Origin of the sequence: Pedobacter yonginensis (assembly GCF_003173595.1) — a bacterium.
Classification (GTDB): Bacteria; Bacteroidota; Bacteroidia; order Sphingobacteriales; family Sphingobacteriaceae; genus Pedobacter; species Pedobacter yonginense.
The window spans coordinates 575,884-633,554 of record NZ_QGNZ01000002.1; the positions used below are offsets into that span (position 1 = coordinate 575,884).

Sequence of the window (57,671 nt, forward strand, 5' to 3'; positions counted from 1 at the left end):
TTTTGCAGAGATGCCTATAACACCTGCAAATCCGTCATAGGGTTTAAGCTCGGTGAAAGACTTGTCGCAGGCATCTTTTAGAGAAAAGCCATCTGTAACGCGGGTAACTATTTTTGCGGCTAAGGCTGTGCTGGTGATGTCTTCGCCCACCCCGGTGCAAGATATGCCAGCAAATGGATTTGCATAATTTCCTGCTACTGTAGCAGAATCGCTTACTCTACAAGGAATTTCAAATCCTTTGCCTCCTGTTGAGGTTGCGGCGGCTAAATTTCCATCTGAATCCAATGCCACGCAGCCAACTGTTCCCTTATTGTTTTTTTGGTTCAGCTTTGCTTCGTACTCCGTTTGGCGTTGGGTGGTTATCGGATCAAAATAATCGAATCCATTTGCACGGGCAAAATTCTGCGCACCTTCTCCACTTAACACACGATCATCGTAAGTGATTAAAGTTTGGGCAATTTGTATCGGGTTTTTGACATTCTCTACGTTAATTACTCCACTAAATTTTTCAGTTTTACCATCCATAAGTGATGCGCTTAACCTTACCTTTCCATCGCTCTGGATTTGAGAACCGATGCCTGCATTGAATAGCTCATTATCTTCCAAAAGCGCTACCGTATAAACTACAGTTTCTAAGGCGGTGTGTGTTTTTAAATATTCGTGGCCAAGGCTAACAATTTCTGATAAAGCATTTTGCTTCGCTTTTTTTGTTTCTTGGTTTGTTGATGACTCACTGAAAAAGCCACCATGTATGATTAATTTCATTTTGTTCGGTTGAAATAGCGAGCGCTAGATATCAAATTTGGCCTCTGAGGCCCTCAATCTTAAAAAAATTAGCCTACCGGAATAACTTTGGGATGATGGATCACCAAACTGTGATCAGTTAAATCGTACACATCGCCATCGCACATTACGTGTACAACCATGTTTTTAATGGAAACCGGTTGTCCCATTTCCACATCGGTTAAATTAGTATCGGCCATGTTTCTACCATCTACCAAGATCACCATACCAGAGCCAATGGCTTCCATAATGTGTCCATCGGAAATGAAAAGACCTGTATCTTCACCCAATCCAATTCCTAAAATACCTGGGTTACTTGCGGCGGCATACAATAAGCGGCCAATTCTACCGCGCTGTACAAAGTGCGTATCTACAATCACATCATCAATAAAGCCCAGTCCGCCCGTAATTTTAACTTCGCCTTTAAGCAGAGCATCTTTACTGCTTCCTTGGTAAATCATGTTTTTAGAACTTGCAGCAGCACCGGCAGATGTACCTGCAATCACAACGGGTTCATTTTTGTATTTTTCTAATAGAATTTGATGGATTTTAGTGCCACCAAAAATGGATGATAAGCGAAGTTGATCGCCACCTGTAAATACAATAACATCTGCTGCTTTAATTCGCTCGCAGTTTTCTAAAGAATTTGCTTCTTCACGATTCGTGATGTTTAAAACACCCACATTATGAACATCTAATTGGGCATAAGCTTTGATGTATTCTTCACCAACCTTTTCGGGCATTAACGAAGCTGTGGTAATGATTTCAAAACGAGATTCTATGTCTTTTGTCGATTCTGTGGTAATCCGCTTTAGGATGCCGCGTTCAAAAAAGTTCATATTCTCTGGCAAGCCAAACTGCGTTTCTGCAAAGCTACCTGTGTTTATTGCGCCACCAATAATGATGAGTTTACCCTTCGGAACCATTCGTTGTGTTTATATTATTGTATCAAAAAACTCAAATATATCAGCTTATGATAAAAAACACGACTTTTTTTGTCAATATTATTCATTTTATTAACAAACGTTGAAATAATTTGGGATAAAATCGACCTTCTTTATCCAAAAAATAAAACAAATCTTGTTAAAAATACATTTAGGTATTTGGGCTGCCGTTTTTCAAAATAAATGTATAATTTACAATCACCAATTTATATACAATACAATCGAGTTTAATGGGCGCGAAATTGCTTGTTGATAAGTAAAAACAGACAGATTTTTTAACATGAAGATATCAAACTTACAAGTATTAAGAGGGCCAAATATATGGTCGATAAGCCGTAAAAAACTCATCCAAATGCGATTAGATTTGGAGGAATTGGAACAAAGACCTACCAATGTAATTGAGGGTTTTGGAGAACGATTGGAAAAATTAATTCCAAGCATGTTCAGTCATCGCTGTTCTAAAGGTGTGGAAGGTGGTTTTTTTGCCAGAGTGAAAGAAGGCACCTGGATGGGCCACGTTATTGAACATATTGCTTTAGAAATTCAAACCATTGCCGGAATGGAAACTGGCTTTGGCCGTACGAGACAAACCAAAACTGAAGGCATTTATAATGTAGTATTTAGTTACCTCGAAGAAAAAGTTGGTGTTTATGCTGCTGAGGCTGCTGTAAATATTGCCCAGGCTTTAATTGACAATGTAGAATATGATTTAGAGCACGACATCAGGCGGATGAAAGAAATCCGCGAGTTAGAAGCGCTAGGTCCAAGTACAGGTTCTATTGTTGAAGAAGCTGTGAGCAGGAGTATTCCTTGGATTAGATTAAACAAGAGTTCTTTGGTGCAGTTGGGCTATGGCAAAAATCAAGTGCGTTTTAGGGCCACCATGACCGAGCAAACCAGCAGCATTGCAGTTGATATTGCCAGTAATAAAGAAGAAACAAAAAGATTATTAACTGAAGCGGCAATACCTGTTGCTTCTGGAGTGACCATTTCAAACCCAGATGATTTGGAAGCATCGGTTAAAAAGGTTGGCTTTCCATTGGTATTTAAGCCTTTAGATGGGAATCATGGAAAAGGGGCTACCATCAACGTTAAAACTTTAGAGGCTGCCAAAGAAGCTTTTGAGTATGCCAAAACCTATTCTCGCCGGGTTATCATCGAAAAATTCATTACTGGATACGATTTTCGTGTTTTAGTGATTGACCATAAAGTGGTTGCTGCTGCACAACGCGATCCGGCTCATGTTAAGGGTAATGGTATTCATACCATTCAAGAATTGATTGATAAGGAAAATGAAGATCCACGTCGTGGTTATGGCCACGAAAATGTGTTAACCGAAATTGCTGTTGATCGGGATACTTTGGATTTATTGGCGAAGAAAGAATACACTTTAGAAACCATTCCAGAAAAAGGTGAAGTTGTGTATTTGAAATCGACTGCCAATTTAAGCACTGGTGGAACGTCTATTGATGTTACGGATATTGTTCACCCACAAAATATTTTCATTTGTGAGCGAATCTCTCGCGTAATTGGTTTGGACATTTGCGGGATAGATATTATGGCGCAAAATTTAACCCAACCTTTAACTGAAAACGGTGGCGTGGTATTGGAAGTGAATGCTGCTCCAGGGTTTAGGATGCACTTGGCTCCAAGTGAAGGCTTGCCAAGAAATGTTGCGGCTTCTGTAATTGATATGCTTTACCCGCCGGGAAAATTATCGCAAATTCCAATTATTGCGGTTACTGGAACCAATGGAAAAACAACTACTACCCGTTTAATTGCTCACATTATCAGAAGCAATGGTAAACGTGTGGGTTTCACCACCAGTGATGGTATATATGTGCACAATACCATGCTCATGCAGGGCGATACTACTGGGCCAGTAAGTGCAGAATTTATTTTAAAAGATCCAACAGTTGAATTTGCCGTTTTAGAGACCGCCAGAGGGGGGATCTTGCGTTCGGGATTGGGTTTTAATGCTTGCGATATTGGTGTGATAACAAATATTCAGGAAGACCATTTGGGCATTGCAGATATCCACAATCTTGATGATTTAACCCGAGTTAAAGAGGTTGTTATTGGAGCCGTACGCCGTAAAGGATGGGCCGTTTTAAATGCAGATAATGGCTACTGTGTGAAGATAGCCAGAAATGCCCGCTGTAACGTGGCGTATTTCAGTATGGATGAGAATAATCCAGTTATTAAAGACCATTGTAAAAAAGGTGGTATAGCTGCGATTTACGAGAATGGCTTTATCACCATTAAAACTGGCGACTGGAAATTGAGGGTTGACAAAGCCACTCACATTCCTTTAACATTTGGTGGAGCAGTAAACTTCATGATTCAGAATGTGTTAGCGGCAACCCTTGCAACTTATTTGTGGGGTTATAAACCGGAGGATATTCGTTTATCATTAGAAACTTTTATTCCTTCTGCTGCACATACTCCAGGTAGAATGAATGTGTTTAGGTTTAAAGATTTTAAAATTTTGGTAGATTTTGCACATAATCCAGATGGCTTTAATGGAGTAAAAGCCTATTTACAGAGTGTTGAGGCTACGCAACATGTAGGAATAATATCTGGAACGGGCGATAGGCGTGACGAGGACATTATCGAAACGGCCCGCATTGCAGGCCAGATGTTCGATAAAATTTACATTTGCCAAGAAAAGTATTTGCGTGGACGAGCGCAACAAGAGCTAATTGATTTACTGATTAAAGGCATCCATCAGGCTGATCCAAACAAGGAAATTATCATTAACAATAAGAGCACAGCCTGTTTGGAGGAGGCCATAAATACCGCAATTAAAGGTTCGTACATCACAATTTTAAGCAATACCATTGACAACACCATCCAAAGAGTTACTGAACACTTGGATAGAGAACTGGAGGCTTAGGCTAATATTTTAATTTAAACAAAAGAAGGTTATATCAGTAATCGAAATGAGCTGTATCGCCTGAATTTAATTTTGAAGCACTTAAGAAACGAAGGCCAAAAAAACCGACGTTAGAAATTTGTGAGCAAAAATTAACTTAAAAAAAAAAGCACTTCCAATGGAGGTGCTTTTTTGTTAACTTTTAGCTCAATTATGCTTGAGAATCGCGTAATCTTTTGATTTCATCGTGCGATCGTCTTAACGATGATTTTTGATCAGAAATTAAATCTCTGATGTTTGAGGGTAAGTCTTCTTCTTCGAGAGCCAGTTTATAAGCATTTTGAGCAGCGTCTTCACCAAACTCACAATTGTTTAAAACTGTTTGGCGATCGTGACCTGTGAACAATGCTTTTACATCCATCCATCCTCTGTAAATTTTACCAGATGTAGTGGTGCCAGTATCAATATCTGAACCAGATGCTGCAACTTCGGTAGCCAAAGCCATTTTGTATTTCTGGCTTTCTTCAATCATATTTAAGAATAGAGATTTCAAATCGGCATCGCCATCTTTTAGTTCTTTGCGGGCTTTTTCATAACCTTCTATACGGTCGTTATTAATTTGAATAAGGTCGTTTAAAACCTCTGCTGTTGCTGTTGTCGTTTTCATGTTTTTTATAGATTTTGATGTATAAAAGGAACAGGACGAAGCATAAAAGGTTTGTCATAAAACTAAAAAGGGTATTCGTAAAAGCTATAACCGAAATGCCGGGATTACCATATTATTAACAAACAGTCGCAATTTTTTTACTTATAATATCCCCTTCAAACTGCAAAATTTCGCTCAAATAAATGCAGATTGCACTCATTCAAATTTTACATCTTACTAAAAGATTATGAGCGCCTTTATCCAAAATCCTCCTGATGGTGGCACCATGTACACTGAAACTAATCTTAGCCAGCTTTTTCCTGAGCCATTAAACACACTTACGAGTTGTTTTTTTTTAGGTATTGCCGTTTACTGGACATTTAAGCTTTGGGGAGATTTTAAACAACATACTTTTTTATCTATCGCTTTAGTGCTACTATATATTGGGGGTATTGGAGGTACCACCTACCACGGGTTTAGACGGTGGCCAATTTTCATTGTTATGGATTGGTTGCCCATTATGCTGCTCTGTTTGTCAGCCGGCGTGTATTTTCTTGCAAAATTAACGAAATGGTACTACGCGGTTTTGATTGTGGTGGTTTATGCTTTATTCCAGATTTTTTTAAGGAGACAATTTGTTGGTGGCGATTTTCAGATATTTATCAATATTAACTATGCATTTATGGCTGCATTGGTTTTGTTTCCTGTTTTTGGCTATTTGCTTAAAACTGAATGGCTCAATGGCAAATGGGTTGGTTTTGCTCTAATTTCGTTTATTTTCGCCTTAACTTTTCGCATTGCAGACAAATGGGAGGTTTTAACTGTGGGTACGCACTTTTTGTGGCATAGCTTTGGTGCGGTAGCGTCTTTCTGTATGCTGTATTATATCTATCTGGTTAACGCAAAGAAATCAAATCTTAAAAAGACATTACCTTAAAAACAAATTAGGCTATTATTTACGGCATTGTAAACCGCAAACAACAGCCTAATCATGAAGCTTCATCAGTTTTTTTTAAGTAGAATTTACATTTTAGAATGCGATTTAGAATAATCTAATTTTTGTTTGCCAATGGCATACTCAAGACCTCCAAGAAGGTGCTTCAAAAATTTGTCGTCTCTCCAAGTTTCATCGGTGTGACCCATCGATGTATAGAAAGCTCTACCTCCATCAAAATCATGGTACCAGCTAAAGGGATGGTAATTCCCGTTTGTACCGCCTTTATATGATTTTTCATCAATGGTAACTAATACCTTAAGATCTGGATTGATTTGCTTGAAATTGTACAGCTCATCCTTATGCATCCAAACTGAATCTGTTAAGAACTTAGTTGATGGATGTTTTTTGTCTTTTACCACAAATCTTGCTTCTTGTACGGCTGGGTGGCTGCTAAAGTATGCTCCCGCAAGTTTTCCGTACCAAGGCCAATCGTATTCAGTATCGGTAGCCGCATGAACACCTACATAGCCCCCTCCTGCTTGGATATATCTTTCAAAAGCAATCTGCTGTTGTTGATTCAAGACATCGCCAGTTGTGCTTAAAAAAATTACTGCTGAATAATTTTTAAGATTTTCATCTGTAAACTTCGAGGCGTCTTCTGTGGTATCAACAGCAAAGTTGTGTTCTAAACCTAATTTCTGAATGGTTGTTTTACCCAGCTCGATAGATCCATGTCTGTAACCTTTTGTTTTAGAAAACACTAAAACCTTTGGTGTTTTCTTTATTGGAATATGGCTTTGCAAGAGCATCACTGATGCAATTAGAAAGCAGATTGAAAGTAATTTTTTCATCGCTGGGTTTGGTTAGGGTGACGCTTTACGATTGTGAATTTAAGAAAGTTGTTTGATAATTTCTTTACATCTTTCTTCTACTTGTTTACAAACAGACTCAAAGAGGGAATCGTCCCAATAAGGGTCTGTAACTTCATCGTTATCTAAAAATAATTTGACTTTCTCTCGCTCCTCTGCCGTTTTTGCCAAGCGCTGAACATCGCTCAAGTTGTTTCGATCCATTACCAAAATCAAATCATACGCCTTGAACATATTGTAATTAAACTGTTGCGCTCTTTGACTGGAGATGTCGTACCCACTTTGTTTGGCCGCTAAAATGCTTCTCCGATCGGGTTCTTTACCGATGTGCCAATTGCCGGTTCCTGCAGAGGCTATTTCCCAATCTAGTTTGTGCGATTGGCTTAGATGCCGCATAATACCTTCTGCCAAAGGCGAGCGGCAAATGTTGCCCAGGCAAACCATTAAAATTTTCAATCGTCTATTTTTTAGCTGTGTATATGTATTTTACAGTATAAGTTACACTATTTTCAGTAAAGGTGTAATTATTGGTCATTGTGTTTCCGTTTAGGTTTAGGTAGCTTGCATTGCCAAAACCATCTTCCAATTTAAATTCGTTGCCACTTCTTGTCCACTTGGCATTTTTATAGGTAATCATGTCGCAAAGGGGGCCAGTTGATGTGAATGCGTAAGACCCATCTTTTGAAAAAACCAAGGTGAAGTTATTGTTCAAACAAGCAGATGGGCCAGAAATTAACATGAAATTTGTTTCTGCTTTTCCATCTACCACCTTTGCGGGAGTAATGGTTGCCGATGTTAATGGCCATTTGTACATGGTAACATCATCAGCATCAACCGTTTTCTTTTTACAGGCAATAGCCAAACAAATGGCCGCGATAAGTAATAATTTTTTCATAGCTTTTTTTGATTTCTATTTAAACGAGTGGAAGTTCAAAATGGCTACAAGAGATGATTAATATCGCTAAAAATGATGCTGATTGAATTAGCCATAAATATCGTTGAGCATTTTAGCCAAACGCACACCACCTTTTAACAATTGCTGATTGAGGGTTTCTACCCAATCAAAGTTATAGCGGTAGCTTAATTTGGAATCTGGTTTGGTGTTATCATATATTTTACTGCAAACCTTATAGGATTCGAAAATACAGTCTTTTAAGCTTGTATTTTGCCAGTTGTACAGCTGAATTGCTGAAGGATGATTGATGGCCTTTGCAAATTCTGTATAACTTAATTGCTGATATTCTATCAATTGCTCATCCCAAACCCTATGTAAATTAGATTTTTCGTTGAACCATGAAACGGAGACACGGTTTCCTCCTAAATCATCTTTGTGGGCAACGTGCATGGGCTGGCATAAATCGCCTGCCAGGTGAACAAGCATTCTTAAAGCTAACTTTTTTTGATCGGCTGTGCTGCTTGACTTTTTCAAAATCGCAATTAGATCTGGGATTTTGTTGTACAGATTAGGCGTTTTTTCTGTTTCTAAAATCTTGTATAGGCCAGCTTGGTCCAACCCTTCGGGCAAATTTACGAAATGCCAGTTGTACATGTAATTGTATGTAGAATCTGATTTGATAAAATCGCCCCAATTTGCAGACATGGCCAAGCTTTCAGCGCCTAAAATAGATTGGATGGCTTTTCGGGTTTTCACTTTTAGGTAGCTATCGGCAATTTCGCCTACCACGCGATGACCAATCATACCCCAAGCGTTTGCCTGAATGGGCAAGTAAGCCAAGGTTCCAAAAATCAATGCTGAAGCTAATTTCTTTTTAATCGAGGTAAACATCATTCTATAGTTCTTTTTGTACGCAGGTAACGCTTGATTTGAGGCTTAATTTGATTTCACGCTGATCGCTTAAACTCTCGAGCAGCAAGGTATCTGCTGAGCGTTTCTTAATCAGGAAGTTTTTATCGTAACGACCAATGCGGTAACAACCCGAAATTTTTTGCTTGTAATTGGCGTAGGTAAATGTTGTTCCAACAAATAGTGTATCGCCTTTTACTGCATACACGCCCTTGGCGTATTCTTTCCAAACGCCATTGTTATAGCAAGAATCTTCATAAAAATTCACCTTGCTATGGGTTTCAAAATCTATGTAAACCGAATCGCAGGTAAATTTGAAATGGTGTTGGGTATAATTTGTTAATTTATTGCTAAAGGCAACAGAATCTTCATTCCAAACGCCCTGCATAAATGCTTCGCCTTTCCCTTGAATATTTGGACGAGGGCTACAGGCAAAAAACAAAATCGAAAAGGAAAAGAGCATCAAGATTACATGCCTTAAATTAAAGGCAATCTTGATTTTTTTGAAGTCAAAACTTTTATTGATTGATTTTGGCATTTTTCGCAAGGCGATTATTTTTCTTGAACTGCATAAACTTATGAAGTGTAATTTGCACCAATTGACAGATTAAACTTCATAAGTTATTGATCAAGTTGGGGTTATTTAACCTTAGTTCGGGATAGCAACAATATCTTTTTAAAAAAAGACCCTTAATTAAATTCGGGGTGATAGTTCAATAACTATCTTTGATTTGCAATGGCTTTCTCCATTAAGGCTTAAACCGAACTCCGATTATTTTAAACTTCCAACCATATCTTCTGGGCGTACCCATTCATCAAACTGCTCGTTGGTTAATAAACCCAATTCAACGGCTGCAGCTTTTAACGTTTTATTTTCTTTGTGCGCTTTCTTTGCAATTTTAGCAGCGTTTTCATAACCCACATGAGGATTTAATGCGGTAACCAGCATCAGCGAGTTTTGCAAGTGTTTCTCAATTTCTGGTAGGTTAGCGGTGATGCCTTCTGCACAATTATCGTTGAATGATACGCAAGCATCGCCAATTAAACGTGCAGATTGCAATACGTTTGCTGCAATTAATGGTTTAAAAACATTCAGTTCGAAATGTCCTGACATGCCTCCAACTGATACTGCAACGTCGTTACCCATAACTTGCGCGCAAACCATTGTTAGTGCTTCTGGTTGTGTTGGATTAACTTTTCCGGGCATAATTGAAGATCCTGGTTCGTTATCGGGAATTACGATTTCGCCTATTCCACAACGAGGGCCTGAGCTTAACATGCGCACATCATTAGCAATTTTCATTAATGCAACGGCTGTACGTTTCAATGCTCCAGATAATTCTACCATGGCATCATGCGCTGCTAGTGCTTCAAATTTATTCGGGGCAGTTACGAAAGGCAATCCGGTTAAATCGGCAATTTTTTTAGCCACCAAAACATCATATCCTTTTGGGGTATTTAAACCCGTACCTACAGCAGTTCCGCCTAAGGCAAGTTCAGCTACCATAACTAAGGCGTTTTTAATCGCTCTAATGCTGTTATCGATTTGCTGTACGTAACCAGAAAATTCTTGTCCTAACGTCAAGGGCGTTGCATCCATAAAATGCGTACGACCTGTTTTAACGATTGAGCTAAATTCTTCAACCTTTCTGGCTAGGGTGTTTCTTAGTTTTTCTAAACCTGGAATTGTATTTTCTACCGTTAACTTATATGCCGCAATGTGCATAGCTGTTGGATAGGTATCGTTTGATGATTGCGATTTATTTACATCATCATTAGGGTGTAGTACTTTTTTATCATCAGCTAATGAACCACCATTTATTACATGAGCGCGGTTTGCAATTACCTCATTACCATTCATGTTACTCTGCGTACCCGAACCTGTTTGCCAAATTACTAAAGGAAACTGATCGTCTAATTGGCCGGCAATAATTTCGTCGCAAGCTTTTGCAATTAAATCTGCTTTTTCGGCAGAAAGCACACCAAGTTCAGTATTGGCTTGTGCTGCTGCTTTTTTCAAGTATCCAAAGGCATGAATGATTTCTTTAGGCATTGAACCTTCTGGTCCGATTTTAAAGTTGTTGCGTGAGCGTTCGGTTTGTGCACCCCAATATTTATCTGCAGGTACCTGCACCTCGCCCATTGTATCGTGTTCTATTCTGAAACTCATGATTTTTAAATTTTGTTGTCGCAAATTTAAGTTTTTTGCCTACAAAGCAAGGTATTATCTTCGATATTTACCCGGCTGTGATTCCGCAAGTTATTGTTGAATTGGAAAATGGCCTTGAAGGATTGCAAGCCTTAGTTTTAAAGGATGAGGCTGTAATCCGTCACCGCGATTGGAGTGCAGTGGAACGGGGTGATCCTTGAAACCAATAACTAAAATCTCCTTAAAAGATTTCTCCACTACGGTCGAAAGGACGATCCTTCAATACGGCCGAATTCTGCCTAAATCAGGAAAGGTTTTACTCTATCTCCACCACCACAACATTATCTACTTCGTTGTTATCAAAGTTGGCAGAAAAGGTTAATTTTCCTTTCGCAAAAGTATATTTAACTACTTTTCCTCCATTTAGCAAATAGGCTTTTTTGATTTTTTTTGCTGGAAAATTGCTTAAGGAAATCAATGGTTGTGATTTAAATACATGCACAAAAATCTTGTTTCCCTTGGTTGTGATGCTCCCCCAATCTTGTGGTTTGATGTAGCCAGCTTGCGTACCATAAATGCTTTCGCCATGAGTTTTAAGCCACTCACCCATCAAATCTAACCTTGTTAAAAATTCTGGTTGAATTTCGCCATTTGGCATTGGCCCAATGTTGAGCAACAAATTTGCACCCAAACTACTTGCTTTAACTAACGTTTGGATTAGTTCTGCTTTGCTTTTATAATTGTTATCGGTTAAGTTGAAGCCCCAAGATCCATTCATGGTTACGCAGGCTTCTAATGGAACTTTAGCACTTGCTTCCTGAAAACTCAATCCAGATTTATTTTCACCTGGCAAGTCTTGTTCAAACATTTGGAAATCTTCGCCAGGGAAAGGAGATAGATGATGATTATTGCCAATCATACATTGTGGCTGGAGCTTATGAATGAGTCCATAAATTTCATTGTATTTCCAATCGATGCGCGAAGATCGATCTGCGGCTCCTTCGGGTGCGGTTTGATCCCAATGTCCATCAAACCAGATCCCACCGATCTCGCCATAGTTGGTTAGCAACTCAGTGAGCTGATTTTTCATGAAAGCCAAATAGCTTGCATAATCGCCATGCCCTTTCCGACCGCTGGATTGCCCAGTTTTGCCCGTCTCGTGCGGATAATCTTCTCGCCTCCAATCTAATAAAGAGTAGTATAGATAAAGTTTGATGCCTTGTTTATGGCATTCATCAGCCATCATTTTTACGATATCCTTTTTGTAAGGGGTAGCCATGATGTTAAAATCTGAATATTTGGTATCCCACATGCTAAAGCCATCGTGATGTCGAGTAATGAGCGTAATGTATTTCATACCCGCGTTTTTTGCGGTGCTTACCCATTTAGCGGCGTCAAAATCTATTGGGTTAAAAAACTTTTCTAAACGGCTATAGTTTTCTACCGTTATTTTCCGCTCATTCATCACCCACTCTCCACTGCCGGGAATACTAAAAGGGCCCCAGTGTATAAAGAGGCCAAAACGTGCATCTGAAAACCACGCTCTTTGTTTTAAATTGGCTTCAGTTGGTTTGTAATCTTGAGCCTGTAGTTGTAGATTGAGGCATAGGATGAAGCCTATCAATAGTAGTTTTTTCATTGGGGATGTTTAGTTTTATCGTAAATACTAATCTATAGGGGTAGTTTCTTTTACTGGCTTGCCAATTATCTTGTAATTTCCATCGCCTTTTAAAATGGCTAACATTTGATTTTGGTTATTAAAAAGCGATTTTGCTGCAGCCAATTCTTTATCGTATTGAAAGCTCTGCTCAATCCTACCTTTTTCGTAAAAATACCTACTTACAATTTGTGTTTCCAAAACCCGTTTAATTTCTGCCTTATGGGTAGCCAAATCTGTTTTTTTTGAGGAGGTTAGTTTGTATTTTAAATTCTCTAAATCGGCCTTAACCTCTGTTGATTTATTTTCCCTTTCGGCTTCTAAGCGTAAGTCAGACAGTAGTCTTTCTGTTTTACTTTGATAGGTTAAGTCTTTATCTGGCAGTGAACTCGCAAATACAGCATAATCTGCATCGGAGATTTGGAAATTTTTTGCTGAGGTAATGGTTGGCTTTTCCTTTTTGTATTGATTGGCGTAGTTAAAAAACAGGTTCTTATTAAGCATAGTAATGGTGATGGGACTCAATTTCGCTTGCTCAACCACCACATCTGGATAAATACCATTACCACTGTAAACATTCCTGCCGGCCTTAGTTTGAAACATGGCTATGGTAGAATCTGCAAATCTTTCTGCAACCCCATCTGCATTTTTATGGCTATAATCTAACTTCTGAATACATCTCCCAGATGGGGTATAATATTTTGCCACCGTAACTTTTACCAAACTGTTGTACGGAAGATTAAACGTTTGCTGTACCAAACCTTTTCCAAAGCTGCGTTGACCGATTACAATTGCCCGATCTAAATCTTGTAACGAGCCGGCAACAATTTCCGATGCCGATGCCGAACCTGCATTGACCAATACCACCAACGGAACGCTTAGTGAAACTGGATCTTGTAAAGTTTTATAAGCAATTGTTTTCTCGGCATTCTTGGCCTTTTGGGTTGCAATGAGTTGATCTTTATTAACGAATAGATTGACAATTTTTACGGCTTCTTGAACAATGCCACCACCGTTATTTCTTAAATCGAGTACAATACCTTTTGGGTTTTCTTTATTAATTGCCAAGAGTGCATCTTTCACCTCTTGCCCCGAGTTTTCCAAAAACTTATCTAATCTTATGTATCCTATGCCATCGCCAATCATACCTGAATAGGAAACATTTGGCTGTTTTATTTCTTCGCGGATTAGTTTTTTGATGAGTTCTTTTCCTTCTCTCAATAAAACCAAATCAACTGGTGAACCTTTTGGTCCACGAAGTAATTGACTGATCTGGGCTCGGTCTTTTCCACGAACATCAATAGCATTAATTTTTATGACCTGATCGCCAGGCTTCACATCTTGTTTATGCGCCGGATAGCCTTCACTCACTTCATTCACAAATAATTTACCATCAATAAAAAGTGTGCTTGCTCCGATTCCACCATACTGTGTGCTTACGTATTTGAGGCGATAATCTTCGATCTCTGATTCCGGAACATATTCTGTGTAAGGATCTAAACTTTCTAACATGGCATCAATCCCTGTTTTCATCAGTTGTGGTGCGTTAGTTTCATCAACATAATTAATATTGATTTCCTTATATAGAGAAGCGAAAATATCCAGATTTTTAGAAACTAGAAATAAATCTTCTTTGAAAGAAAAAGATAATAGGGCGATGCCAAATGCTCCCATTAAAAGACCGTATTTAATTTTTTTCATGCTCCTATGTGTATTTATAATACCGTTTGCTTGTTTCAACTAAACCTAAAAAGGTTTAATGCTGAAAACTACAAAGGTAAATGTACAAAAAGAGATAAAGATTAAAAACAGCTTGGGCGAGCAGCAGGTAATTAAAGCGTTACTGGGTTAAGGGGATTTAGGAAAGTTTTAGAGCCTATTGCCTTTTGTATCGGCCAATGCTTTTTGAATGGTAAATTCGATATAGGTCCGATCGCGTTTTACCAAACGCATCAAATCTTCAATAAGCTGATCTTCTTTACCTGGCGCAAAATCTAAAGGTTCATTAGCTAGATCGCGATATTTCCTTAAGAATTTCGTTTTTACTTTAAATGCAGTTTCTGCGGTAAGTTGAAAATTAGCCATAGCAAAATTATTTAGGGCAAAAGTAAAAAATATTTATGGCAGGTTTATGGCTTTTTAATGGATATGATAAAAAAACATCAATAATGCTATGATTTTAGCATGATAATTGTGTTAAAAGTGCGTTATAAAACCCAAATAACTATTCTTACCAAAAAATTAAACTTTAAACACAATGAAAAGACTTATCTTCTCACTTGCTTTCCTAACCCTTGGTTGGGCAACAACACAAGCGCAAACCTTTAACATTGGCTTAAAGGCAGGCGTTAACCTTGCAAAAATTAATGCTGATTTTGCCAGCGAAGAGAATCGACTAGGCTACCAGATTGGTGCTTGGGCCCGTATTGGTGGTGCAGGTTTCTATGTACAACCTGAAGCTTATATTGGCAGTAAGGGAAATAAATTTATCAGCTTTACCAATAACAGCAATACAGAAGTTGCAGCTGAAGGTAAAGTGAAGTTTACCACCCTTGATATTCCTGTTTTATTCGGAACAAAATTTGGTTCTAATAACTTAAATTTCCGCCTAATGGCCGGCCCTGTTATTTCTTTTATTTTAGATGACAGTTCTACCTTTAGTTCTGCCTATGCACAAGCAACAGACTTTAATAACTACAAAAATCAAGCTTTAGGTATTCAGGCTGGTGCTGGTGTAGATATTAGCCGTATTTCTGTTGATTTACGCTATGAGGCGGGTTTATCAAACATTAGTAAAAGCGATAAGTACAAACAAACGCCTAACTTATTTCAATTGAGTTTGGGCTTTAAGATTTTGTAATTTCACTTAAGATTTAATCTTGAAACAAATCGGGGCGATTTTTTAAAGAAATCACCCCGATTTGTTTTACCTATTTGGTGTATTGTCAATAAAAGGTCGATTAACAGCCGTCCCTGTATATGGCAATGTTATGTCGCCTCTTAAACTAAAGGAATATGTGTTGGATTTTGTAACACTTACGGCAGTTCTAACCACAATATTGGCTGTAGTATTTGGGTATCTCAAAATCAAATCATACACTCCTTGTTGAACTTTAACAAATGGAGAAGCGCTTTTGTAAGCAATATTTGTAGCAACCGGTGTTTCCACATTTGTGGTGGTATTTTTCAAAATCAAATCAAAAGCATTCGCGTTGTATGATGTATGTACAAGTCGAACGTAAGCACCCGATGTATCAACGGCAGGAAGAACATCATCTACAGCGAAAATATCGGTTTTTTTTGTTGTAGTATTATATATACCAGATAAATAGATGGAATAGTTTTTACCATCATCAACTTGCTTTGTTAGGTTGGCTATACTCAAGTTTGCATCTGTGGTTAAGGTGCTTGGACGTTGAGCTGCAAAATCATAGCTTCCTGAAGCAATCACCGTGTAAGCGTTAGTAGAGGGATAAACAGTTGAAAATGCAATTCCTGTTGTTGAACTTTCTGCTCCGGTAGTTGAAGAAGCTGCTGAAACTTTGGTTCCATTGGCGTAAAAATTAATTACTGGAGCGTTTAAGGCAAAGTTAAAATACTTAATCTGCGCACCTGAAATTGGTCTTGCTATATTTTGAACTGCATTTTTTTTGCAAGAAAAAATTGTGATAGATAGTAATACTACCGTTAGTATGATATATTTTGTTTTCATAATAAGCTTATTGAGGGGTTGTGATCCACATTTCTTTAGTTTGGTAGTCAGTTGCTAAGCCACCAATTGCATCTAAGCCAGCTCTGTTCCACACATATTCGGAATTAAATCTAGGACGCATCCTCTGAACTACTTTATTTTGGTTATCAGGGAAAAGCGAAGTAGGGATAGCAAACCCAATAAATACCTGATTACCTGTAATCGGATCTTTATCCGTGTAATGATATCTTCTTAAATCAGTCCATTGTTCTAAATGCCCCCAAGCCCATTGAGCAATATACTTCTGACACATGATTTGTGAAAGTGTTAGGGTATTAGGATCAGTAGGAGTTACACTAGCAGAAGCTAAATATGTTGCTTTCTCAGTTGCACTGATTTGCGTTGGACTTTGTCCATCATCAGTATTTCTAAGGTTCACAAAATCAAAGTGAGCTGATACTGCATTTTTATAGGCTGCCAATGCTGTTGCTTTGTCTCCCTTTTTATATGCCGCCTCTGCTTTAATAAATTGCAACTGTGCATAGGTGATAATCGGAAACTTATTTTTACGTGCAAATAAGTATCTAGCGGGCGTTGTAGCTGAAGCATTAGCCGCTGCTTGTGATGCATATCCCCAAAGATTTAAAGGTTGCTGGGTGGTTGTTAATGCTGCCGTTCCGAATGTAGGTTCTAATCCCCTGTATAATCCATCAGGCGATGGCGCCAGCATTCTGCTCAATCTTGGGTCAACTGCACCAGTGAAAACTGTCCCATCCATTAAAGACAATATGAATTTAGACTGCCTTAATGTTCCAATGTTATTTCTAGTAGCGGATAGGAAGTTGGCATCATCATTCGCTGTACCAGCATATTGAATAAGTGCATCTTCTGCATTGCTGGCAAATGATGCATCAACTGCTGCAATAACTTGATCGGCTTTATATTGAGAAGGTTTATTTGAATAATGATTTAAAACCATAGCTTTAAAACCATATGCAAACTTAATCCATAATGCTCTCTTGCCTCTATAAATGATATCAGTTTTAGCTAAATAGGCTTCATTAACGGCTCCATCAGTACGGTTTAAATTTGCAATAGCGGCATCTATTAACCTTAGTGTTTCTTGATAAGCATACTCTTGACTATCATAATTAAAGGTTAGCTTACTTGCATCAATTGCTTCTTTTACAATTATTTCGCCATTTGCATCTGTTGCAGTATTCCAACCCCATGCTTTCAAAATTTGTGCAACTCCAAGCAAATCCCAGCGTTGCTGACTTTCGGCTTTCTGAGTCATGTCAACCAGATTTTGACCAAAATCATAATAGGTTGTTCTCCAAATCTGTCCACCTTGATCTGGAGCGGTACCACCTTGATTATGGCCATGACGCTCCCAAAGATCTTGTGATGCAGTTGAGGCCCAGTTTTGTGTATATCTTGCGATATAAATTCCATCGAATTGTGGGGCCGTAGCCATCCAGTGAAGCATTGGCGATAAATATAAATTTGCCTCTACAGTTTGAGGCGCATTAGGATTGGTATTTACATCCAAAAACTTTTTACAACTACTAGTACTCATTATAGCACCAAATAGTAATGCGATATATAATTTTTTCATTTCCTTCTTATTATTATAATCCAATTCTTACTCCAAAGTTTAAACCGATCGGTATTGGGAAGTTACCATAGTCTATTCCAGAAGCCCCAGAACCACCTACAGCAGCTGTATTACCGTTTACAACTGGATCTAAACCAGAATAGTTGGTAATCAAAAACAAATCTGTTCCTGTAACAAAAACACTTGCACTTTTAACAAAATTTTGTTTTCTGAAAACACTTTGTGGCAATTTATATTGCAAAGTAACATCCTTTAACCTTATCCAGTTTATGTCTTTCTCAATGAATAATTCCTCACTTAAATTGGTATAGTATGTATTTTGATAAAACGGTGTTACTGATATGTTATTTACTGTAGGATTGGCTGAGTTTTCTTTACCATCTTGAAGTACTCCTGTTACAATTCTCGGAGTCAAGCGATCAAGTGTCATTGTGCTTAAACCTCTTGCTGTTAAGAAACTTTGAGTGGCATTAAGTACATCCCCGCCTTTTCGAATGTCCAATAGAAACGATAAGGAGAAATTTTTATAAGCAAAACTGTTCGTAATACCAATTGAAAAATCAGGTTGCCTATCATACCCTTCTCCCTGACCTTGAATAACTACACTAGATCTAACTGGCAAACCAGAGGCTGGATTAATCAAAATATCACCATTAGTATTTCTCAAATAGAAAGTTCCTGTTAATGACCTTGTTGAATAACCTGGCGTTGTTCCGTTTCTTATCGTTCCATAAATATTGGTATCGGAAACGTAAGTCTCTGGCAGTGAATTAGGCAAGGTTAGGACTCTTGCTCTTGCACTTTCAAAATTCACCAATGCGTTCCAAGTAAAGTTATTGGTTTTAATTGGCGTACCTCTTAATGTTATCTCAAGGCCTTCACTCCTCGTACTTGCGCCATTTAAATTAAACAAAACATATCCTGTTGCATAGCTTCCTCGGATATCATTAACAATCTGATCTGAAGTTTCTTTACGATAAACAGTAACATCCAATCCCAATCTATCTTTAAAGAATGCCAACTCAGTTCCTAGTTCATAAGAACTTGCAAACTCTGGCCTCAAGGCTAAGTTAGGGCCTGTAAAACCATAACCGAAGCCACCGCCCACTGTAGATTTGCTTTCTAATGACGGCACGTAACTGTATGGCCTTGCATCCTTACCCACATTTGCAAAAGCAGCTCTTAACTTACCTGAAGTAAATATTTTACTTAAACTCTCTTTGAAAGCTGGTACTTCTGTAAACACAAAGCTTCCTGAAACGGATGGATAAAAGAATGAATTTGCACCAATTGGGATGGTTGATGTCCAGTCATTCCTTCCTGTAGCGGTAATGTATAAGTAATCTTTATAGTTTAAGGTAGCTCGACCGAACAAACTGAAAAGCCTTCTTTGTGAAATTGAAGATTTTGCGTTTCTTAAAGTCGTAGTAGTGTTATTTATTGAAACAAAGTTAGGATCTAAGAAACCTTCACCGTATTGTGCGTCAATATTTGATCTTAGATCTTGAATAGCATTACCTAATGTTGCATCAATTGATAGATCGGATGTTATTTTTTGCTTAGTTAAATTAAGCAAGTTCTGAATGTTAACATTTCTCGTATTATCATTTGCAACATCCATAATTCCTTGTTTGTTGAAACCTCTAGAACTTTCAGGATGACTTAATAAAAGGTTTTTATTAGAATAAACATCAAAACCAACATTCGATTTCAAGTTTAACCATTTAACTGGGGTAATTGTAAAACCGAAGTTTGATGTGATTCTATTTTGAATGGAGTTGATTTTATTTTTGTTTACGTTGAAATATGGATTCTCAATTTCAGAAGTCAAATCGGTAGCAGTAGTAAATCGCCTTCTTGTACCTGCCGGTGTTAAATAATTTTTCGCATCATCCTCTTGTGGCCAAAGTAGTAAGCCAATTAATGGCCCACCAGATCCTTTAAAAGGTTGATTATTCACGGCATAAGTGTATGTCATTGATAAGTCAACCTTCAACCATTCATTAAGCTTCCCATTTGTTGATCCATTTAACGTAAAGCGATCATAATTCGAATTTGGAACAACACCATTTTGTTCTGTATATGACGTTGATATTCTATAACTCATATCCTGACTTCCGCCATCTAGTGAGAGGTTATGTTTTTGAGTCAAAGCGGTTTGAAAGAAACCATCAATGTTATCATAAAGAACAGTACCTGGTGCATAAGCCGGGCCGAAATATTGTAATGTTCCAGATGCCGGAATACCACCCGCACCTAATCCAAAAACATTTTGAATTTCAGGTTTTGTATTTGTTTTCTCTAAACGAAAACTGTTGCTATAGTTAATAGAACCTTTTCCAGATTTTCCTCTTTTCGTGGTAATTACAATTGCACCATTGGCAGCGTCTATACCATAAAGAGCAGCTGCTTCTGGGCCTTTTAAAACCACTAAACTCTCAATATCTTCCGGATTAATATCCGCAGCCCTATTGGTAAAGTCTACTCCTCTATTAGAAAATGCTGTAGTAGAGCTGTTGTCAGAATAAAAGGCGCTTGTGTTAAGGGTCTTATTATCAATAGGCAACCCATCAACTACAAAAAGAGGTTGGTTGCTACCACTAATAGAACTAACACCTCTTATCGTTATAGATGTAGAGGCACCTGGGATACCCGATGTGCTTGTCACCTCCACCCCTGCAATTCGGCCCTGCATAGCATTTATGAAATTTTCACGCTGTGTATTCGCCAAATCTTGTCCTTTCACTTCTTGTTGGGATGTACCTAGAGATTTTTTTGAAACCTTTTGCCCCAAAGCTGTGACCACAACTTCATTTAATGAATTTGTATTCTGCTCTAAAAAAACGTTGAGAGATGTATTATTTCCGACGCTTTTTTCTTGTACAGCGTAGCCTACATAAGTAAAAGTTAGTACATCGGTTTTTAATGCCTTGATGGAATAGTTTCCATCTCCATTGGTTTGTGCAACCACGGTAGTTCCCTTTACTCGAATGGAAACACCAGGTATAGGCCCGTCACTCGACGAAACCTTACCGGTAACGGTTATTTGTTGGGCAAAGGCTTGAGCCAGCAACAAAAACGTACCAAGAAAAATTAATAGTAGCTTTTTTTTCATAAAATGCCAATAATGATGATTAAATATTTGTTTAGTTGTTAGTTGATTACATCTTCTTTTAAAACACGCACAATAACGCATTTTTCAGAATATTTAGCTAATATCATAAATGTTTTTGAATTAAAAAACAAATAAACAAGATTAATCTAACTTAGTATCAAAACATTAATGCACAAAAACGCAAAAACACGCAAAATTTAGAAAATCGGGAAAACTTTTATACATTCGCTTAAACCAAACAAAATTATGCTCAAGAAGGAACGCCATGATTTTATCATGCGCCAAATTAACTTACATAATCGAGTGCTTACTTCCGATTTAGTTCAATTACTCAACGTATCTGAAGATACCATCCGTAGAGATTTGCAGGAATTGGTTGATGAGGGACATCTTTTTAAGGTTCACGGGGGTGCGCTTTCGAAATCTTATCACAGCTCCTTTGATGACAGTACCGTTTATGCAAGAGATAAAAAAATCGTGATTGCAAAAAAGGCTACGGAGCTGATTAAGGACGGAATGGTAGTGCTTATTGGCGGGGGAACCACCATTTTAGAGTTTACCAAACAGCTTCCACAAGGCTTATCAGCCACATTTTTTACCATTAGCCCGTTGGTTGCGGTAGAACTGGCCAAATATAACAATGTTGAAGTGGTTTTAATTGGGGGCTTATTTTCAAAAAATTCTCAGGTTACCTATGGTGGGCATGTAATTTCTCAGTTATCAGAAATTAAAGCTGATTTGTGCTTAATGGGAACCAGTGCACTTCATCCAGAAGGGGGACTAACCGATACCGATTGGGAAATCAATCAACTTAAAAAAGCCATGCTTGCCTGCTCAAAAAAATCGGCAGTTTTATGCATTTCAGAAAAACTAAACATTACACTAAGGCTTAAGGTTTGCCCAATTGAAAGCATTAGTTACCTTGTAACAGAGCTGGATAAGGAGCACGAGTCTTTATCCAACTATCAAAAAAAAGATGTAAATATTTTATAAACAAAAGGCTCGAATAAATCGAGCCTTTTGTTTTGCTTTGCTAAAAAGTTGGATCAGCGGGGGTATTTGGATTGTTATCCCTTTCTTGGAAAGGATATGGGAAAAAGTTTCTTTTTCTATCGGTTAAGGGCTGGTTGAACCTTCTCATATCTTCAATTTTTAAACCAGAAGCATATAGTTCAATTGATCTGTGTTTGTAAATCAGATCAAGCAGTTGTTGCTGTGTGTAAGGACCTATTAATGCTGGAAGAGCTGCCGCAACGCCGAACAAATCGGAGGTTTTGGTAACTACCTTATTCAATTCAATAAGCGAATTGGTTAAATCTGGCTGTCTTGCATAGGCTTCTGCTTTAATTAAAGTCATTTCCCCTGGTAAATAAATTGGAAAAGGCGATGCTGTAGCCGCAGCGAAACCATTCATGCGCAAGGTTGCCGGACTACCTACTAACACCGTGTAAAATGGAATTCTTTTATCACCTGCATCGGGCACATTAGCTCCAGTAAGTCCTAAATTAGCATTCAATGGTTGAAAAACGTTATTCGAAGATATAATTGTGAATAAGATGTTTGGCGAAGTGGCATCAAATTTAAAGAAGGATGACTTTGTTAAGTCAACCGCGTTTGCTTCGCTTAATGCCAAAGGGTAATTTCCACTAAACAACGCATATCTGGCTTTCAGTGCATGAAGCGTATTTACAATATTAATATCGGTTGGCACATTGGTGGCAAACCCTGCCGAGATTGGATTGGCAGCTACAACAGATAGCGCATTGTCCAACACCGATATGGCTTTTGCAAACCCAGCTGCACGGGTTATAAAACCAACGTTCTTACCTGTTCCATCAGGAATTTTTTCCCAATACTGAGACATATTTCCAATAGCTAAGGCTTTAAAAATACTCGAATAGGCGATTAATCCGGAGGCGTAACCTTTATCCCCCAAATTATTTGCATTCGTAATGACCAAATCTGCATCGTAAACAATTTTGTTTGCGCTTGTCCACAAATTAAATAAGATGGTGTTTGTTCCGTCAACAGAACTTCCACCAGTACTTAACTGTAACTCTGGGATGTTACCTGCATTTAATAGAGCAAGCTCATTGGTTACAAAGCCATTTGCCGCAATTGAATTAAACATCACACCTGTTCTGGTTAATGTATAAACCCTTTGTAAGCCGATGGCTACTGCCGTTAACCCTTGTTGAGTGGTTAAAGCCACATCTGTCTTCGCTCTTGCTGGATCTTGATATTCTTTTGTACATGATGAAGAAAACAGGATGCATGAAAGGGCAACACAGGTTAAATATTTTGAAGTATTATTTCTTAAACTTTTCATAAAATTTCCTTTAACGATTAAAATTTAACTTGTAAACCTAAACTAAAGGTTCTTGGAATTGGAACGGAACCGAAATCGATATTTCTTAAGATGGTAGATTGACCGCCTGAGTTTAGTTCTGGATCGTAGCCTTTGTAATTATCCCACGATATTAGATTTCTTCCACTCAAGGTAACGGTTAAATCTCTTAAATACTTAACCTTTCCGATGTTATAGCTTAAAGAAACTTCTCTAAGTTTCACAAAAGAGCCATCATCAATCCTCCATTCTTCAGTTGCATAAACACCCGCAACATAACCTCTTGGCACCTGCCCTAAATCTTCTGCCTCGGCTACTTTTCCATTACCAACACCTTGGCGGGTTCTCCAATCTGCGTTCCAAACATCTCCACCCTGAACGGCATCTAGCTGAATGTGTAGATTAAATTTTTTATAGCTAAAATCATTAACGAAAGATGCGGTATAATCTGGATTTGGGTTTCCTAAAACCTTACGAAGCGTTGTACCCGTTGGCAAGCCTGTTACAGGATCGCGTTGTGGCGTAAAGGTTGTTGTAGAGTTTTGAATTCCTTTTTCCAATTGTGGAATTCCAGCGGCATTGGTTAGCAAACTTCCGTCTGGATTACGCGCAAAGAATGTTCCATAAAAAACACCAATGGCCTGTCCATCAATAATGGCTACCGGCGCACCAGGATTGGTACTGAACAATCTTAATCCACCAACATTTATGGCTTCATTTCTATTTCTATTAAAAACAACGGTCGTATTCCAGCTAAAATCTTTTGCCTTTAATGGTGTGCCACCTACCACCAACTCAATTCCTTTATTTCTTAAAGAGCCGATGTTATCCAAAAAGCTAGAGAAGCCTGTTGATGGCGCTGTAACACTGGCAATTAGTAAATCGCTAACTTTTTTATTGTACCAGTTAAATTGTAACGACAATCTGTTTTTGAAGAAGGATAAATCTGTACCTAACTCCAATTCGCGTTGGCGCTCTGGCTTAACGTTTTCATTGGCTAAAGTTGCGCTAGAGAATAAGGAAGCTCTGCCCAAAAACGATTGGGTAGAATAAGCATTTATACGATCATAAGCACCAATTCCCGTTAAGTTGCCAGATTCGCCATAGGCAGCTCTGATTTTAAAAGTATCCCACCAAGATGAAACACCAAAATCTTTCCAATAATCGGCAGATGACAATACATAACTCGCATTTCCTTTGAAATAGGTTTGGGTTCTGTTATCGGCTCCGAATACGGTAGATTGATCTACCCTCACTGCCCCTGTTAAAAAGAAATGCTCTTTGTATTTAAAGGTTTGTTGTAAATAACCCCCAGTTACAGATAGTTGGGTTCTACCATCAACACTTGGCAATTGTGTAGCTGCCGCGTTAACCGTTTGGATTAAGGGGGCGAGCCCCCTACCATTAACCAATTGATACTTAGTTTGTTCGTACTGAAACGAATAGCCCAACTGCGTAGTGGAAGAAATTAAATCAGAAATTTTAGCTTGATAAGTTGCGTTAATTTCGTTGTTAAACTGGAAAGCATTGTTGCTTGCCGCACTGGCGTAACCATTTAGCGTGCCATCCAAAGCGGCGCCACCACCAAAAAAATCTGGGTTTACATTATAGGCAAAAGGCGGAATATAAGTTGAGCCATTTGAACCAGAATTATCGGCACCGATTAAAAAGTTTAAGGTAACGTTCTTAACTGGGTACAGCTTTAAATTGGCACTTGCAATTATTCGATTGGTTTCTTGGCGTTGCTTAATATCTTCTATCACAGATACTGGATTAACCCTTCCGCGCTCGCCAACGGCAAGCAAGTTACCATTGGCATCTCTTGCAAAAATATCATGGAAATTACCAATAATCGTAACCGAATTCATTGGGGAGAAAAAGGAGTTTCCATCAGGCTTTTCATTTGCCGCACTTCTTATGTAATTCATTCCTACACTTAAAGCAGCCCAGTCAGTAATCTTTTGATCTACATTAGCCCTTAAGTTATATCTGGTGAAATCTGTATTTTTAATGATTCCTTGATTGGTAAAATAACTTGCTGATGTATAGAATTTTGTATTGTCTGTACCACCGCTAACAGAAACTGTGTTGTCTGTGCCATAACCGGTTTGAAAAATATAATCTTGATAGTTATATCTGGTTACAGGGGTAGTATTTGTTAATGCAGGAGTTAAAATATCTTGAGTTTGTGTATTTACCGACCCCCCGAATTTGATTGGTGCCTGATTGACTTCAACCTGTTTACGAAGCTCGCTGATCGTTAAACTCGTATTGAAACTAACTTGTGCTTTGCCACTCACTCCTCGCTTAGTAAAAATCTGTATCACACCAGAATTTGCCCTTGAACCATAAATAGCCGCGGCCGCCGCGCCATTCAACACCTCAATTCGATCGATATCAGCTGGGTTAATATCCACCATTCTATTCTGGCCAATGCTTCCAACAAAGTTACCCCCATCATAGTTGGATGAGGTGTTGGTAACCCTTGTAGTAGAATTATTTACTATTACACCATCAATAATATAAAGCGGTTCTGATGATGAATTTACAGAACTAATGCCTCTTAGTCTTACTGACATCCCCCCTGCTGGGTCTCCAGAGTTCTGACTAATTTGTGCGCCTGCTGTTTTACCCTGCAACGATGAGAGTACATTGCCACTAGGCGCTTTATTTAAGTCGTCGCCCTTCACGGTACTTACATAACTTCCCAATTCCTTTCGGGTGGTTCCGGCCGATGTACCAGTTACAATCACCTCATCCAGGCCTACTGCATCACCACCTAAAGCAGCATTTAGTTGAACAGATACATTATCACCTAATGTAATGGATTGGGAAGAGGCTTTATATCCAACAAAAGAAAATTGAAGTTGGTATTTGCCGGGTGCCAAATCTACTGTGAAGGAATAGGTGCCGTTGCCACTCGTGCTGGTGGCTAATGTTGTATTTAATATCTTAACAACCACCCCCGGAATTGGATCGTTATTTGAAGCATCGGTTACTTTTCCGTTAATGGTATAACGCTTGCTCTGAGCTTGTGCCATTTCTGTACATAAGAGCAACAGCAATGGCATCATCAAAACTGCTAGAAATTTTGATGACCATTTTAGGTAACTTTTTTCCATAAAATTTAGTTTTGTTTGTATTGATTAGGATTTTAACAAATTTAACAAAATCCCTTGCAAACAAAATTTTTTATTCGGGCAAGCTTATTTTTCCCATACAAACAGAAGGCACACCCTGCCTACCACCAAAGTTTATTGGGCTTCCACACAAAGTTTCATTGGCGAGTACAGCAAATAACACCGCTTCTTTTGCGTCAGGATTAATATTTAAATCGTCAGTGGTAGCAAAGGTAGATTGGGGTAGCAGTTTTTGTAACAGTTTAACCAATAGTGGGTTGTGCATCCCTCCACCACTCATAAACACTTGTGCTTTCGCTTCATTTCCAAAACATTTTTTAATCGCATCGCTAATGGTTATGGCAGAAAAATGGCAAAGGGTAGCCATTATGTCTTCCGGTTTTAAGTGCTGTGTTGATGAACTATTTTGTGCCTCAGTCAAATAATCTAAGTTGAATAATTCTGGTCCTGTTGTTTTAGGGAAATCAAAATCGAAGAAATCACCAGCTAGCAACGCATATAAGAGCTCTTGATTGGGCACCCCCGAAAGCGCCACAGCAGCATTTTTATCGTAAAACTGGTTGTAATGCTTTTGCATGTATTGATCCATTAAAGTATTTCCAGGGCCAACATCCGTAGAAAAGATTTCACTCGCATTTAAGTTTCCGGGTAAGTAAGTAAAGTTGGCAATACCTCCAATATTTAACATTACGCGGTCTTCGTTCGCTTTAGAAAACATCAAATAATCGCCATATACGGCAAGTGGAGCACCCTCACCACCAGCTGCTAAATGCTTCTGCCTGAAATCAGATAATGTGATGATACCCGTTTTTACGGCTAGGTGGTCACCATCTCCAATTTGTAATGTGCCGTTAGGGTAATCTTGCATTTTATGCAATGATTTTGGCGCATGAAAAATGGTTTGCCCGTGGCTGGCAATAAAATCAATACGCTTACTTTCATAACCCCAGTCCGCCAAAGCTTGGTTAATTAAATCGGCATGGGTGTTGGCAACAAGTTCATTCATTAGGCAAACCAATTGCAAATCGACTTGTTTTTTTGAGAAAATTGCCTTGATTTTGGCTCTGAAATCGTCGGTAAAATCAGTCGTCTTAAATGCCAAAACCTCAATGTCAGTTTCCGCACCATTACCCCGAACGCGACAAAGTGCAATGTCCAATCCATCCATAGAGGTTCCACTCATTAAGCCGATAATTAATCGTTCAGCTTTATTCGCTCTGTTGTATAGTTCTTTTATTTGGCTGTTCATGAGGTTATTATTTTAAAAACGATCCAGGGTTTGTTTATCACTTTAAGCTGTATTTATAGAAATAGTTGGAATAAAAGTATGTAACCTTTGTTAGAAATTGAGCATAACTCTCTATATTTACTGCTCCGTACATTAAAATCCCTACAAAGAAAAAATGGCTAGATTAAATCTACTGGAGGAGACACGCTTCGAGAAATTACACGTAAGTGTGTTCGAAAATCCAAAAATTGCTTCTATTAATGTGGCACATCGCATTGCGAATCTCATTAAAACAAAGCAAGCAAACAATGCACCTGCAGTACTGGGCTTAGCAACAGGTGTTACCCCAATTGCCGTTTACGCCGAACTGGTGAGACTGCATAAGGAGGAGGGCTTAAGTTTTAACAACGTAATTACTTTCAATTTGGATGAGTATTATCCAATGCAGCCAACCGCAGCGCAGAGTTACGTTACCTTTATGAACGAAAATCTTTTCGATCATATCGACATTAAAAAAGAGAATATCCACATTCCTGACGGAACACTTCCACTGGAGGACATTCCGGCATTCTGTTTGGATTACGAAAAAAAAATCGGCGATCTTGGCGGATTGGACATCCAGATTCTCGGCATTGGTCGTACTGGTCACATCGGTTTTAACGAGCCGGGCTCTGCACCAAACTCTGGAACCCGTCTGGTTACCCTAGATGACCTAACCCGTAGAGATGCGGCAAGAGATTTCGGAGGAAAAACCTTCGTTCCAACCAAAGCCATTACCATGGGTATTGGCACAATTTTCAAAGCGAGGGAAATTATTTTGATGGCTTGGAGCCGTAAAAAAGCTTCAATTATTAAAAAGGCTGTTGAAGGTGAAATCTCTGGCGATGTTCCTGCTACTTACCTTCAGCTTTCAGATCATGTTGAGTTTATCTTAGATACGCCAGCAGCATCAGAACTGACTCGATTTAACACTCCTTGGTTGGTTAAAGATTGTGTGTGGACAGATACTCTAATTCGCAAAGCCGTAATTTGGTTAGCAAACACTTTAAAGAAACCTATTTTAAAGCTTACCGAAGATGATTACAACAACAACGGTATGGCACAATTGGCAACTGAAAAGGGCCCAGTTTACAACATTAACATCCATATTTTCAATAAATTACAACATACCATTACAGGTTGGCCAGGCGGAAAACCAAATGCGGATGATTCTCAGCGACCAGAAAGAGCTGAACCAGCAAAAAAACGTGTCATTATTTTTTCTCCGCACCCTGATGATGACGTAATCTCTATGGGTGGTACATTTATTCGTTTGGTTGATCAGAAACATGATGTTCATGTGGCTTATCAAACTTCGGGCAATACTGCGGTTTGGGATGATGATGCACTACGCTTTGTAGAATTCAATGTAGATTTTACAGAAAAAATGGGCATGGATAATTCGCACTTAAAGGATTTGTATAATAAAATGCGAACCTTTATTGAGCAGAAGAGACCAAACCAAGTAGATACGCCAGAAATTCAAACGGTTAAAGGTTTAATTAGAAAAGGAGAAGCCATTGCTGGTGCACGTTATTGTGGATTAGATGACGATCACATTCATTTCCAAGCACTACCTTTTTACGAGAGCGGAAAGAATCAGAAAAATCCGGTAACGGATGAAGATATAGAGCTTACCATTGATTTGCTTCAGAAAGTTAAGCCTCAGCAAGTTTTTGCCGCCGGCGATTTTGAAGATCCGCATGGAACACACATCGTTTGCTTTAACATTATTCTTGAAGCACTTAAACGTTTGCGTAAAACGGAAAGCTGGGCACAAGATTGCTGGTTGTGGATGTACCGCGGCGCATGGCACGAGTTTGAAACACACGAAATCGAAATGGCCGTTCCAATTAGTCCACAAGAATTAGAACGCAAAAAATATGCAATCTTTAAGCACCAAAGCCAAAAAGACCGAGCCGTTTTCCCTGGTGATGATGCTAGAGAATTTTGGCAACGTGCAGAGGATCGTAATCGCGATACGGCTAAAGCTTATGATGAGTTAGGTTTGGCCGAATATGAAGCCATGGAAGCGTTTGTACGCTGGAAATTTTAAATAAGATCATCTTGCGAAGTTTGGAAAGCCTAAGGGCATAAAAAGACTTCGCAAGATTTTTTTTTGAATATTGCGCGCCAGCGCAATTAATCGCTGCCCTTTTGGTTCGTCACCAAGAGTAGAAAATCCATCAAATGCTTTTGGTCCGTCTAAACTTGATGGTTTGCGCCCTAGGTATGATATTGCTGTTTTCTTTTCAGTGTCCAGCTAATTCAATAGGTTGTTTGATCAATTTAGCAATTATACTTTAATAATGATGTTTCGCTTATACATAATCCAAAGAAGCACATAGAAACCCAAAACATAGGTAATTGCCCAAACCAATGATGCATTTATGGGCGAGAAAAAAGGTTGATAACAGGTATCATAAAAATGAACCAATAAAGGCGTTTTAGTTCCATCAGGTTGAGTAATTTTAATCATATTCAATACTCGTGGCATCAATCCCGCAAGGAAAAAAACAGTAATGGCGTTTACACCATAAACAACAAAAGGCGTAGTAAATTTTTTATAGCCCTGCACATCAATAAGCCAATAACACAATGCCAAGGCAATAGATGCTAGTCCGCCAGCATATAAAACATAGGAGCTTGTCCATAATGCTTTGTTGATTGGAAACTGCAAATCCCACAACAAGCCTGCAACAACCGATAAAATACCCACCGTAAACAACCAAGATACTTTGCTTGCATTGTCTATATCTTTCCTGCGCATCCAGATGCCAACTAAAACCCCAAATAAGCAGGTGCCAACGGCTGGCAATGTGCTCAATACCCCCTCAGGATCCCAAGTTTTGGAAGATGCCCACGTGTGTGCTTCAGTTAATACACCGCGATCAATCCATGCGGCTAAATTGGTTTCCTTTTCTAAATTGGGATAGCCAACGCCTGGTACGGGAACAAACGACATTAAAGCCCAATATACCGCTAGGATAACAATTAAAGTTTTGAAGATGGTTTTCTCTGATGCTTTCAGAAAAACAATACTGCTGATGATGAACACAATTCCAATTCTCTGCAAAACGCCAAGCAACCTTACGGTTTCAAAAGCCTCCCAAATGGATCTGTGATCGATTATTGCATTTATGATTTTAGAAAATATGGCTAAGAAAAAGCCTAAAAAGTAAAGTGTTAAGCCTCTCTTGATGGCTTTGAAAATTGTTTTGCTATGTGTTGATGGATTGGCTTTGCTGCTGCTCATGGCAAAGGCTATGGAAACACCCACAATCCATAAAAAAAAAGGAAAAATTAAATCGGTGGGTGTACAACCGTTCCATTCTGCATGTTCTAAAGGGGCATAAATATGTCCCCAACTTCCGGGGTTGTTTACTAAAATCATGGCGGCTACAGTTAAGCCTCTAAAGAAATCTAGAGAAAGCAAGCGTTGTTTTGGTTCGGTCATGATTTTTATTCGGGGTTGAGAAACCTAATTTAAAGGTTTGTTTTTATAATTAGAAATAAAATACTGAAACGATAATTAAAGCGTCAGTTGGATTCTTCAAGCATCACTCAAGTGGCGATGAAAATATTTTTTTGCTGGTATTTTGAAAATTGAGCAACTATATAGCCATGTTTCGTTTATGCCAACCTTTTACGCAACCATTTGCGAACAGGTTCGTCATACCATTTTAAGGTAAGATAGGCCAAAACAATTGCGCCGATTAAAATGAGCAGGGCGTAAGGCCATGCCTCAAAAATTGTTAGCCCTTTATGATTGCTGATCCAGGCAACATAGAAATATACCAACGGATAATGTACCAGATAGAGTGGGTAAGATATATCGCCGAGAAATTTGCATAGCCTTTGCTCGGCTTGAGTTTTAATAATGCCACTCGCCCCAAGATAAACGATTAATGGAAAAACGATGATGATGCATACAGATTCGTAAAGCCCATTCATCCAAAGGTGTTCTGCACCGCCTATTCGTGGCATATAAAGTACAACCGCAATCAAAAGACTACACCACAAAAAAGCGTTTTTAATTTTGGTGGGCTTGGCCATGCGAGATAGTAACAAGCCAGCAAAAAACGGATACATGGTACGGGTTAAGCCTATGCGTACCTGCTCCACATTGAGTGTCCAACCTCCACTAACATCGCCATTTGTAATTGCCAACTGCGCAAGGGCAATCCCTGCAATCACCACTAGAATACCCAATGCTACTTTGGAAAACTTCCGAACCCAAACTGCATAAAGAATATTGGCAATGTATTCGAAAAATAAGGACCAACCGACACTATTTAATGGATGCATTTCCTGCCATCCACGAATATCGAGACTTAGCGGCACTGGAAGTATGGTATAGCCGATCAGCATCACCAATAGCATTTTCCAAATCGGTATGGTGTGAATGAGTGGCCATATTGTCGAATCTGTATAGTAGAACCCAATAGCACCTAAGGTCAGGCCGAGTACCACCATCGGTTGAAGACGCTGGATACGGCGCTTGAAAAAATTGCCAATTGTCATTTTTGGCCAACGATCGTCGTAGGCATAGCCCATCACAAAACCAGAAAGCAAAAAGAAAAAATCAACGGCCAGGTAACCGTGGTTAACTAAAATATCTAAATGCCCAGTGCCTAACGTTTCAGTAAGGTGAAAGGTTACCACAATTATGGCTGCAACGCCCCGAAGACCATCTAAAATGGGGTAATGCGGTTTAGTTACAAGGGCATTGGTTTGGTCAGTTTTCATTTAGGCTATAAAACCGCAATTTGTCGAAAAATGAGTAATATTCTCTTTTCCGACGAATTTTTTACAATATAGGCCGTCAATCATTTTAACGATGGAGCAGATGCAAATCCAATTTAAAAGAGCGAATTACTCTTTAGAAACCGGAACTTCTACACCAACAGGCCCACTTGGTTCGCTTTCGTTTTTCAGCCGATCTAAAGCAGTTACCAAATAACTGTATCTCTTGCCATTCTCAACACTGGTGTCGATAAAGGAAACATAATCTTCAAAACTGATTTTTAGGATGTTTTTTGGATCTAAGGTTGAGATTTTTTCACCTTCGTTAAACCTATAAACCACAAAGCCAGATGCGGTTTCCCCATCTTTGGCTTTTGCAGGAAGTTGCCATTTTAAATGCACCCCATCTTTTAGGGCATCAGCAGCTAAAGCTTGCGGCTGGTTCGGTGCAACTTCATCCAACCAAGGCATTTGCGGAGGCAGTGCAGGATATTTATATAAATCTGTTTTTAGCGAATCTCCTGTGGCGCGGGCTACTGTACTTAACGATTTTGACGAAAAGAAAACGCTGCCCTGGATGCGATTATTTTCTCGCAAATATCTAATCTGATTGGGAATTTCTGATGGATTTTTCCAGGCCATTTCAGCCCTCGAATTAACCAAATAAGCGCCCTGACCGATATATACATGTCGCCCGTAACTGTTGTTGCTCCACCAATCTACTAAAGTGGCGTATGGTGCAACTTTTCTGCTAAAAGTAAAGTAAACTTGTGGATTGATGTAATCTACCCAACCCTCTTTAACCCATTTACGACTATCGGCATACAATTCTGCATAGTTAGATAGGCCACTACTTGCCGATCCTTCAGGATCTTCATATTTATTTCGCCAAATGCCGAAGGGGCTTATTCCAAACTTAACGAATTTTTTATAGTGGTGAATGCTGTCATCCAATTCCTTAATCAATAAATCTACGTTGTTTCGTCGCCAATCTTTAATGTCAGAAAAGTTGTTTGGGTTTTTATAAAACGTGTCGCCATCATTAATTTTTTGTCCTTCTATCGGGTAAGGATAGAAATAATCATCGAAATGCACGCCGTCTATATCGTATTCTTTAACAACATCTAAAATTACCTGAACAATGTATGCCCTAACTTCAGGAATGCCCGGATCGAATTGTTTTTTGCCGCCATAATTAAAAAACCATTCTGGATGTTTCCTTGTAATATGATCTGCACTAAAAACGGTATTTGCACTCATGCTTGCGCGATAAGGATTAAACCAAGCATGCAACTCCATCCCTCTAAAATGGGCTTCTTTAATTGCAAAGGCTAAAGGATCGTATCCGGGCGCTGGCGCTAAACCCTGCTTGCCCATTAGCCATTGGCTCCAAGGTTCTCTAGATTTGGTATAAAAAGCATCGGCAGCTGGCCTAACTTGTAAAATTACAGCATTCATACCCTGGCTCTTATGCCTTTCTAGTATGCCGATTAACTCTTGTTTTTGTTGATCAATGCTTAATCCTGGCCTTGAGGGCCAATCGATATTGGTTACAGTGGCCACCCAAACGCCCCTGAACTCTCTTTTTGGTGCAATTTTTGATAATGCTTGAGCATTTAATATGAAAGGTATCACGATTAAAAATAAAAGTGCGTTTAGAAAGTTTTTAAGCATTATTTCTGTTGTGTTTTTTTTTCAGGATGTATGTGTGTGTTCATTTTAATACAGAGCGAACGTTAGCAAGTAAACGATTTTTTTTAAAAAGTCATATAAGTTTATTTAAAAATTTTAATTTGCACGCCTATTTAGAATTAATTGTGTAAAACCATTTACCTATGGAGATCCAAAATTATATTAATTTGAGAAGATACAGCATTATTAAAAATGGAACCACAAAACGTTAGTAAAGGCGATAGGAACAAAATTTACTTTTTAGTTATTGTTATTGTAGCCTTAATTGGCACTAACGCATTCTTATTTTTTAAAGACCGACAGCAGAGCCAAAGGTTTGTTACGGTGAGTACCGAAAAGGATAAGTTGCGCCTAGAGGTAGAAAAAATAGAAGTCGAACTGGATAAAGTTAATGCCTTGAATCTGGATTTGGGCGAGAAATTAGAATCTGAACAAAAACTCGCTAGAGAGAAAATTGCCGAACTCAAAACTGCATTAGAAAAAGGGCAAATTACGCAAGGAGAATTAGATAAAGCCTACACACAAATTAGCGAGCTTAAGGTATTTGTTAAGAATTATAACGATCAAATCCTACAGCTACAGCGCGATAATTTATTTTTAAAAAATAGCCGAGATAGTTTAGAAAGCACTCTAAAAAATCTAAGCGGAAGGGCTTCAAACCTCGAAAACGAAAATTCTAACCTTAATGCTAAAGTTAAAACCGCAGCAGCATTAAAACTTCAAAATGCAGAAATTGTTGCTTTTAGAACCAAATCAAATGGTAAGAAAATTGAAGTTACTAAATCTTCAGGGACAGAAAAGTTAAGCGTTCGCTTTAGTATTGTGCCTAATGAACTTGCAGAAAAAGGCCACCACAACATTTATTTAAGGGTTTTTGATCCGGCAGGCAATCTTCTTGCCGATGAAAGTAACCGTTTTGAAGCCGATGGGCAGGAAATGCAATTCAGCCATTCTATTTTTATCAATTACAATAACGACGATAGTACCTATGTAATCGATTGGGCAAATCCAAATCCCTTCATCAAAGGCATTTATACCGTAATTTTATATGCTGACGGAAATACATTGGGCAAAGCGCAAATAGATTTAAAATAATCTGAGTTCAGGAAAACAGATTATCTTTCAAAACTGTGCGTTTTCAGCTGGTTAAGCTAGTGGAAAAGTTAAATAAAATATTGTTCCCACCCCTGTTACCGAAGTAAAGCTAATCGTTCCACCGGCGTTTTCTGTTGCTTGTTTTACAAATGCCAAGCCTAAACCCGTACCCGATGTTTTGGTGGTAAAATTTGGAACAAATATCTTATCGTGCAGCATTGCAGGAATCCCCTTTCCATTATCTTTTATTTCGATGTAAACAAAATCTTTGTCGTTGTACAAAGTTGTCGTTATACAGCATTTACTATCCGAATCTATGGCTTCAATTGCGTTTTTAAATAGATTATTGAAGGTGCGCAACAGCTGATCGCTATCTGCAAGGATATGCAGGGTAAAGGTTGCCTTGTATAAAATGTTAATCTCTACATTTTCTGTACTTTTAAAAACTTCGCGGGCACGCTCTACAATCGGCAAAATTTCCAAACGCTCTAAACGGGTATCGGGCATCTTGGCGAAATTAGAAAACTCAGAAGCAATTTTTGATAAGCTATCTATCTGCTCGATAAAGGATTTGCTAAATTTATTAAACTTGACTTCAAAATTCGGGTCTTTCTCTTTCCAAGATTTTTCCAGCAACTGAACCCCCAATTTTAATGGCGTTAAGGGGTTTTTAATCTCATGTGCCACCTGCTTAGCCATTTCCCGCCATGCACTCTCACGCTCGGAACGGGCAAGCTTCAGTGCACTATCCTCTAAGGCCGCAATCATGCTATTATACTCTTTGATTAAAGAACCGATCTCATCATGCCTCCGCCACACGATAGGTTCGTTGCGCTGACCAATTTTTGTTTTACTGATGCTTTCTTGAATGAAAGTTAAAGGGTTGGTAATTTGATTGGCTAAAAACACGGCCAATACGCCAATCGCCACAAAAACAAGAGCATAAATATTAATTAGATTACTCACAAACAAAGCAATCTTATCACTATATTCTTCCTCGTTTGAATAATTTGGCAAACTAATGTATGCAATCGTTTTATTCTGGGCATTCCGTATGGGGGCATAAGCGGCGGCGTAAGTTAAGGCCCCAATTTTCTCTTCCGAGTTGATAAACTCCGAACGGTGTAAATCGTGCAGGTAAATGTATGCCATAGGCCCCATTTTCGTTCCGATAACTTTAGAAGTAAACAACTTCGGATAGGTTGTCATCATCAAATCTCCATTTGTATCATATAGATTCAAATCGGCGTTGTTTATATCGGCAAAGTTGTTAAAATCAGCTGCAGAATTTTCATCATTTGAAATCATTCCATTGTTAAAAACCTGTTTTTCAAAGTTTTGCTGCACCTTTCTGATTTTATCTTTAATGATAATATCTTGTTGACTTCTATATTCATTATTCATATAATAATAGGTGGTATAGCCCACAATAAGTAAGGTGGCCACAACCGATAGCACAATGGATAATTGAATTCGTGTTTTATAGAGGATTTTGTTGGCATTAATCATTAACGATCGGTTAATGCTAAACCAGCCCACGCGGTCATCATCTAAATTTTTAATCAGCCAAACCAATCCATATAGCAATAGGGAGAATACAATAAATACGATAAAGAAAAATGAAAGTGCTGCTAAGCGCTCTACATAGCCCACTTTTTCTTTGCTGATAACCACCATCTTACTGTCTGATGGTTTATAAATCAAATGGCTATAGTGTAGCGCATCATCACTACTGTTTACAAAATCATCCTTAACTCCCTTGAAAACACTGCCATTTAAGGGGTATGTATAATTACCCGACTGGTTAAGGAGTTTATTGTTGCTGTACAGGGCAATTGAGTAACCCTTAAAATCATCATTCTTGATTAATTTTTGATCGCCCAATAAATCAGGTAAACGATTGTTGTAGTTGTAAGGTTTCGATCGTAGCTCAACAATCAAGGTTCCCTGCAAGCTGTTTTTATTAAACACGGGGATGATCCCAAAATAATCTTGATAACCGAAAGTATTATTTACCTGATAGAAATAGTTTGATCCATCTATTTTAACCGATCCCGCCTCAACCAAATTCTTATACTTGTCAATGGGTTGGGTATTGGCTTTATTGATCGATTTTTCGAATTTGTTGTAGGCATATATTTGATAATCAAATCGGGTTAAGTATCCATCCAGATAGTTTTTGACATGGTTTTTAAGTACCCCGTATTTACCGCTATCACTTTCAGTAAAAAATTTCACCAAAAAATTATCTGTAAGAAGTTGGTTTTCCAAACCGCTTAAGGCAATTATCGCACTCGGATCATCAGATGATTGAACTTTTCTGGCTAATGGCTCGCGCAAGCTACGCTCGGTAATATCTTTGTATTTAATATATTTTATGGATGTATTAAATGCTAAACAGAAAAAAACAATGGCAAATAAGCCTATAGAGAAACGGATTTCTTTTACATAAGCACTTCTTACAACGACGAAAAAAACAAGAGCAAACACAATAAAAAAGGCAGTAAAATCTGTGCTTAGTTTATAGATAAAAACAGCTATAAATCCGGTTAAGAATATGGTTAAGCGTTCAGAATTGCTTACGTTTAATTGCTTAGTAACACAGGTAGAAATGATGGTTACCAGATAAATTTGAAACCAAACCAAACATAAAATTACAATACTTACCCAGCTCGTTCCGCCCAGTTTTAGGATGTTTACGATATCAAAATTGATTTTTGAGTTGTAAATTAAACCAAAAAACACTTCATCAGCCAATAGCGCAATCCACCCAATAAACACCATCAGCAAGATGTGAATAGCGATACCTACAAACTTGTTTTGTTTAATCCACTCGCCAAACTTATATTGCTCTTTATGGTTATAAACAAACAGTAACACCCAGGTTATGGCAATTACGTTCATTAAAAAATCTCCCAAAGAGGGCATTAGAAAACTTTCAGCATAAATTACAGGGTCGAACAAATCGACTGCAAAACGATGGTTAAACCAGCCATAGGTTAAATCTGTTAGCCTAAAGATTAAAAAGAAAGCCACAAACAAGAGTGTAGCGAGCATAATATGCCCCTTTCTTGCAATTAACGATACAAGCGAATTAAAAAACATACAGATGCAGAGCAAACCCGCCACAAATAGCCATAACTGTGTAGGCGAATAATACTGATCGGTATAACCCGACTTAATCTTCAACCCGAAAAGAAATTTATTATCCAGGCTTTTGATTGTATATACATCCTTATCTGTAAATGAGGCGGATGTGAGCATTTTCGAGTTCGAAAGCAGCGGATTTAGATCGTTTTTAAAATACTGATTTTCTTTTATAGCATATTGATTTTGAATGGCGATCAAGAAAATTAAGTCGAAATTTCCATGTGTTTTCTTAATCGTTTCGTACCAGCCATTGGATAGGAAAAGAACCGACGTACCTTCTTTGATGGAGGTAGGATCTACGTCAGAGATGTTAAATGTACTCCAGAATTTGAGCTTATTATTTTGAAAGGTAAGGAGGTTGATCCCATTATTTTTACGATAAACCTTTAAAAAATCTAATGCCTCTTGCGGATTTAAATGATAGTTTTCTGCCTTTAAAACCTGTTCTTTATCGGCTAAAAAATTTTCTACAATTCTTTCCTTACTGGATAGATTTTCTTGGAGCTGCTGAGCATCGCGCTCTAGCAATTCATTGTTTGAGGTAAATCGGCTTAATGAAATTGAGGTTGCAATAAGGCAACAACCCAAAACAAGCAGTAGAAATCTTATTTTTACACCAAAGCTCAATTTCATCGATTTTGATAAAGATATTAATTATTGACCAATAAAAAGGGTGTTCTATTGGTACAACTCGTCATCCCAACAAAGTCAGCTGCTCAAAACTGTGCTTAGCTTAAGAGATACTGAAAATCAGTAAAACGAGTGTCTTTTAGAACACCCTTCAAAATTTTTTAGGCTACTGCTGCGCTGCTCGTTTGCACCTCTCGACTAACCTTCTTCACCAAACCTTGTAACACATTACCTGGGCCAACCTCTACAAATTCTGTTGCACCGCCTGCCAGCATGTTTTCAACGGTTTGTGTCCAGCGTACAGCCCCAGTTAGTTGTTTGATTAAATTCTCTTTAATTTCTGTCGGATCGGTATAAGGTTTCGCATCAACGTTTTGATAAACAGGGCAAATTGGTGCAGAAATATTGGTATGCTCAATGGCTTCCTGCAATTCAATTTTAGCTGGCTCCATCAATGGTGAGTGAAAAGCGCCACCTACATTAAGTTTCAACGCCCTTTTTGCGCCTGCTTCGGTCAGCTTGGCACAGGCTAAATCAATGCCTTCTATACTGCCAGAAATAACCAATTGCCCAGGACAATTGTAGTTAGCTGGTACTACCACGGCATCAATTTCCGAACATATTTTTTCGACCACATCATCCGCCAAGCCTAAAATGGCTGCCATGGTAGATGGTTGTGCCTCGCAAGCTTTTTGCATGGCATTTGCACGCGCAATCACCAATTTTAAGCCATCTTCAAAACTTAAGGCATTTGCAGAAACTAATGCGGAAAACTCGCCTAACGAGTGCCCTGCAACCATTTCTGGTTTAAAACCTTCGCCCAAAACCTTTGCTAAAATAACCGAGTGTAAAAATATTGCTGGTTGCGTTACATTGGTTTGCTTCAATTCTTCATCTGTTCCGCCGAACATAATATCACTAATGCGGAAACCGATAATTTCATTCGCTTTTTCAAATAAATCTTTAGCTAATGGATGCTCATACAAATCTTTACCCATGCCTACGAATTGCGCCCCCTGTCCGGGAAAAATAAATGCCTTCATTGTAATTTAGTTTTAAGGGTAACCAAAATCATGCACCTTGATGCAGAATTTCAATCCCTAGATATTCTATTCAATATTAATCTAAACTTGCAGTAATTAACCTTAAAAATTCTGCTCTTGTTTTATCGTTACTTAAAAAAGTACCTGTAAATGCAGATGTTGTAGTTACCGAATTTTGTTTTTGAACGCCACGCATGGCCATACATAAATGCCTGCACTCCATAACCACTGCTACACCCATTGGGTTTAAGGTATTTTGGATACAATCTCTAATTTCGTTTGTTAACCGTTCTTGTACCTGTAATCTCCGTGCAAAGGCATCAACAACGCGTGGGATTTTGCTTAAGCCAACAATATGGCCGTTTGGAATGTAAGCAATGTGCGCTTTGCCGAAAAATGGCAACATGTGGTGTTCGCACATAGAATAAACCTCAATATCTTTAACTACAACCATTTGGCTATAATCTTCTTCAAACATGGCCGATTTTAAAATCTCATCGGGCTTCAAATCGTAACCATGGGTTAAATATTGCAAGGCTTTGGCAACGCGTTCGGGTGTTTTTAATAATCCCTCGCGTTCCGGGTTTTCGCCCAATTGGCTAAGAATATCTTTATAATGGGTGGCTACTGCCTCAATTTTTGATTCGTTGTAACGGTCTATTTTTACATAGCCGTCTCTCGATTCTTCATTTAAATAGTCTTTTTCCATTTAGGTTTTAACCAAAGTATTCTACGTAATTATTTTCTGTTTCGTAAAGTTTTACAGAGTGCAAAATAGTGCCGCTTTCGGCAATTGGAGCCAAAAGTTGGTTCCAAATGGCTATGGCTAAATTCTCTGTAGAAGCCAGTTGCCCTTTCATAAAATCTACGTCCAGATTTAAGTTTTTATGATCCACTAAATCTACAACATAATTATTCATAACATCCTTAAGCCACTTCAAATCAACAAGAAAACCCGTTTCCGGATTAATCTCACCCTTTACCGTAACATATAACCAATAATTATGACCATGCCAATTTGGATTTGCGCATTTGCCATAAACTTCAGCATTCTTTTCATCATCCCAATCGGTACGAGCCAGTTTATGCGCTGCGTTAAATGATGCTTTTCTTGTTATATAAATCATTATAAAAAAATAAACAGCAAATATACTGATAAAGCTTAAAGCCTAAACACCAAACCTTAAAGAAACCCACTTTAATCAAAACAATCTGTTAAATTTACCTTATGAAAACATTGGTTGTTGCTGCTACTAAGGCCGAGCTTGCTTTTTTTTATCAGCATTTTAATTTACCTGAGGGTGATTTTATCGAAGCAAAAAACTTCGATTTGCTGATTACTGGTGTTGGGATGGTAGCCACTGCGTTTTCTTTAGGGAAGCACCTCGATGCTTCGAGATATAATTTGGTATTAAATGTCGGCATTGCCGGATGCTTCGACCGAAAAATTGAGCTGGGCAGTTTAGTAAATATTACTGAAGATATTTTTGCCGAGCTTGGCGCCGAAAATGGCGATGATTTTTTAACCATTACCGATTTGGGCTTCGGCGAAAATCACTTTTATTCCAAATCGAATATAAATGTTGGTTTACCCATAGCTAAAAGCATTACTGTAAATTGTGTAAGTGGAAATGAAAAAGGCATTAACGGACTTATAAAACGGCTTAACCCAACTACCGAAAGCATGGAAGGTGCTGCCGTTTTTTATGCCTGCAAACAAGAGCATATAGATTGTTTGCAAATTAGGAGCATCTCCAATTACGTGGAGCCCAGAAATAAAGACAAATGGAAAATCGGGCTTGCCATCAAAAATTTAAACGACTGGGCAATCGCTTTTGTTGGAGATATGAATTGATTATGACCAACTAAGCTATTGTAGTACGTAATTTTGATTTTATGAAACTTACACTTGGTTTTTCGCCCTGCCCTAATGATACCTTTATATTTGATGCCCTAATTCATCATAAAATTGATACGGAAGGTTTGGAATTTGAGGTTCTGTTTGATGATGTTGAAACGCTTAATCAGAAAGCCTTACGTGGCGAACTGGATATTACCAAACTCAGTTTTCACGCCTTTGCCTATGTAGCCAATCAATATGCACTATTAGATGCCGGAAGTGCCTTAGGTTTTGGTGTAGGACCGCTTTTAATTAGCGATAAATTTACCCCTGAGGGTTTGCTTGATGCATTGAATTCAGAAACTAGCGATTTAAAAGTCGGGATTCCTGGCAAATATACTACGGCAAACTTTCTTTTAGGTATCGCCTATCCACAGCTTCAGAATAAACAAGAATTGGTTTTTTCGGAAATTGAATCGGCCTTACTGGAAAACCGAATAGACCTTGGATTAATCATTCACGAAAATCGCTTCACTTATCAAGATAAAGGCTTAACCAAAATTGTAGATTTGGGAGATTATTGGGAGCAATTAACGGGTTGCGCCATCCCACTCGGTGGTATTGTAATCAATAGAAATTTAGATCGAGAAGTTCAGTTAAAAGTTAACCGATTGGTTCGGCAATCGGTGGAATATGCTTTTGCCCACCCAAAATCGGGCATCGAATTTATACGCGAACATGCCCAGGCAATGGATGAGGCTGTAATGTATAAGCACATCGATCTTTATGTGAATAAATACAGTATAAACCTAGGAGAGGAAGGCCGAAAAGCGATTGATACCTTATTTAATCTTGCGCAGGAAAGAGGAATCATTCCTGCTATTCGAAAGAATTTGTATATCTAAGCCCCGAAATTCAGGGTAGATAAGCAGCCTTAGCTTACTAAAAGTTTATAGCCTTTACCGTGTACGTTGATAATTTCAACGCTCGGGTCTTCTCTAAGGTATTTACGCAACTTGCTTAAAAAAACATCCATACTCCGCCCGTTAAAGTAATTATCATCGTGCCATATGCTTAATAGAGCCTCTTCTCGGGTTAAAACAGTGTTCTTTTTTAAGCACAATAAGCGCAACAATTCCGCCTCTTTGGTTGATAGTTTTTGTTGCTGACCATTAAAAGTGATGATTTGTGTCGTATAATCGAAATTATACTTACCAATAGAGAATTGTGTTTCTGTAGCTTCTTCGCCACCATCTGCTTTATTTGAGACACGTTTAAACATGGCGTTTATGCGCAATAAAAGTTCTTCAATACGGAAAGGTTTGGTGATGTAATCATCTCCACCTAAATCGTATGCAGCAGATTTATCTTCGAGCATGGTTTTTGCCGTTGCAAAAATTATCGGTACCTGTGCATTTACTTTTCTGATGTCTTTGCCTAATGTAAAACCGTCCTTTTTGGGCATCATCACATCCAAAATACAAAGATCAAAGTTTTGTTTATTGAAAGCCCTTAAACCCTCCTCACCATCAGTGCACAAAACCACATCAAACTTGCCTTTTAACTGCAAATAATCTTGCAGCAATAAACCTAAATTAGGATCGTCCTCTACCAGAAGTAATTTTTTCATGTTGTTTAATTTTTTCGCGTGTGTGTTATGCTGCAATATGCAATACAGAGTAATATCTATTCCTTTTTTAGTCGATTTATAAAGGCAAAACAATTTCGAACTTCGTTCCTTTGTCTTTTTCGCTGCTTACTTTAATGCTGCCGTTAAGTTGTTTGATAATATCCTGAACGTAATTTAGGCCAAGCCCAAAGCCTTTAACATCATGCAAATTGCCTGTAGGCACTCGGTAAAACTGATCGAAAATGCGTTTAGAATGTTCTTTCGTCATGCCAATTCCCTTATCGGCAATTTCAATTATTAAATTTTTCCCTGCATTTCTTGTAGTGATGGTAATTTCGGGTGCATTTGTGCTGTACTTATTTGCATTATCAATTAAATTGTAAAGTACGTTTGATAAATGCAACTCATCACCAAAAACAATGGAATTTTCGGCATCGGTATTTACTGTTAAAACGGCATTTCTTTTTTGCAGTTGCAAGCTCATGCTATCGAGCACAATCAAGATTAGATCGTTCATATCTACCTCGCTGTTCTCCATTTTCAGCTCGTTTTTTTCTAAACGGGCAATGCTTAAAACGCGTTCTATATGATTACCCAAACGCACATTTTCATCGTAAATGATACCTGCTAAACGCTTTAAACGAGTTTTATCCGCTGTAACTTCCGGATCTTTGAGGGCTTCGCTGGCAATCATAATGGTAGCTACAGGGGTTTTAAACTCATGCGTCATATTATTAATGAAATCGGTTTTCATTTCCGATAGTTTCTTCTGCTTCAAAATGGCATAAAGCGTATAAGAAAATATAAAAACCAGCACCAGTAAAAGTCCAACTGATGATGCTAAGGTGGCGCCCAGATTAGAAATTATTGCGGCATTTTTATCTGGAAAACTCACAATCAATGTTCCAGGATCGCGAAATAAATCGTTTCCGAAAATTGGAACTTTATAGGTGTTTTTGGGTAGAAATTCTTCTTTTGAATGCGATGCCTCAATAAATAATACCGAATCTTTATTGGCCAGGGCAATTTTGTAAGCAGGTTTTTGTGTAATGTTGTGGGCAAGTAGCTCTGTTTTAAGCAAAGCCCCCAAGGCATTGTAATTGATTCTTTTATAAATTGGAACGTTGCCCTCCTTCATTTCCTTGGCAACATCTTCTAGCAAACGTGAGCTTGTGTAGGGCGTGGTATCTTTACCCAAAGCCGCAATTTTTAATTCGAGTTTCTTTTTGGCAATTTGGTCTTCTTTTTTGAATTTCAGGGCTAAGTCATCCGAAATTTTCGGAAGACCAACCAAAAGTGGATTTCCCGTTATTGGATCATTTACGAGATACCTGATGGTATCGGGCAGGGTTTGAGGGGTGCGAAAATTAAACGTTTTCGCATCTGGAGCAAATAGTTTAGAGCGCATACTGTACGACTGCAACTTAAAATCTTGATCTACCATTGCATCCATTTGTACATCAAGCCGCGCACCACCTGGCAACGAACTTTCTGGTGTTGTTAAAGACCTATAGGTAAGCTCAGACAACATTTGTGGCCTTCTATAAGAAACCCGAATGATGCTGTCTTGGTTATTGAGGTATTGCTCAATTTCTACCTCTCGCTCCTCTTGCCTAATTTCTGTTTCTTGAACGTATTGTTGCTTTAAATCTTTAATATCGAGGGCACGTTGCCTTAAATTTTGAAGTTGTTGTAGTTTATTTTCGGCATCTTTTTTATTGATGTGATCTGCCGCATTTCGCCTTTGCACTTTATTAACCACAACACTTAAGGTTTGATTCACTTGCTGATCGAATAGTTGAGATTTAAGCGTATAGGATTCCCTGATGTAATACAATTGCATTACAAATACACCAAGTAAAGCCACCGTCATTAAAACGGTAATAATCCAAAAACTTCCTTTCTTCATTCAGCTGAGCAGTTCCTTGTATTCTGATCGTTTAGAGATCATCCATCTGAAATACAATTTAGCGATCAAAAATACTTATTCGCTAAGTTAACTGTTTGTTTTTAACATATTTTAACAACGGACGATCACCCTGCTAATGAAGGGTTAATGATTGAGACAGCACTGTCTTGTAAACTACAACTGGAGTGATGAAACCGTTAATTTTGAAATTCTTCTGGTTTGATTGCGGCAATTTTATCCTGGATGTGGGTGAATAAAACCTGCAATTTTTCTAGCGGTACTAGCGCAACACATTCAATTTCCGATTGATCCGATTCGAATACAAGTATGCCCTTACCCTGATTTTCAAATTCGCTTGGCTTTATTTTACAAACTGAATTTTCGAGGGGAATTTCCTTCTTATTTCCTTTAAACCAGCCATAATCCGCCTCATAGGTTATGGTATTTAGTCCAAAGCTAATCACCTCTTTTCCGAAAGTATTCCACAAGCAGATGCGGAGTAAGTAAAACCCTAGCAGAAAATAACCTGCAAAGATTAGCACTGATAAAAATTTAATGCCTTGGCCATCTGCCAAATTTAAACTTAAACCCCATATGGGCAGCAGAAAAAACAAAAGGGTAACTGGAACTAAAATGAGCCTCACGATTAGAGAAGATTTTCCAACCTTTAACATCAATATATTGTCTTGAAAATCAATTTGATTCATAATATAATTTGTAATTAGACACCAGTCTATCGCAAGCGTCCGCTTGTGTTTAATTCGTTTTAAGCCCCTTCAATAAAATATTGGCAGCCCAAGCGGACGCTTGCAACAGAATAGGCTTAATCCAAGACAGGAGGACATACTTAAATTAGTACTATTTTCGTAGCCTAGATTTTTTATCATACTCATCAAAATTTGTTAAATCAAATCCTAAATAGTCTATTAACCATATTCCATTAGTCTTCGTGAGGGTGAAAACAGACTGATTAAATCTCGAAATATCGAATTTAACCATCGCTTTATCATATATTATACGGATTTTTGCAAATCGTCCTTCCTTTATATGGTCTAATATTTCTTCAGGCTCGAAACCAAATATAACATCACAATTTAAACCAGGTATTGCAAATTCTCCTGCACTAGCTGGGTAAGGTTTTGAGTTCCTAATTTCATCTGCAATCTTTTGATGATATTGACGTAAATTATTAATAAAACTTTCTGAGACATAGTTGCTTGATTTAATATGGCCTAAATAGTTTTCAACAGCAACCATATCTATGCTTAATTTTATCATCGTATCTACTCGCTCCCTCACAATTATCGGATGAAATTCTTTTTCTGGATAGTTTTCCTTTGTTGTATCTAAAACTTCATCCAACCGGTACCAGTTTAAGAAATTCAGAATTGAGCATTTAATGTTTTTTACATCTACATTCTCTTTTTTTTGTCCATAGCTAACACTAAAGAGAATCGAAAATATTAATATCAATACCAACTTTTTCATAATTCTATTTTTTTATGTTCTTGCGGACTTGCGTTACAATATAATCATGCATCCCCGCTAAATTTCTGTATCCTACTATTGCAGTTTGTCTGGTAATTTTGCCTGAAGAGGGATTATAATACAACCTGTTATTATAACTTGCCCCGGCTGCAGGGCTATCCGTAGCACTATCAACGAACTGAAAATATTTTCCTTTTGTGTCAGTACCCATGCGTACAATAACAACATCGTGGTCAATAGCCTTATCCTTATTTGCTAAAGGAGCACCTGGGCTATTGTCAACTCCTATTAAAACTGGTATCTTTTGATTAAACGAACTGATGAGGTAATTGATTGCCTTTTTAGTTTCAGCTAAATCTACGCCATTTTGAGTAGTATAATAAATTACGTGTGGCAGAAAATTTCAAAAAAAATGCCAGAATTAAATTCCGGCATGGTTCAAAATTGTTTGCTTTAAAAAAGAATCTTTATTTAGAAAGGCAAGTCATCATCTTCTCCTGGTGCATTGCTTACATCAACTGGTGCGGCGTAAGCTGGGGTGCTAGCTGCCGGTGCGCCCGCTGCAATGGCATTAATGCGCCAAATAACCAAACTATTAAAATATGATGTTTTTCCTGTTTTATCTGTCCAAGGGCGACCACGTAAATTAAAGAAAACTTCAACCTCATCGCCTGCTTTAAATGTATCTAATAATGCAGTTTTATCTTGTAATGCCTCAAAACGGATATATTCCGGGTATGTTGGATTTTCTGCGTATTCTACTATTAAATCACGTTTTTTAAACGTTTCACTTACTTGCTGAGTGGCACCTACTTCGTGTACTTTTCCTTTAATTTCCATATCTAATACTAATAATGTACGTATATAAGTCAAATCTCAATATTTTTATTGATAACTTCGCATATATTATGATGCAAGTTTTCCACAATAAAAGCAAGGTAATTATTACCTGCAATAAGCGCCTTTCTCCGTATTTGCAAGAGGAGGTTACCGCCCTAGGTTATACAATAGAAAGATCATTTCAAACTGGTGTTGAGCTTAATATCACCCTCACAGAGTGTATAAAGCTAAATTTGAACTTGCGTTGCGCCAGCCAAATTTTGTATGCTATAAAAAGTTTTAAGGCCATTACGCCCGATGATTTGTATAATGAAATAAAGGAAATTGAGTGGGAAGAATTGATTGATTTTGCAGGCTATTTCTCTGTAACTTCTAATGTAGATAACCCGAACATTACCACGCCTTTATTTGCAAATTTAAAAGTGAAGGATGCGATTGTAGATCGCATGAAAGAGAAAAAGGGCATCCGCCCAAATTCTGGTTCTGATGCAAATAAAGCGGTGGTCCATTTATATTGGAAAGATGCTGAAGCCGATATTTTTATTGATACCTCCGGCGAAACTTTAGCCAAACACGGTTACCGTAAAATACCAGGGAAAGCACCAATGTTAGAGGCCCTGGCATCGGGGGTAATCTATGCCACCCAATGGGATAAAAAATCGCCATTTATTAACCCCATGTGTGGATCTGGTACATTAGCCATTGAGGCTGCCCTTATTGCAACCAACCGTGCACCTGGCTTATACCGAATGAATTATGCCTTCATGCATATTTTAGGTTACAATGAAGAGGAATTTTTTGCCGAGCGAAGAATTTTAAAGGATCAGGTAATTAAAAATATCGACCTTAAGATTGTTGCTTCTGATATTTCTGAGGACGCGGTAGAGGTTACACGCAGGAATGCAAAAACTGCTGGCGTTGATACAATTATAGAATTTGAAGTATGCGATTTTGAACTTACTCCAGTGCCCGAAGATGCAAAAGGTGTTGTGGTTTTTAATCCAGAATATGGTGAGCGTTTGGGGGTACACAGCAAATTGGAAACCACCTATAAGCGTATGGGCGATTTTATGAAAAGCAAATGCAAAGGATATACTGGCTATATTTTTACAGGCAACCCTGATTTGGCAAAGAAAATTGGCTTGAAAGCTTCTAAAAAGATAGAATTTTACAATGGTAAATTGGATTGCAGAATGCTTGAATACGAGCTGTATGATGGTACGCGCAGATTACCTCAAGCAGATAAGCATCCAGAAATTACTCCATAATGGGAGTGATTTCTGGATTATTTCTCAACGTATTTGATTAATCTTTTGATTGTAAGCTTGTTGTTTTCTTTCTGGCTTTTTTAATGGCCTCGCTCATACTTGGAAACTGTTTGTGCCACATGGTGGTGTACATGCCGTCTAACTTAACCAACTCTGCGTGCGTACCTTCCTCAATCAGTTTTCCTTCCTTCAAAACAACGATTTTATCGGCACTTACTACTGTACTCAACCGATGTGCAATTAAAATAATGGTTTTCCCTTGCGCTCTCAATAAAGAAATTGCGTTATGGATATGCTCTTCTGATGAGGAATCTAAAGAGGAAGTTGCCTCGTCTAAAATTAAGATTTCTGGTTCGCGATAAAGCGCTCTGGCAATGGCCAATCTTTGTCTTTGCCCACCAGATAAGGTTGTAGCATTTTCGCCAAGATAGGTATCAAAACCATTGGGCAAGCGTTCGATAAAGTCCATAATATTGATTTGTACACAGATCCGCACAATCTTTTTCATATCAGGCTCCATCTCTCCAACAGCAATATTTTCAATTACATTCCCTGCAAAGAGGTGCACGTCTTGAGGTACAACCGCTACAATTTTTCTTAAACTTTCATTGGTAATGTAGTTGATATCAAACTCTCCAATCATAATGTTTCCAGATTGAAGGGGGTAAATGTTTTGAAGCAAGGACAGCAAAGTTGTTTTACCTGAGCCACTTTCGCCCACAATGGCAGTTATTTTACCTTTTTCGATGTGCAGGTTAAAATCTTCGAATACCGTAACCCGTGTTCCGTATCTAAAATTTACATTTCTAAAAGCTACATCACCAACCATATCGGTAGTTAAATCGGTTCTGTTTTCTGTTTTTTCCCTTTCCAAATCCATAATCTCAAACAATCGATCGGCAGCGATTCTGGCATCTTGAAAAACTTTGTTCATCCCAATTAGGCCAATTACCGGGCCGGTAAAATAGCCAATTATGGCATAGAATGATAAAAGCTCGCCAGGGGTAATTAGATTTTGAAGCACAAAACTAGCTCCTGCCCAAAGCAAAATTACCGCGAAAATACTGGAAACAAAACTGCTGGCATTACCAATTAAAAGAGAGTTGGTACCGGAGGTGTAAACGGTTTTAAGCAAGTTAATAAACCTGATTTCTGTTTTTAAGTTGGAGAAATTTTCCAGTCCAAAACGCTTAATTGTACTCACAGAATTTACCGATTCTACCAATTGATTTTCCAAATCGGCACTTTTTTCCATCAGTTTACGCTGCGTATTTCTGTTTAGCTTATTGGAGAAATAATAAATCAGCGCATAAAGTGGGATTACGGTGAGCATAATCAACGCCAGTTTCCAATAATAGGTAAACATCAATGCAAAAGAGAAAATCAAAATAAACACGTTTACGGCAAAGCCGATTAACACATCGTTTATAAAAGCCCTGATTTTTACCGCATCGTTCATTCTCGAAATAATTTCCCCAACACGCATGGTATCAAAGAATTGTTGCGGAAGTTTTAGCAAATGCTTATAATAACCTAAAATTAGCCTTGCATCTATCTGCTGTCCTGTTTTAATGGTTAATAAGGTTTTGGCATAATTCAGAAAAATTTGCAGCAGAATGATGATGATCATTACCGTACCCATCAAATTTAGTAGATTGGTATTTCCTTCTGGCAACACATTATCTACAATTTTCTGCAAAAAAATTGAGGTGGATAAACCCAATATCGTGTAAAATATGGCACCAATCAAAACTTGAATGAGTACAGATTTATGTGGGGTTAACAAGTAAATAAACCTTTTTTCTATAGAAATACGTTCCGTCCCAGCCGTAAAATCATCGCCAGGCAAAAGCATAATCAAAACACCAGTCCATTTTTGCCTAAATTCATCGTGACTTAATTTCTGCATTTCACCGTACGCCGGGTCCATAACTTCTATGTAATCTTCTGAAATAGCATATAGTACAATATAATGCGCTAGATTATTATGATTAACGTGTGCAATAACGGGTAAGGGGATGCTAAATAGGTTTTCGTAACTGGCTTTTACGCCTTTAGCAGAAAATCCCAATCGGGCAGAAGCCTCAATTAAACCTAAAACATTGGTTCCCTTTTTATCGGTTGATGCATATTGCCTGATGCGGGCGATGGGCAGATCGAGGCCATAGTGAATGGAAATTGAAGCCAAACAGGCGGCCCCGCAGTCGGTAACATCATGCTGCTTAATGATGGTACGTTTTGCATTCTTTTTATTGCTTAGCCTTGTCTTGAAAGCTTCAAAAAATTCGGGTACGGATTTCATAGGCTACTCACTTGGGTTTCTTTGTTTTCTGGAATCACGTTTGGATTTAACCAGTCATCGGCTTTATCATATAGCAGTTGGAAAAGAGATCTTCTGGTTACGAAAAAACGCGCTTGAAGGGTCATCCCTTTTTTAATTTTTCCAACATATCCGTTTCGGAGTTTCAAACTGTTTTTGTCTAATAGGCAACGAACTTTGAAATATGGCTGACTTCCGTTTTGCATAAATATGTCGCTCGAAATGGAGATAACCTTTCCGGTTGCCATCCCCCACTCATTATAATTATAGGCATCAATTTGGAAACGAGCCTTGGTACCTATTTTTAATAATCCGATGTCTTTTGGTTGAACATAGGTTTCGGCAATTAGGCCAGAATCTGGCGAAATCTCTCCTAAAATTTCGTTGGCTGATATTGTGCTCCCGGGCTGTATCCCTTTTAATTGCTGAACGGTGCCCGTTAACGGTGCTTTTATGGTGTAAAATTCTTTCTCTTCGTTGTATTGCTTATCTTTAGCGCCAAGTTGTTGATTTTGAATCGTTAACTGATTTAATTCGGTTTGCCATTTGCTCCCCTGTTCTTCGCCTATTAAAGAAAGCTCATTAAAAACATTGTCTTTTTTGAGCTTCATCTCATCATATTCGACAGCAGAAACAGCCTTTTTTTTGTACAAATACGCATAGCGATCGTAATTTTTATAGGCGAGTTGGTAACGGGCTTTGGCTTCGGTTACTCGCTGCATAAATAAACTGTACTGTTGCCCATAAACACCCGATTTTAGCGGCAGTTTTTTAGACCAATCATTCCGCCTGTAGGCATTAATCAACAAACCCAAGTCATAAAGCTGATCCTCAACATCTGTTTGTTGAAATTGGTTTAATGCATCCTGACTTTCGATATTTTCTTTTTTTATGGTGAGTAAAACCTGGCCAGCTTTTACATGCATATTTTCTTTAATAAATAAAGAATCTATTCGCCCTGCAATTAATGGCTTAATTTCATTTCTTTCGGCAGTTGGCCTAAATAGTCCGGTGCTTTTTACGTTAACATCTACACGGATGATAAACATCGCTAAAAATGCAACAATTAGAACCGCCAAAATAACCTGATAAATTACCTTGGTGTATGAGTTATGAGAATGGAAATGGTATTCAGCCGTATTCTCAATAACTTCTTTAGGGAATATGTATTTGTCACTATCCATATGTAATTTATATACGCAATTGAGGCACTTTGGTTTTATATGTCATAAAAAAAGACCACAGAATTTGGCCCTTTTCTTCATTTATTGATGGTGACAACTACTGATTAGAGGCAAATCCGAAGTTCAGATTTACATCATTACCAGCAGAAATTGTGGTTTTGCTGTGCTGATTTCCGTAATTTCTTTCGAAAGTTAAGCTTAGCAAGCAATCTGCATTACTGGTGAATGAAACATTCATAGCTGAGGCATTGTCTGCAAAAAGACTTCCGCCTTCAATTTCAATCATTTCGGTTTTTGATAAATTTTTCATAAGTGAAAGGTGTTATTTAAATAAGAAAGGAGAGTATAAAAAACTCTCCTTTTATTGATCTTTAATAATCATTTTACTAGCGATTAATACTGTCGAATATTCCAGCTAAACTTCCGCCAATGTTATTACCAATTGATAATGAACTTGCGCTTGCTTCATCGCCGTCTTTACTTGCAGTTGAGAATGATAACAAGTTACCAATGCCTAAAGCGCCACCTAAACCACTTGATGATGCGGAATCATTGCTTCCAAATAAACCACCACCATTAATTTCTTTCATTTCGTTTAAATTTAATTCTTGCATTTTCATAATTGTATAGATTAATCATGCCTACTCTTTTTAAGGTTTTCGGCAACCCCTAAAATCCGATTTTCATCGTCATTTATTTAATAAACGTAGGTATCTAACGCTTGGATGTTTAAACAAAACAACCCGAAAGAATAGGTTAAACAGACTGGTTGTGAGGTAATTAAAACAATTTTAACCAGAAATTAAATGTACTTAAAACTAAAAAAGGATTCCCTTTTGGGGAATCCTTTTTTATAATTGAAGCTATAATTCAAATTAGCTGGTTAAGCTTTGGAATAATCCTTCCAAACTTCCACCAATGTTATTCCCTAAAGAGAACGAGGTTTTACTCGTTTCATCTCCATCTTGTGTTTCGTTAGAGAATGATAATAAATTACCAATTCCAATTGAACCTAATAATCCACCTGAATTTGATGAATCATTACCACCTAACAAACCACCACCGTTGATTTCTTTCATTTCGTTTAAATTTAACTCTTGAAGTTTCATAACGTTTTCTAATTTTAATTTTGCCTACTCTGTTTGAGGTTTTCGGCTACTCCTTTTATTAGCTACGATTGCTCGCAGTTATTATAGAAACGAAGTAGTGCTTTAATAAGTTTTCGTAATGCCTTGATTTAGAACAACAAAAAAGAATATGTTAAACAATTTAGTTGTTAATTTGTATGTAATAACAGTCGGGGTGACACGTTTGCGCGTGTGCCTAGTTATAGCCAAATAAAATTTTGCAGAAATCCAATTTCCACATAATTTCGTTTATTATATTGAAAAACATTATTTAAATAATTATCCTACCCCTATGGAAGATCTATTTGCTTTAAAGACGAAGAATGTTGCGGGAAATATTAGAAAAATTAGAGAATATAGAGATTACACTCAAGATTACCTTGCAGCAAAGTTAAAGATTTCTCAAAATGCTTACAGTAAAATAGAACTTGGCTATAGCAAGTTAACTATTGAGCGTTTGTTTCAAATTGCAGCGATTTTAGAAGTGGAAGTGACTCATTTGTTAACACTTGACCACACAGATTTAATTAAAATCATTTCTCCTGATGAAAAACCAGTTTCGGTTGGTTAATCACTTGCATCTTATTTTATCGATTTACAACATTTTTTTTGGCCTAAAGGATTTTCGAATACCTTTGGGTTGAAAGAAATCGTTATGAAAAACTCCATCAACAAAACCATAGATTTTGTTAAAAAAACTTTAGAACATGCAGAAGCTGGCCACGATTGGTTCCATATTGAGCGTGTGTATAAATCGGCTGTAAATATCAATGCTAAAGAAAATGGCGATGAAGAAGTCGTAATTTTTGCAGCTTTACTACATGATATAGCAGATCCTAAATTTAATAATGGAGATGAGGAAATTGGGCCTATAATGGCCGAAAATTTCTTAAAATCAATTAATGTGGAGGAAAATGTCATCGCTCACGTTAAGCTTATCATTCAAAATATGTCGTTCAAAAACAGTTTTGATGATGCTGGTTTTACCTCAAAAGAAATGCAAATTGTTCAAGATGCAGACCGATTAGATGCGATTGGTGCTATTGGCATCGCCAGAGCCTTTACTTATGGAGGTTTTAAAAACCGGGTGCTTTACGATCCTGAGATTAAACCCGAGCAACATTTAAACAAAGAAAGCTATAAAAATACTACGGCGCCAACCATCAACCATTTTTACGAAAAGCTTTTGTTGCTCAAAGACATGATGAATACCAAAACGGGAAAGATAATTGCCACCGAGCGACATAATTTTATGCTCCAATACCTCGATCATTTTTATAAAGAATGGGAAGGAAATTAGTGCCCCTTTCTATCAAACCGTAATTTCAAAATACCGATTTATAGGTATTTGATTTGCCTCCTATTGCTTGTAATTTAGAGGCAAATCTACATCCCATGCAATCGTACAAGCTCAAATACCACAAAAACAATCTGTTACTCATTTCCATGATTGGTTTTCCTATTGTTTGTGCGGCAATTATGTTTGTTGTTTTATCTTGCTTACCACAAACTTTGTCAGAATGGGAAATGCTCTCTATTGTATGTTTTACTTTAGGAACAATGGTTGGCTTTTCCATTTGGATGATCAACACCCAACTCATAGTAAAATGCGCAATTAAAATTAATGAACGAGGACTTAACCTTAAAGTAGATAAGCCAACCTTATTTTATCATCAAAAAGATTTTTCTACCAATTGGGAAAATGTGAGCCATATTACCGAAAAGTTTGATGGCCGAAATGGCAGCTACTATTATCAAATTGCCTTTAAAAACCCTTCGTTTAAAGCTAATTTTAATGCCATGAACCGATGTGAAGATGAAGCAGAAAGGTTTTATACAGAATTACGATCTTTTCAAGAAATCTATCATCTGCAAAAGATGCCCACGATACTCAATCGAGAATATACCGAATCCACTTGGGCCAATGCTTAACGCGTATTCCAAAAATGAGTAGCAATATTTAATTTTTACTAATTTCGTTAGCCATAAATTGCTATTTTTGTTAGTAAATCATTGTGGCTATGTCTGATAGAATTCGTGAAAAGTTAAATATCCTCGCCGATGCGGCCAAATACGATGTATCATGCTCATCGAGTGGAGGCACCCGCAAAAACGATAACAAAGGCGTGGGAGATAGCCATGCCTCGGGTATTTGCCATACTTATACCGAAGATGGCAGATGCGTTTCACTGCTCAAAATCCTCCTTACCAACCATTGTATTTACGATTGTCTTTTCTGCGTTTCCAGAAAAAGTAACGACGTAAAACGTGCTGCATTTACCGTTGATGAAGTGGTAGAATTAACCATGAATTTTTATCGACGTAACTATATTGAAGGTTTATTTTTAAGTTCAGGGATTTTTAAAAATGCCGACTTTACCATGGAGCGCCTGCTTTTGGTGTGCAAAAAACTTCGGTTAGAGCAACGCTATAACGGCTACATCCATTTAAAAACCATTCCAGGTGCGAGCGATGAGTTAATCAAAGAAGCCGGGTTATATGCTGACAGAATGAGCATCAATTTAGAAATGCCTACCGAAGCAGGTTTAAAACTTTTAGCGCCAGAAAAAAGTCATGCCGATGTGATTAAACCTCTAGGCTTTGTGCAGCAAAATATTGTTCAGTTTGCGGCAGATAAAAAAGTGATTAAGCATGTTCCGAAGTTTGTACCGGCTGGCCAAAGCACACAAATGGTTATCGGTGCTACGCCAGAAAGCGATAAAGACATCATGTACACGGCAAATGCCTTTTACAAAAACTTTGCACTGAAACGAGTATATTACTCTGGCTATGTACCCATTAGCAATGATAGCAGAATGCCCATTTTAGGCACACAACCGCCTCTGCTACGTGAGAATAGGCTATACCAAACCGATTGGCTTATGCGCTTTTATGGCTTTAAAGTTCAAGAACTCTTAAACGATGCAAACCCGAATTTAGATGTTGATATAGACCCTAAATTGAGCTGGGCCATCAGGAATATGCAGCATTTTCCTGTTGATATTAATAAAGCCGATTATAGAATGATTTTGCGCATTCCCGGAATTGGTGTAATGTCGGCTCAAAAGATTGTTCAAGCCAGAAAGTTTGGAAAACTACGCATCGATCAGTTGAAAAAAATTGGGGTGTCTTACAATCGGGCAAAGCATTTTATAACTTGCGCGGATAGCCCTTATCAGTTGAGAGATTATCAAGGAACTCAAATCAAGGCATTTATTATGGCCGAAAGCCAGAGTAAATATCTAAAAACAGATAGTAATCAATTAATTCTGTTTTAATTTTTTGTTCATCAACTCAGAAAACTAAGCCTTAATGATTTATACTTTCGATGGCTCATTACCAGGAATTTTAACGGCGGTGTTCGAATGGTTTGAACGTAAGCCAGGAAAAACTGTGTTACAACCGTCAGAAATATTTCAACCAGAGGCCTTTGCTAAATGTTTTTCAGTAGTTACCGATTCGGAAAAAGCAGATCGAGTTTGGGCAGGACTGCAAAAAAAATTAAAGAAAGATTGGCTTCGAAAGTTTTATTGCAGCTATCTATCAGAAATTCCTGAAGCTTACAATCATTTATTTCAGTTTACCATTTACCTATTTCAAAACGAGAAGGGTGCAGAAAATAATTATGGGAACGAACATGTAATTGCCTTAGCTAAATATGCTAAAAGTGTAGAACGGGAAAAGCATAGAATGGAAGCCTTTATCCGTTTTCAGCACACGGCAGATGGAATTTTTTATACGGCTGTTGATCCAGATTTTAACGTACTGCCCCTAATATCCAACCACTTTAAAAACAGGTATGCTGATCAACAATGGGTTATTTATGATTTGAAGCGAAAATATGGCCTACATTACAATTTGCTAACG

50 protein-coding genes (2 of these 50 only partly in view) are annotated in these 57,671 nt (G+C 38.0%); 15 read left to right on the top strand and 35 right to left on the bottom strand.

The annotated features are described in order from the left end of the window. Positions 1-765, bottom strand: partial view of an isoaspartyl peptidase/L-asparaginase gene (locus DHW03_RS09310; protein WP_109925468.1) — the 5' portion only. The gene continues 78 nt to the left of window position 1, outside the view; only the first 765 of its 843 coding nucleotides appear in the window; it begins with the start codon at positions 763-765; its stop codon lies beyond the left edge, outside the window. A gap of 68 nt (positions 766-833) precedes the next feature. Continuing rightward, positions 834-1,709 (bottom strand): cyanophycinase, encoded by an 876-nt coding sequence (locus DHW03_RS09315; RefSeq protein WP_109925469.1) that lies wholly within the window; start codon positions 1,707-1,709, stop codon positions 834-836. 298 nt (positions 1,710-2,007) lie between these two features. Between DHW03_RS09315 and cphA the strand changes: the two genes are divergently transcribed. After that, the gene (cphA, locus tag DHW03_RS09320; protein ID WP_109925470.1) at positions 2,008-4,623 is read left to right on the top strand and encodes a cyanophycin synthetase; all 2,616 of its coding nucleotides are present in this window, start codon (positions 2,008-2,010) and stop codon (positions 4,621-4,623) included. Between the two features lie 190 nt (positions 4,624-4,813). Here cphA and DHW03_RS09325 read toward each other — a convergent pair whose 3' ends face one another. Continuing rightward, positions 4,814-5,269: a PA2169 family four-helix-bundle protein gene (locus DHW03_RS09325; RefSeq protein ID WP_109925471.1), complete on the bottom strand. Its 456-nt coding sequence runs from the start codon at positions 5,267-5,269 to the stop codon at positions 4,814-4,816. A gap of 226 nt (positions 5,270-5,495) precedes the next feature. Here DHW03_RS09325 and DHW03_RS09330 point away from each other — a divergent pair, with 226 nt between their 5' ends. Beyond that, positions 5,496-6,185, top strand: coding sequence for a hypothetical protein (locus tag DHW03_RS09330; RefSeq protein ID WP_109925472.1), 690 nt, complete (start codon positions 5,496-5,498; stop codon positions 6,183-6,185). An 86-nt stretch (positions 6,186-6,271) separates the two neighbouring features. Here DHW03_RS09330 and DHW03_RS09335 read toward each other — a convergent pair whose 3' ends face one another. The 6 genes from DHW03_RS09335 to fumC form a co-directional block, all read right to left on the bottom strand. Continuing rightward, the gene (locus tag DHW03_RS09335) at positions 6,272-7,036 is read right to left on the bottom strand and encodes a ThuA domain-containing protein (RefSeq protein WP_109925473.1); all 765 of its coding nucleotides are present in this window, start codon (positions 7,034-7,036) and stop codon (positions 6,272-6,274) included. 39 nt (positions 7,037-7,075) lie between these two features. After that, positions 7,076-7,510 carry a low molecular weight protein-tyrosine-phosphatase gene (locus DHW03_RS09340; protein ID WP_109925474.1) on the bottom strand — a complete coding sequence of 145 codons (435 nt, stop codon included), beginning with the start codon at positions 7,508-7,510 and terminating at the stop codon, positions 7,076-7,078. Positions 7,511-7,514: 4 nt separating this feature from the next. Further along, positions 7,515-7,949: a hypothetical protein gene (locus DHW03_RS09345; RefSeq protein ID WP_109925475.1), complete on the bottom strand. Its 435-nt coding sequence runs from the start codon at positions 7,947-7,949 to the stop codon at positions 7,515-7,517. A gap of 87 nt (positions 7,950-8,036) precedes the next feature. Continuing rightward, complete coding sequence (locus DHW03_RS09350) at positions 8,037-8,843, bottom strand: S1/P1 nuclease (protein WP_109925476.1); 807 nt, start codon at positions 8,841-8,843, stop codon at positions 8,037-8,039. A 1-nt stretch (position 8,844) separates the two neighbouring features. Further along, the gene (locus tag DHW03_RS09355; RefSeq protein ID WP_109925477.1) at positions 8,845-9,396 is read right to left on the bottom strand and encodes a fumarate hydratase; all 552 of its coding nucleotides are present in this window, start codon (positions 9,394-9,396) and stop codon (positions 8,845-8,847) included. 234 nt (positions 9,397-9,630) lie between these two features. Then, entirely contained in the window at positions 9,631-11,028 is a 1,398-nt protein-coding gene (gene fumC, locus DHW03_RS09360) for a class II fumarate hydratase (RefSeq protein WP_109925478.1), read from the bottom strand. A gap of 35 nt (positions 11,029-11,063) precedes the next feature. Here fumC and DHW03_RS19320 point away from each other — a divergent pair, with 35 nt between their 5' ends. Continuing rightward, entirely contained in the window at positions 11,064-11,228 is a 165-nt protein-coding gene (locus tag DHW03_RS19320) for a hypothetical protein (protein WP_165825399.1), read from the top strand. Positions 11,229-11,323: 95 nt separating this feature from the next. Here the strand turns inward: DHW03_RS19320 and DHW03_RS09365 are convergent, their stop codons facing one another. The 3 genes from DHW03_RS09365 to DHW03_RS09375 all read right to left on the bottom strand — a co-directional run bounded on the left by DHW03_RS09365 (position 11,324) and on the right by DHW03_RS09375 (position 14,749). Further along, positions 11,324-12,646, bottom strand: a complete 1,323-nt coding sequence (locus tag DHW03_RS09365) for an alpha-L-fucosidase (protein WP_109925479.1) — start codon at positions 12,644-12,646, stop codon at positions 11,324-11,326. Positions 12,647-12,673: 27 nt separating this feature from the next. Further along, a complete protein-coding gene (locus DHW03_RS09370) occupies positions 12,674-14,365 on the bottom strand; it encodes a S41 family peptidase (protein WP_109926008.1) in 1,692 nt (563 codons plus the stop codon). A 168-nt stretch (positions 14,366-14,533) separates the two neighbouring features. After that, the gene (locus tag DHW03_RS09375) at positions 14,534-14,749 is read right to left on the bottom strand and encodes a hypothetical protein (protein WP_109925480.1); all 216 of its coding nucleotides are present in this window, start codon (positions 14,747-14,749) and stop codon (positions 14,534-14,536) included. Between the two features lie 172 nt (positions 14,750-14,921). Between DHW03_RS09375 and DHW03_RS09380 the strand changes: the two genes are divergently transcribed. Beyond that, positions 14,922-15,524: a porin family protein gene (locus DHW03_RS09380; RefSeq protein WP_109925481.1), complete on the top strand. Its 603-nt coding sequence runs from the start codon at positions 14,922-14,924 to the stop codon at positions 15,522-15,524. Between the two features lie 66 nt (positions 15,525-15,590). Here the strand turns inward: DHW03_RS09380 and DHW03_RS09385 are convergent, their stop codons facing one another. The 3 genes from DHW03_RS09385 to DHW03_RS09395 are packed head-to-tail and all read right to left on the bottom strand — an operon-like array spanning position 15,591 to position 21,088. After that, positions 15,591-16,376 carry a DUF4397 domain-containing protein gene (locus tag DHW03_RS09385; protein ID WP_109925482.1) on the bottom strand — a complete coding sequence of 262 codons (786 nt, stop codon included), beginning with the start codon at positions 16,374-16,376 and terminating at the stop codon, positions 15,591-15,593. Positions 16,377-16,383: 7 nt separating this feature from the next. Beyond that, positions 16,384-17,973: a SusD/RagB family nutrient-binding outer membrane lipoprotein gene (locus DHW03_RS09390; protein ID WP_109925483.1), complete on the bottom strand. Its 1,590-nt coding sequence runs from the start codon at positions 17,971-17,973 to the stop codon at positions 16,384-16,386. Between the two features lie 13 nt (positions 17,974-17,986). Further along, a complete protein-coding gene (locus DHW03_RS09395; RefSeq protein ID WP_109925484.1) occupies positions 17,987-21,088 on the bottom strand; it encodes a SusC/RagA family TonB-linked outer membrane protein in 3,102 nt (1,033 codons plus the stop codon). Between the two features lie 246 nt (positions 21,089-21,334). Between DHW03_RS09395 and DHW03_RS09400 the strand changes: the two genes are divergently transcribed. Then, complete coding sequence (locus DHW03_RS09400) at positions 21,335-22,081, top strand: DeoR/GlpR family DNA-binding transcription regulator (protein ID WP_109925485.1); 747 nt, start codon at positions 21,335-21,337, stop codon at positions 22,079-22,081. 40 nt (positions 22,082-22,121) lie between these two features. On the opposite strand, the gene DHW03_RS09405 is transcribed toward DHW03_RS09400, so the two are convergent. The 3 genes from DHW03_RS09405 to DHW03_RS09415 all read right to left on the bottom strand — a co-directional run bounded on the left by DHW03_RS09405 (position 22,122) and on the right by DHW03_RS09415 (position 27,824). Then, complete coding sequence (locus tag DHW03_RS09405) at positions 22,122-23,417, bottom strand: RagB/SusD family nutrient uptake outer membrane protein (protein WP_109925486.1); 1,296 nt, start codon at positions 23,415-23,417, stop codon at positions 22,122-22,124. A 17-nt stretch (positions 23,418-23,434) separates the two neighbouring features. Then, a complete protein-coding gene (locus DHW03_RS09410; protein ID WP_109925487.1) occupies positions 23,435-26,557 on the bottom strand; it encodes a SusC/RagA family TonB-linked outer membrane protein in 3,123 nt (1,040 codons plus the stop codon). A gap of 70 nt (positions 26,558-26,627) precedes the next feature. Then, positions 26,628-27,824 (bottom strand): anhydro-N-acetylmuramic acid kinase, encoded by a 1,197-nt coding sequence (locus DHW03_RS09415; protein WP_109925488.1) that lies wholly within the window; start codon positions 27,822-27,824, stop codon positions 26,628-26,630. Positions 27,825-27,978: 154 nt separating this feature from the next. Here DHW03_RS09415 and nagB point away from each other — a divergent pair, with 154 nt between their 5' ends. Continuing rightward, positions 27,979-29,898: a glucosamine-6-phosphate deaminase gene (nagB, locus tag DHW03_RS09420; protein ID WP_109925489.1), complete on the top strand. Its 1,920-nt coding sequence runs from the start codon at positions 27,979-27,981 to the stop codon at positions 29,896-29,898. 240 nt (positions 29,899-30,138) lie between these two features. Here nagB and DHW03_RS09425 read toward each other — a convergent pair whose 3' ends face one another. The 3 genes from DHW03_RS09425 to DHW03_RS09435 all read right to left on the bottom strand — a co-directional run bounded on the left by DHW03_RS09425 (position 30,139) and on the right by DHW03_RS09435 (position 34,262). Then, positions 30,139-31,299, bottom strand: coding sequence for an acyltransferase family protein (locus tag DHW03_RS09425; RefSeq protein WP_109925490.1), 1,161 nt, complete (start codon positions 31,297-31,299; stop codon positions 30,139-30,141). A 176-nt stretch (positions 31,300-31,475) separates the two neighbouring features. Next, entirely contained in the window at positions 31,476-32,591 is a 1,116-nt protein-coding gene (locus tag DHW03_RS09430) for an acyltransferase family protein (protein ID WP_109925491.1), read from the bottom strand. A gap of 126 nt (positions 32,592-32,717) precedes the next feature. Next, positions 32,718-34,262 carry a glycoside hydrolase family 10 protein gene (locus DHW03_RS09435; protein WP_109925492.1) on the bottom strand — a complete coding sequence of 515 codons (1,545 nt, stop codon included), beginning with the start codon at positions 34,260-34,262 and terminating at the stop codon, positions 32,718-32,720. Between the two features lie 210 nt (positions 34,263-34,472). On the opposite strand from DHW03_RS09435, the gene DHW03_RS09440 reads away from it, so the two are divergent. Further along, positions 34,473-35,375, top strand: a complete 903-nt coding sequence (locus tag DHW03_RS09440) for a hypothetical protein (RefSeq protein ID WP_109925493.1) — start codon at positions 34,473-34,475, stop codon at positions 35,373-35,375. A gap of 51 nt (positions 35,376-35,426) precedes the next feature. Here the strand turns inward: DHW03_RS09440 and DHW03_RS09445 are convergent, their stop codons facing one another. The 4 genes from DHW03_RS09445 to DHW03_RS09460 form a co-directional block, all read right to left on the bottom strand. Next, complete coding sequence (locus DHW03_RS09445) at positions 35,427-39,158, bottom strand: sensor histidine kinase (RefSeq protein ID WP_109925494.1); 3,732 nt, start codon at positions 39,156-39,158, stop codon at positions 35,427-35,429. 158 nt (positions 39,159-39,316) lie between these two features. Beyond that, a complete protein-coding gene (fabD, locus tag DHW03_RS09450) occupies positions 39,317-40,198 on the bottom strand; it encodes an ACP S-malonyltransferase (protein ID WP_109925495.1) in 882 nt (293 codons plus the stop codon). A gap of 76 nt (positions 40,199-40,274) precedes the next feature. Then, positions 40,275-40,907 carry a GTP cyclohydrolase I FolE gene (gene folE / locus DHW03_RS09455; RefSeq protein WP_109925496.1) on the bottom strand — a complete coding sequence of 211 codons (633 nt, stop codon included), beginning with the start codon at positions 40,905-40,907 and terminating at the stop codon, positions 40,275-40,277. Positions 40,908-40,914: 7 nt separating this feature from the next. Next, on the bottom strand, positions 40,915-41,325 hold the full coding sequence (locus DHW03_RS09460; protein WP_109925497.1) for a 6-pyruvoyl trahydropterin synthase family protein: 411 nt from the start codon (positions 41,323-41,325) through the stop codon (positions 40,915-40,917). 101 nt (positions 41,326-41,426) lie between these two features. On the opposite strand from DHW03_RS09460, the gene mqnB reads away from it, so the two are divergent. Together mqnB and DHW03_RS09470 are read left to right on the top strand one after the other, a co-directional pair. Next, the gene (gene mqnB / locus DHW03_RS09465) at positions 41,427-42,053 is read left to right on the top strand and encodes a futalosine hydrolase (protein WP_109925498.1); all 627 of its coding nucleotides are present in this window, start codon (positions 41,427-41,429) and stop codon (positions 42,051-42,053) included. Positions 42,054-42,094: 41 nt separating this feature from the next. Then, a complete protein-coding gene (locus DHW03_RS09470; RefSeq protein ID WP_109925499.1) occupies positions 42,095-42,943 on the top strand; it encodes a menaquinone biosynthesis family protein in 849 nt (282 codons plus the stop codon). 29 nt (positions 42,944-42,972) lie between these two features. Here DHW03_RS09470 and DHW03_RS09475 read toward each other — a convergent pair whose 3' ends face one another. From DHW03_RS09475 to DHW03_RS09500, 5 genes are all read right to left on the bottom strand, one after another. Next, complete coding sequence (locus tag DHW03_RS09475) at positions 42,973-43,668, bottom strand: response regulator transcription factor (protein WP_109925500.1); 696 nt, start codon at positions 43,666-43,668, stop codon at positions 42,973-42,975. A 76-nt stretch (positions 43,669-43,744) separates the two neighbouring features. After that, positions 43,745-45,577: a sensor histidine kinase gene (locus tag DHW03_RS09480; protein WP_109925501.1), complete on the bottom strand. Its 1,833-nt coding sequence runs from the start codon at positions 45,575-45,577 to the stop codon at positions 43,745-43,747. A 197-nt stretch (positions 45,578-45,774) separates the two neighbouring features. Further along, a complete protein-coding gene (locus tag DHW03_RS09485) occupies positions 45,775-46,284 on the bottom strand; it encodes a hypothetical protein (RefSeq protein ID WP_109925502.1) in 510 nt (169 codons plus the stop codon). Between the two features lie 151 nt (positions 46,285-46,435). Then, positions 46,436-47,065 carry a hypothetical protein gene (locus DHW03_RS09490; protein ID WP_109925503.1) on the bottom strand — a complete coding sequence of 210 codons (630 nt, stop codon included), beginning with the start codon at positions 47,063-47,065 and terminating at the stop codon, positions 46,436-46,438. Positions 47,066-47,536: 471 nt separating this feature from the next. Further along, positions 47,537-47,905 (bottom strand): DUF3127 domain-containing protein, encoded by a 369-nt coding sequence (locus DHW03_RS09500; RefSeq protein WP_109925505.1) that lies wholly within the window; start codon positions 47,903-47,905, stop codon positions 47,537-47,539. Between the two features lie 71 nt (positions 47,906-47,976). On the opposite strand from DHW03_RS09500, the gene DHW03_RS09505 reads away from it, so the two are divergent. After that, the gene (locus DHW03_RS09505; protein WP_109926009.1) at positions 47,977-49,173 is read left to right on the top strand and encodes a THUMP domain-containing class I SAM-dependent RNA methyltransferase; all 1,197 of its coding nucleotides are present in this window, start codon (positions 47,977-47,979) and stop codon (positions 49,171-49,173) included. Between the two features lie 37 nt (positions 49,174-49,210). Here DHW03_RS09505 and DHW03_RS09510 read toward each other — a convergent pair whose 3' ends face one another. The 5 genes from DHW03_RS09510 to DHW03_RS09530 form a co-directional block, all read right to left on the bottom strand. Then, positions 49,211-51,475, bottom strand: a complete 2,265-nt coding sequence (locus DHW03_RS09510) for a peptidase domain-containing ABC transporter (RefSeq protein ID WP_109925506.1) — start codon at positions 51,473-51,475, stop codon at positions 49,211-49,213. Then, on the bottom strand, positions 51,472-52,677 hold the full coding sequence (locus DHW03_RS09515; RefSeq protein ID WP_109925507.1) for an HlyD family secretion protein: 1,206 nt from the start codon (positions 52,675-52,677) through the stop codon (positions 51,472-51,474). Before DHW03_RS09515 ends, DHW03_RS09510 begins: the two co-directional genes overlap by 4 nt. Positions 52,678-52,774: 97 nt before the next feature. Next, positions 52,775-52,987, bottom strand: coding sequence for a hypothetical protein (locus DHW03_RS09520; protein ID WP_109925508.1), 213 nt, complete (start codon positions 52,985-52,987; stop codon positions 52,775-52,777). A 76-nt stretch (positions 52,988-53,063) separates the two neighbouring features. Next, entirely contained in the window at positions 53,064-53,267 is a 204-nt protein-coding gene (locus tag DHW03_RS09525; RefSeq protein WP_240618507.1) for a hypothetical protein, read from the bottom strand. Positions 53,268-53,552: 285 nt separating this feature from the next. Then, positions 53,553-53,786 (bottom strand): hypothetical protein, encoded by a 234-nt coding sequence (locus DHW03_RS09530; protein WP_109925510.1) that lies wholly within the window; start codon positions 53,784-53,786, stop codon positions 53,553-53,555. A gap of 310 nt (positions 53,787-54,096) precedes the next feature. Between DHW03_RS09530 and DHW03_RS09535 the strand changes: the two genes are divergently transcribed. From DHW03_RS09535 to DHW03_RS09560, 5 genes are all read left to right on the top strand, one after another. Further along, positions 54,097-54,375, top strand: coding sequence for a helix-turn-helix domain-containing protein (locus tag DHW03_RS09535; protein WP_109925511.1), 279 nt, complete (start codon positions 54,097-54,099; stop codon positions 54,373-54,375). A gap of 84 nt (positions 54,376-54,459) precedes the next feature. Then, positions 54,460-55,104, top strand: a complete 645-nt coding sequence (locus DHW03_RS09540) for an HD domain-containing protein (protein WP_109925512.1) — start codon at positions 54,460-54,462, stop codon at positions 55,102-55,104. Positions 55,105-55,199: 95 nt separating this feature from the next. Next, positions 55,200-55,736, top strand: coding sequence for a hypothetical protein (locus DHW03_RS09550; RefSeq protein WP_133248517.1), 537 nt, complete (start codon positions 55,200-55,202; stop codon positions 55,734-55,736). Positions 55,737-55,825: 89 nt separating this feature from the next. Then, positions 55,826-57,082 (top strand): putative DNA modification/repair radical SAM protein, encoded by a 1,257-nt coding sequence (locus DHW03_RS09555; protein WP_109925515.1) that lies wholly within the window; start codon positions 55,826-55,828, stop codon positions 57,080-57,082. A 34-nt stretch (positions 57,083-57,116) separates the two neighbouring features. Beyond that, positions 57,117-57,671: the 5' portion of a TIGR03915 family putative DNA repair protein gene (locus DHW03_RS09560; protein WP_109925516.1), read on the top strand. Its footprint extends 210 nt past the window's final position; 555 of the gene's 765 nt are visible here — the first part of the coding sequence; it begins with the start codon at positions 57,117-57,119; the stop codon falls past the right edge of the window.

What these genes read in the sequence shown, in the direction of transcription:
- DHW03_RS09460 (WP_109925497.1), bottom strand. Translation starts at nt 41,325, where the DNA reads ATGATTTATATAACAAGAAAAGCATCATTTAACGCAGCGCATAAACTG.
- DHW03_RS09480 (WP_109925501.1), bottom strand. Translation starts at nt 45,577, where the DNA reads ATGAAGAAAGGAAGTTTTTGGATTATTACCGTTTTAATGACGGTGGCT.
- DHW03_RS09325 (WP_109925471.1), bottom strand. Translation starts at nt 5,269, where the DNA reads ATGAAAACGACAACAGCAACAGCAGAGGTTTTAAACGACCTTATTCAA.
- folE (WP_109925496.1), bottom strand. Translation starts at nt 40,907, where the DNA reads ATGGAAAAAGACTATTTAAATGAAGAATCGAGAGACGGCTATGTAAAA.
- DHW03_RS09505 (WP_109926009.1), top strand. Translation starts at nt 47,977, where the DNA reads ATGCAAGTTTTCCACAATAAAAGCAAGGTAATTATTACCTGCAATAAG.
- DHW03_RS09430 (WP_109925491.1), bottom strand. Translation starts at nt 32,591, where the DNA reads ATGAAAACTGACCAAACCAATGCCCTTGTAACTAAACCGCATTACCCC.
- DHW03_RS09380 (WP_109925481.1), top strand. Translation starts at nt 14,922, where the DNA reads ATGAAAAGACTTATCTTCTCACTTGCTTTCCTAACCCTTGGTTGGGCA.
- mqnB (WP_109925498.1), top strand. Translation starts at nt 41,427, where the DNA reads ATGAAAACATTGGTTGTTGCTGCTACTAAGGCCGAGCTTGCTTTTTTT.
- cphA (WP_109925470.1), top strand. Translation starts at nt 2,008, where the DNA reads ATGAAGATATCAAACTTACAAGTATTAAGAGGGCCAAATATATGGTCG.
- fabD (WP_109925495.1), bottom strand. Translation starts at nt 40,198, where the DNA reads ATGAAGGCATTTATTTTTCCCGGACAGGGGGCGCAATTCGTAGGCATG.
- DHW03_RS09425 (WP_109925490.1), bottom strand. Translation starts at nt 31,299, where the DNA reads ATGACCGAACCAAAACAACGCTTGCTTTCTCTAGATTTCTTTAGAGGC.
- DHW03_RS09410 (WP_109925487.1), bottom strand. Translation starts at nt 26,557, where the DNA reads ATGGAAAAAAGTTACCTAAAATGGTCATCAAAATTTCTAGCAGTTTTG.
- DHW03_RS09445 (WP_109925494.1), bottom strand. Translation starts at nt 39,158, where the DNA reads ATGAAATTGAGCTTTGGTGTAAAAATAAGATTTCTACTGCTTGTTTTG.
- DHW03_RS09405 (WP_109925486.1), bottom strand. Translation starts at nt 23,417, where the DNA reads ATGAAAAGTTTAAGAAATAATACTTCAAAATATTTAACCTGTGTTGCC.
- DHW03_RS09370 (WP_109926008.1), bottom strand. Translation starts at nt 14,365, where the DNA reads ATGAAAAAAATTAAATACGGTCTTTTAATGGGAGCATTTGGCATCGCC.
- DHW03_RS09415 (WP_109925488.1), bottom strand. Translation starts at nt 27,824, where the DNA reads ATGAACAGCCAAATAAAAGAACTATACAACAGAGCGAATAAAGCTGAA.
- DHW03_RS09520 (WP_109925508.1), bottom strand. Translation starts at nt 52,987, where the DNA reads ATGAAAAATTTATCAAAAACCGAAATGATTGAAATTGAAGGCGGAAGT.
- DHW03_RS09535 (WP_109925511.1), top strand. Translation starts at nt 54,097, where the DNA reads ATGGAAGATCTATTTGCTTTAAAGACGAAGAATGTTGCGGGAAATATT.
- DHW03_RS09490 (WP_109925503.1), bottom strand. Translation starts at nt 47,065, where the DNA reads ATGAAAAAGTTGGTATTGATATTAATATTTTCGATTCTCTTTAGTGTT.
- DHW03_RS09500 (WP_109925505.1), bottom strand. Translation starts at nt 47,905, where the DNA reads ATGGAAATTAAAGGAAAAGTACACGAAGTAGGTGCCACTCAGCAAGTA.
- DHW03_RS09550 (WP_133248517.1), top strand. Translation starts at nt 55,200, where the DNA reads ATGCAATCGTACAAGCTCAAATACCACAAAAACAATCTGTTACTCATT.
- DHW03_RS09375 (WP_109925480.1), bottom strand. Translation starts at nt 14,749, where the DNA reads ATGGCTAATTTTCAACTTACCGCAGAAACTGCATTTAAAGTAAAAACG.
- nagB (WP_109925489.1), top strand. Translation starts at nt 27,979, where the DNA reads ATGGCTAGATTAAATCTACTGGAGGAGACACGCTTCGAGAAATTACAC.
- DHW03_RS09530 (WP_109925510.1), bottom strand. Translation starts at nt 53,786, where the DNA reads ATGAAACTTCAAGAGTTAAATTTAAACGAAATGAAAGAAATCAACGGT.
- DHW03_RS09350 (WP_109925476.1), bottom strand. Translation starts at nt 8,843, where the DNA reads ATGATGTTTACCTCGATTAAAAAGAAATTAGCTTCAGCATTGATTTTT.
- DHW03_RS09555 (WP_109925515.1), top strand. Translation starts at nt 55,826, where the DNA reads ATGTCTGATAGAATTCGTGAAAAGTTAAATATCCTCGCCGATGCGGCC.
- DHW03_RS09355 (WP_109925477.1), bottom strand. Translation starts at nt 9,396, where the DNA reads ATGCCAAAATCAATCAATAAAAGTTTTGACTTCAAAAAAATCAAGATT.
- fumC (WP_109925478.1), bottom strand. Translation starts at nt 11,028, where the DNA reads ATGAGTTTCAGAATAGAACACGATACAATGGGCGAGGTGCAGGTACCT.
- DHW03_RS09475 (WP_109925500.1), bottom strand. Translation starts at nt 43,668, where the DNA reads ATGAAAAAATTACTTCTGGTAGAGGACGATCCTAATTTAGGTTTATTG.
- DHW03_RS09315 (WP_109925469.1), bottom strand. Translation starts at nt 1,709, where the DNA reads ATGGTTCCGAAGGGTAAACTCATCATTATTGGTGGCGCAATAAACACA.
- DHW03_RS09335 (WP_109925473.1), bottom strand. Translation starts at nt 7,036, where the DNA reads ATGAAAAAATTACTTTCAATCTGCTTTCTAATTGCATCAGTGATGCTC.
- DHW03_RS09515 (WP_109925507.1), bottom strand. Translation starts at nt 52,677, where the DNA reads ATGGATAGTGACAAATACATATTCCCTAAAGAAGTTATTGAGAATACG.
- DHW03_RS09385 (WP_109925482.1), bottom strand. Translation starts at nt 16,376, where the DNA reads ATGAAAACAAAATATATCATACTAACGGTAGTATTACTATCTATCACA.
- DHW03_RS09330 (WP_109925472.1), top strand. Translation starts at nt 5,496, where the DNA reads ATGAGCGCCTTTATCCAAAATCCTCCTGATGGTGGCACCATGTACACT.
- DHW03_RS09400 (WP_109925485.1), top strand. Translation starts at nt 21,335, where the DNA reads ATGCTCAAGAAGGAACGCCATGATTTTATCATGCGCCAAATTAACTTA.
- DHW03_RS09540 (WP_109925512.1), top strand. Translation starts at nt 54,460, where the DNA reads ATGAAAAACTCCATCAACAAAACCATAGATTTTGTTAAAAAAACTTTA.
- DHW03_RS09440 (WP_109925493.1), top strand. Translation starts at nt 34,473, where the DNA reads ATGGAACCACAAAACGTTAGTAAAGGCGATAGGAACAAAATTTACTTT.
- DHW03_RS09395 (WP_109925484.1), bottom strand. Translation starts at nt 21,088, where the DNA reads ATGAAAAAAAAGCTACTATTAATTTTTCTTGGTACGTTTTTGTTGCTG.
- DHW03_RS09510 (WP_109925506.1), bottom strand. Translation starts at nt 51,475, where the DNA reads ATGAAATCCGTACCCGAATTTTTTGAAGCTTTCAAGACAAGGCTAAGC.
- DHW03_RS09435 (WP_109925492.1), bottom strand. Translation starts at nt 34,262, where the DNA reads ATGCTTAAAAACTTTCTAAACGCACTTTTATTTTTAATCGTGATACCT.
- DHW03_RS09390 (WP_109925483.1), bottom strand. Translation starts at nt 17,973, where the DNA reads ATGAAAAAATTATATATCGCATTACTATTTGGTGCTATAATGAGTACT.
- DHW03_RS09470 (WP_109925499.1), top strand. Translation starts at nt 42,095, where the DNA reads ATGAAACTTACACTTGGTTTTTCGCCCTGCCCTAATGATACCTTTATA.
- DHW03_RS09485 (WP_109925502.1), bottom strand. Translation starts at nt 46,284, where the DNA reads ATGAATCAAATTGATTTTCAAGACAATATATTGATGTTAAAGGTTGGA.
- DHW03_RS09525 (WP_240618507.1), bottom strand. Translation starts at nt 53,267, where the DNA reads ATGAAAGAAATTAATGGTGGTGGTTTATTTGGAAGCAATGATTCCGCA.
- DHW03_RS09345 (WP_109925475.1), bottom strand. Translation starts at nt 7,949, where the DNA reads ATGAAAAAATTATTACTTATCGCGGCCATTTGTTTGGCTATTGCCTGT.
- DHW03_RS09365 (WP_109925479.1), bottom strand. Translation starts at nt 12,646, where the DNA reads ATGAAAAAACTACTATTGATAGGCTTCATCCTATGCCTCAATCTACAA.